Below are 55,273 nucleotides of genomic sequence, written 5' to 3'. Positions count from 1 at the left end.
GACCTCGGAGGACTGGCTTCGGCACCAGATCGGCGTCTTCATCTGGAAGGCGATCTTCTCCGGCGGGTAGCCGTTCTTGTCCGTGCGCTTGCCCTGGTCGAGTGCGGCGTGGGTCTTGACCAGCTCGCCCTCATGGAAGACCTGGACCATAGTGGCGGTGGAGCGGACGTCGACCTTGCGGCCGATCAGCTTCCATGGCACCGAGTAGAGGGTGCGGCCGACCTTGATGTGGATGTCAGGGCCCACTGCGGCTGTGGACCAGCGGGCCAGCACGAACGGCTTGTCCGGCAACGGCAGCAGGGCCTTGGACTCCACCGCTTCGAACACCGACAGCGGACTCGCGCCGCCCAGCGGTCGGCACTGCCTGCGGCCGGCGGTGCCAGTCGACCACGTCAGGGCCTCGGCCTGCATCTGAAATCGCTGACCGTTCACACGCCTGGATGAGCGTACGGGCGATCCAGCGCTCGACCGGCCCCAAGGGACTGCACTGGATCGACGGCGCCGCACACGTCGACCTCTACGACAAGGAGCGGTACGTCGCCCCCGCCATCGCGAAACTGGCCGACTTCTTCGGCACCCACCTGGCCGCGGCCGGGTAGCCACACCCCGGGAGCCGACCGGCGGGCCGACCGGTCGGTCGTGTGCATCCGCAGGCAGGCCTCCGTGCGCTCACGGCACCGCCGCACGCCTCCGGCGGCGCCAGCGTGCGGGATCACAACGCATGCCCGTCCTCCGCGCCGCAGTCGCTCGCGCACCCCGCGTGGCGGGAGTGGTGTTGGCCGGACTCGGCCTGGCGGTTGGACTCTCGGCCTCACCCGCCGTAGCCGCGACCGAAGGCGGCTGGATCAACGAGGGCGGCCCCGCGCGGTCCCCGTCGGCCATGACGGCTATCTGGCACGACAACGGGACCTACGAGGCCACCCGCGGCGAGGACGACCGGATCTGGTGGCGGCACGGCGCCCGGCGGCAGATGCCGGGCAACGCCCGCACCCGCCTCCCGCCCACGCTGGCGGTCGGCGACGTGGACGCCCGCGCCCAGCGCCTGGTCATGTTCCGCGTCGGCGACGACGGCCACGCCTACTACAACCTCCTCTTGGACCGGAACTCCAACCGGTGGTCCGGCTGGAGCAGGGTCCCCGGCCCCCTATACCTCACTTCCGGCCCGACTGGGAGGCCGAACAGGAGTTCTACGTCTCACGGAGCCTGATGAACACGCTTCGCGTCGCCCGCATCCGCCCGGACGACGGCCGGAACACCCGCTACACCGAACTGCCCGGCGACGGCCTCGGCGTCGGGCGGTCAGCGGTGGTTGACGATGACGGAGATGCCCCAGCCGATCGCCGCAAGCACCACCGCGAAGACCAGTCCGGCCAGGGCGTAGCCGACCGGCCCGGCGGTGGGCCGGTCGGCCGAACCCTCAGCACCGGTCGGATTGAGCAGGCGCAGGCCGAGGGCGAACAGCGCGGGCAGGCCGGCGCCGGTGAGCAGCCCCACCACGACGATCCGCCACAGCGCGTCCAGGTTGACCCAGGAGTTCACGGGCCCACCTCGTCCTTGGCCTTGACCGGCTCCGGGGCCACCGAACCGGTCCATGCGGCATTGACGTTCTCCGGCGTCACCGGCGGGTAGCGGGAGGCGGCGAAGAAGGCGGTCGACGCCAGTACCAGCACGACGAGGATCACCACCACCCCGGCCGTTCCGCCGATCCCGTTCGCGACCCAGTAGGCCACCGCGCCGGCCGCTGCGGCGGCCGGGAGGGTGAGCAGCCAGGCCGTGGCCATCCGGTGGGCCAGCTGCCAACGAACCGCCGCGCCCCTCCGGCCGATCCCCGAGCCCAGGATCGACCCGGTGGCCACGTGCGTGGTGGACAGCGAGTAGCCGAAGTCGGTGGAGCAGAGGATCACGGCGGCCGAGGCCGACTCGGCGGCCATCCCCTGCGGCGGTTCGATCTCCACCAGCCCCTTGCCCAGCGCGCGGATCACCCGCCAACCGCCGACGTAGGTGCCCAGGGCGATCGCCACCGCGCAGGAGACGACCACCCAGTCCGGTGCCCGCGCTCCGGTCGGCAGGGTGCCGTTGGCGATCAGGGCCAGGGTGATGGCGCCCATGGTCTTCTGCGCGTCGTTGGTGCCGTGGGCGAGCGAGACCATCGAGGCCGAGCCGATCTGGCCCAGCCGGAACCCGCGCCCGCGCGGGCCCTCGGGCACGCCGCGGGTGAGGCGGTAGACCAGAAGGGTGCCGGCCACGGCCACCCCGCCGGCGATGAACGGCGACAGCGCGGCGGGCACGACCACCTTGGAGACCAGCCCCTGCCATTTGACCGCCGAGACCCCGGCCGCCGCCACCGTCGCCCCGACCACCCCGCCGATCAGCGCGTGCGAGGAACTGGAGGGGATCCCGAGGAACCAGGTGGCCAGGTTCCACAGGATGCTGCCGGTCAGACCGGCGCACACCACGGTCAGGGTCACCTGCCCGCTGGCGACCAGGCCGTTGGCGATGGTCGCCGCCACAGCGGTCGACAGGAACGCGCCGACCAGGTTCAGCACCGCCGACACCGCGACCGCGACGCGCGGCGGGAGCGCGCCGGTGACGATCGAGGTCGCCATCGCGTTGCCGGTGTCGTGGAAGCCGTTGGTGAAGTCGAAGCCCAGCGCCGTGACCACCATCAGCGCCAGGACCGCGTCGTTGCCGGTCACGGGCCCGAACCTAACCCGCGCACCGGGACCCGGCCGGTCCGCCGACGACCCGGCACGCCGAACGGCGAACAGCCGCCATCCGGTCGGGCCAACATCGCACGGCCATACCGCCTCACCTGCCGTACGGGCCCTGCTCCCGGATCGGAGCCGGTGAGCCCTCCCCCGTTGCCGTCTCGCCCCGGGAGGCCACCGACCGGCTCGCCGTCCGGTGGCCGTCCCGGTCTGCCACGGGGGTGTTCCACCCCAATACCCAGCCACGCCCCTCAGGTCATCAGCGCATGTGTGTCCCGCCGTTGATGTCGAAGGTGGCGCCGGTGACGTACCCGGCGTCTACGTTGACGGTGACCCCGTACGGGGCCAGCTCCCGGGCGAAGACCTTGGTGAGCGCCAGGACGCCGGCCTTGGCCGCGGAGTAGTGCGCGCCGGCGAGCGTCCCGCCCTGCTGGCCCGCCAGGGAGGACAGGTTGATGACGCGACCCCAGCCGCGTTCCCGCATCGGCGCCGCGCAGAGCCGGGTCAGCACGAGGACGCTGCGGAGGTTGGTCGTCATGACGGCGTCCCACTCGTCCAGTGCGATGTCCCAGACCGATCCCGGCACAGTGCGGGCGGCGTTGTTGACCAGGATGTCGGGCGCGTGCCACCTTCCCGCGACCTCCCCCAGCGCCGCTTCCACCGCCGCGGTGTCGTCCACGTCGACGGTCAGCGCCAGCGCGCTGCCCAGCCCGGGGTCGAGCCCTCGGGCGACTTCGGCCACGGCGTCTCCGTCGCGGTCGAGCAAGGCGACCCGCAGCCCGATCGCGTGCAGTCGGGTGGCGATCGCCGCGCCGAGGCCGCGCCCCGCGCCGGTGACCAGGGCCACCCGCGGTGCTCCCGAACCGGGCCTGTCGTCGGCGGCGCCCACGCCGCCGGTTGCTGTCTCGGACACGCGAGGGTGTAGAGGCTGGGCAGGTCGTCCTGGCGGACCGCGGCGAGCCATTCCAGGAGCCGTTCGCCCTGGCGTTCCGTCAGCATGACGGCGAAGGTGCGGGCGTGCCGGGTCAGGGCGTCCAGCTCGGGGCAGCCGGCCAGGACCGTCTTGAGCTGGAGCTGCTCGGACTCGGAGAGCGCCGTGGGCTGCCGGAGGATCCAGCCGGCGACGGTACGGGGCGACGGCGGCTGGGCGGCACCGGCCGTGGCGAGGTCCGCTTCTACCGCAGACAGGCACTGACGCGCTGGTAGCTGCCCTTGCAGCCGAGCGGGACGATCTCCTCCCAGAGCTTCCAGGAATTGGTGCAGCCGTCGTTCCAGCGGTCGTCGAGGTAGGGCTTGTAGTCGTCGAGGACGGATGGGCGGTTCTGCCACTGACCCTGGAAGAACTCCTCCGGGTTCGCGGCGTCGGCCAGGGCCTTGACCATGCGGTAGGTCATGCCGAGCTGCCGTTGGACGGCGCGTCTGCCGTGGCCCGCGGCAAGCAGGGTGTGCACCTCGGCGTGACGGGCCCGGGTCCGGTCGGCGAACCGGAAGCCCGTTGGCCAGGGCTGGTCCACGTTCTCCTCTTGGGCCAGGAACTGCATCTTGCGCATCGACGGCTCTGAGCCACGGTTCCGCTACTGACCTGGCGAACGGCGACGCAACAGGAGCGCAGTTCAACTCGCCCCGAAACCATCAGTAAGCCCCGATCCGATCGGCTCTCCGCCAATGGAACAACGAACACTAACTCGCTGCACCCGCCTGCCAGGCGGGTACAGCCTCAGCTGGCAGGAACGTCCGTCGTGGCCGCGTCGTCCGCGCTGCCGGACAACGGTCCCGGGATGGCGGTCTTGATACCTGCACCGCTTTTCCGAGGCCTCCCCTTCGGGCGGCGCACGGGCGCCTCCGCGCCCAGCCGCGAAAGCTCCTCCGCACTCCAGCCCGCAGCCTCCGCGGCCGCGAACGCCTGGCCGTACGGCACCTCGGTCTCGGCCAGCTGGTCGCGCAAGCGCTTGCGCTGCGCCATGAGGCCGGCGAGCGGCACGATCGCCTTCTCGCGCCCCTCCTGGATCTCACGCATCCGCCGAAGGAATTCGTCATCTCTCGTCATGCCGGGGATCGTAGAACCGCCGTCCCCGACGGTCTCGAACCCGCTCGCAGGTGTCACCCGTATCGGTGATTCGCGACCATCACCCCGGCGTATCTACGAGCAGGTAATTCGACAACGAACCAGAGTGGCGAAGCGGGAGTCCGGCGAGGGACGGGGTCGCTCCGGATCCGTGAGAAAAACGTCCTCACAGAGCCGAGGAGCAGCGAGGGTGAGTGCCACGCAGGGTGGACGGCGCCGGGAGCGGCAGACCCGGTCACCCCGGTCGAACCGGGTGAATCTCGCCTACGACGATGTCGAGCTGACCATCGTGCGGGAGGCCGCGAACCGCGACGGCATGGCCGTGTCCGCGTGGGCGGCCCGCAAGGCGCTGGCAGTCGCCAAGGATCAGCTCGTGCCGGTGTCGGCGGACGCCCGGGATGTGCTGGCCGAGCTGATCCGGTCGCGTGGTGAGTTGGTGCGGCTCTGCGCGTCGATCGGGCCGAGCGGAGACGGCGGTGTCCAGCCGATCGTGCACCTCGTCGAGGAGGCCGTTCGTCGGGTAGATCGCGCGACGCTCCAGGTGATGCGGGAGCGAGCGTCGCGCTGGTGATTCCGAAAAGGGCGAAGGGTGGGAACGACACCGCGGGGCTTCTGTTCTACCTCTACGGTCCCGGAAAGCGGGACGAGCACGAGGACCCTCGGATGGTCGCCGCGTGGGCACCGTGGGTGCCCGACCCCGCGCGGTCGGCGAACACGACGGTGGGGGACCTGGGACTTCTGCTGGACGCCCCGGTGCACGCCCTCCCGGGCAACGTCCCCGCCGAGCACGTCTACCACGTCGCCGTGCGCACGGCTCCCGAGGATCCGCTCCTGACGGACGGGCAGTGGGCCGAGGCCGCGGCGACGATGATGAACGCCGCCGGCATCGCCCCGCACGGTGACCCGTGGGGTTGCCGCTGGGTCGCGGTCCGCCACGCGGACGACCACATCCACATCGTCGCGACGAAGGCCCGGCAGGACGGGATCCAACCGAATCTGCGGCAGGACATCGTCCGGATGCAGCGGCTCGCCCGACAGCTCGAGACCCGATGGAACCTACGTCCGCTGACGTCGGGGGACCGAACCGCGAAACGCTGGCCCACGACGGGCGAGACGCGAAAAGCCTCCCGCCGCCACCTGCCGGAGAGCGCACGCGACCAACTCGAACGAACCGTCCGTACGGCAGCGGCCTCCGCCGCGGGCGAGGACGACTTCTTCGCACGCCTCCGCTCTTCCGGAGTGCGGGTGACCCAGCGCGTCGGCGCGCAGGACAACGCGTTCACCGGCTACGCGGTCGCGCTCCCGGGCGACCGGGACCGGGGCGATCGCGCGGTGTGGTTCGCGGGCTCGAGCCTGGCCTACGACCTGTCGCTCCCCCGTGTCCGGGAACGCTGGCAGGTCCCGATCCCGGCGCCCGAAATCCCGCCCGACATGCTCTGGCAGACGCTCGAGCTCAACCTCGACGTGGTCTCCGGGCGACTCGGCGCCGACGGGCCACGGCAGGGTGCCGGTGACGTCGCCGCTCTCGGCGACCTCCTCGTCGTGGTGGCCGAGAACGCGCCGTCCCCCACCGGGCCGGCTCTGCGCGCTTCCGCAGCCGAGTTCGAACGGGCTGCACGGGCACCGGGCCACCGCGACCTCGACGGGGAGGCGCGGCTGCTGCTGCGTTCCTCGGTCCGGATCCTCGTGTCCGCTGCAGGGTCGTCAGGCCGTAACGACACCGTCGCCTTCCTGGGCTTCCTCCTCGCCCTGGCCACAGCCGTCAAGGCGGCGCAGCTGTGGCACGAGGAGCAGGGCTACCGCCTCCAGGCCGAAGCCGCGGCCCGAACGGGCCGGCCGCTACGGGAGGCGGTGGAACTCGTCACCGGGGCATCGTCGGTCGGTGCGGGAACCCGGCCGCGTACGAGTGGGACGGGACCGTCGCCACTGGCCGAGGTCGTGGCTCGGGCCGTTCCCGCTCATGCGTCGGCCGTACTCCTGGACCCAGCCTGGCCCGCCCTGCGCGAGCGGCTGTCCGCGTTGGGGCGGCACGGCGTCAGCCCCGTCTCGGTCCTCGCCGCGGTGGCCGCCCGACGTGAGCTCAGGTCAGCCGAGTCCGTCGCCCAGGTCCTCGTCTGGAGGCTGGACGGCTGGGCCGCCGCTCACAGCGTTCCGTTGGACGCAGGACCAGCAGCTGCTGCTCCGCAGGCCGGCGCCGCACCAGCGCACCCTCCGCGGGCGATCCCAGGTTCGACCGTCGGAGCAGGACACTCCCCCGGCCGTGGAGCCGACGGCCCCACCCGGAGCCGCTGACAGACAGGAGACCCCGATGACCATGCCCTACCCGGGCGAGCCCTTCGCCGAGGCCGTCGGCGAAGCGGTGCAGGCATCCACGATGGCGGTACGGCTGGTGCTCGCCGTCGCGGACGCGGTCCGCCGTGCGGCGCAGCGAAGGACGGGCGGGGAACGCCAGCTGCCGCCGGTGGACCAGGCCCTCCCCGAGGCGGCCGGGGACGTGAAGGCCAGGCTCGTCCCGGACGTCGCGTGGGCCCTGATGTCCGGTCCGGACTGGCCCGCCATGGCACAGCAGTTGGTCGCGTTGCGGCAGGCCGGTGTCGACCTCGATCACTTCCTCCCGCAGGTCGGGGACATCGCCGTCGCGGTCCGGGACGCGGTCGCCGCCGACTCGGCGCGGGTCGCAGCGGGGCGGACGCAGGAGTGGGCGCGGGTGCTGCGTGCGACCGTTCCGGCGGGCCCGGTGCGCGAGGCCGTCCTCTCCTCCCCCATCTGGCCGGAGATCGCCGCGACCATGCAGGAACTCCACGACCACGGCATCGACGTCCGACGGGTCCTGGCCGCGGCCTACGCCGAGGGGCTGGGAGTCGACCGTGCGGTCGGCCGGACGCTCAACGCCCCTCAGCGATCGGGCGCTGCTCCGAGCCGGGACGCCGTGCTCTCCTACGGTCCGCTGACGGTGGGCCTGGACCTGCCGAAGGACCTCGACCTCGGAAATCGCCGTAGGGCGCTGGCGCAGCTGGGGGTGAGCCAGGCGGAGAACGGCCGCTTCGTCCGCTGGGTCCACGAGGCGATGCCCGGCCGTGAACGCGAGGCGGGGCTGCTGGTGGGCTCCCGTCAGTGGCCCCTGCTGGCCGCCCGGATGGCACGTATGCAGGACGACGGCCGGTCCGTCCCGGACCACCTCGTCCGGCTGATGCGCGACCGCGGCTGGGAGGCTGGCCCCGTCTCCCAGCTCACTGCCCGCCTGATCCACGCCACCGTCGCGGCCTTGCACCGCCCGACGCACGACGACCTCGCGTCGGGCCCAGTCGTGACCAGCGCGGCAAGGGCCTCGTCAGCGGCCGCCGGACCTCCTCCCTCACGAACGCGTGGCACAGCACTCACCGGCCCCGGCACCGCTCCGCACGGCGCTCCCGTCCCTCGCCCTGGTACCGGACGGTCCAGGTGAGCCCAGGCCCTGCATGCCCAGCTGGAAGCCGTTCCGGTCGACGCGCTTCTCTGCCCGACGGTCAGGAGGCCTGGACCACCGGCGGGCGGCTGGTGCGGGGCGTAGGCGGTCAGGTGAAGAACGGGTCGTCCACGATGTGGACCCAGCCGCCGTCCGGCTGGCGCCGGAGGATCTCCGTGGTCGTGGAGATCACCGGTTCGGGGCCGGCGCCCGTGAGCGTGGCGGTGTTCGACACCAGGGCGATGCCGTCCACCTGCCGGATCTCGCGCAGTTCGAGCTCGAGTCGGGCGCCGCTGTCGATCAGTTGTCGCAGGGCCTTCCGGATGGCCTCGGTGCCCACCAGGTGGGTTCCGGGGGTGGGGACGAAGTGGGCGTGCGGCTCGTACAGCGAGAGCAGGCCCTCGATGTCACCCGCCGCCAGGTACTCCGTGAACATGGCCCCGACTTGCTCGGGCGTCCGGGCACGGCGCCGGGCGACGGCGCCGACGGGACGGTCGCCCCAACCCGCCATGGCGATCAGGTCGTACCAGGTGGGCTGAGCGCCGTACGGCAGATGGTGGCGCAGCACTGCTCCCGGGAAGGTCAGCGGAGTCGCCTTCTGCGGCTTGGCGGTGGCCTGGGCGACGATCGCGTCGCTCAGCGCGTAGGCCAGGTCCATGCGCGGGAGCACGGCGTGCACCTCGTCGGCGAGGCCGGCCGGAAGGCTCTCGCGTCGGACTCCGAGGATGTCGGTGCCGATGCCCTCCTGCGCCAGCCGCACCTCTGGGCCCTTGCGCCCGGCGATGCCCTCCGAGGTGTGCAGGGCGATGGCGTCCCAGGCGATGGCGATGCGCCGTTCCTCGACGCCGCGTTCGCGGAGGAACGCCGCCGCGGTGTCGGCACCGTCGACCTCGAAGCGCTGGTCGCCGTTGCCCTCCTCGCTCAGCCCGATGTCGTGCAAGACGCAGCTGAGGAACAGCAGTTCGTCGTCGTAGTCGGTTCCTGCGCGCAGGCCCTGCTGCCGGGCGTGGGCGCGGGCGAAGACGTAGCTGCGGACGCTGTGGAAGAGGACGAAGTCGGGTGTGGCCCGCTGCGCACAGGCGTAGGCGTCCCGGGACAGGTCCGTGTCCGGGAGGCCGAGCCGTTCGAAGACGGGCAGGGGTGCGTCGGTGGTCACGGCAGCTCTCTTTCCGATCAGGGTGGCGTCGCCGTCGTACAGGGGCAGGCCGCCCGCGTAGGGGATCAGCCCGCCGTTGGTGTGCTCGGTCGCGGGCGCCGGGCCGCCGGGCCCGCAGAACTCCCACAGCTTCTCGCTCGGGGCGTCGAACAGCACCGACGTCTTCGCCTTGGCCAGCGCGATCTCGATCGAACCGAGGATCGCCCCGTCCATTCGGGCGAACGCGACCAGGTGTCCGCCGCCGTCGACGACGGCGATGTTCATCGGGACGCCGATCGCCACGGCGTGGGCGCGGGCTCTTTCGATCGCGGCCTGGGCCCCATCCAGCTTGATCCTCATGGTGCTCACCCCTGTCGGCTCACCGCGGAGGCGTCCCCGTCGAGGCCGTGCACAACCACCGCACCCGGTGGTGACGGCAGGAGAGCGTTTCCCGTGGTCATGAACCGACCGTAGGCGCAGACGGAGCGAGGCAGTCAGTGGCACGAGTGCCATCCAGGGATAGGATCGTGCCATGGGAGCCCACACCTCCGACGGCAAGCACCACGTGGTCGTGGTGGCGCTCGAGAACGTCCTCGCCCTCGACATCGGCATCCCGTTGCAGGTCTTCGGAAGCTGGCCGGACGGGCCGTACTCGATGACGGTGTGCACGGAACGGCCGGGCCTGGTGCCGATGCACGGCGGCCCGGCGCTGTCCGTCATCGACGGGCTGGACGCCCTTGAGACCGCGGACACCGTGATCGTCCCGGGGTACCTGGAGCCCGACCCGCCCTCCGCCGCGGTCACCGCCGCCCTCGCACAGGCGGCGGCCCGCGGCAGCCGGATGGTGTCCATCTGCTCGGGGGCGTTCGCCCTGGCCGCCGCCGGCCTGCTCGACGGCCGCCGGGCCACCACGCACTGGCGCTACGCCGCGGCACTCGCCGGCCAGTACCCGCAGGTGACGGTGCAGCCGCACGCGCTGTACATCGACGAAGGCCAGGTGCTGACCTCGGGCGGCGTCGCCGCGGGCCTCGACCTGTCCCTGCACCTCATCCGCCGCGACCACGGCGCCCGTCTGGCGAACCAGCGGGCCCGCCTCCTGGTAACCGCCCCGCACCGCACCGGCGGTCAGGCCCAGTTCGCCGACCTGCCGGTGACCGCGGACCCCTCCGGCACCACAATGCCGGTGTACGAGTGGGCCCTGTGCCACCTCCACCAACCGCTCACCGTCGACCAGTTGGCGCGCCAGGCCGGCATGTCCCGCCGCACACTCATCCGCCGCTTCCACACCGACACCGGCCGACCGCCCATGAGTTGGCTGCTCGACGCAAGACTCGGCCTCGCCCGGGACCTCCTGGAATCCACCGACCTGACGGTCGAAGCCATCGCCCGACGCTGTGGCCTGGGCACCCCGGCCAACTTCCGCACCCTGTTCAAGGCACACGTCGGGGTGCCGCCACGCACCTACCGCGAGACCTTCAACTCCACCGCTGCAAAGAGCCATTGACCGCTTTCCAAGCTGTACGGAGCAGTCTCTTCCCTGCGCTCATCCTCGGGCAGCGGGAATCCGTCGGCTCTCGACCAAAGCCTCCCACCCCCAGGGAGCTGCGTACGTCGGCCAGCGGGAAATCGTCGTACACCCTCTACGGCCTGGTGGCACCCGCGAAGTCGGAGGCGGGCATGTCGGTGACGGGAGCCCTCTTGACGACGTCCCCGGTCTTCGGCGCGGAGATCATCACCCCGTCGCCGAGGTAGAGGGCCACGTGGTAGACGTGACCGTTGCCGTGGCGCCAGAAGAGCAGGTCGCCGGTTCGGAGTTCGGCCTGGGCGACGGGGTGGTCGGCCGTGGCGGCGTACTGCTCGGCGGCGGTGCGGGGGAGCTGGCGGGCAGGCCAGTAGGCGTACTGGACCAGCGCTGAGCAGTCCCAGCCGAGCGTGGAGTCGGCCAGGCACTGGCCGCCGCGGAAGCCGTCCTCGCCGTCGCAGTGGCCGTGGCTCGGGCCGACGGGGCTGCCGCCACCGTAGCTGTAGGGAACACCGAGCTGGGAGGCGGCCTTCCTCGCGGCGGCCGGGCCGACACCACTGCCGGAGATCTCCGACAGCAGGCCGGCTCCGCCGAAGCGGCCCAAGTTCCCCATGATTTCGGCTACATAGCGTTGCGTCTCGCCGTAGGGCGGAACACCACGGCTGCCCTGGACCGCAGCCCAGCCCGCGTTGTAGCCGGCGAGCGCCAGGCGCCGGGGGTCGTCGGCGATGCCCGATGCCCGCGCTTGCACGAGCAAGCTGCACATCAGGCGGCCCTGTGCCATCACCGCGTCCCCGATGTCGTACGGCGACGCGGAACCGCTCTGGTCGTCGTCGCGCCCCCAGGTCGCCCAGGTACCCGGCATGAACTGCGCCGGACCCTCGGCGCCGGCCGGACTGCGGGCGTCGACCCGGAAGCCGCTCTCCTCGAACAACTGGGCCGCGAGCAGGGCCGGGGTCAGCCCCGGATCGTGGCACTGGCGGGCGGCCCGGAACACCCAGGGGCGATACGCCTCGGGCACGCCGTCCACCGCCACACGATCCGCTTCGACAGCCCCCGCCGTCGCCACCAGGGCAAGCGCCGCACCGATCACGCCGAGGAAGAGGACGAGCAGCCCACCGAATCCGAGCAGCACCTTCTTCACCGGAATCCCCTTGAGTCGTGCACGGATGGGTCCGAACGGGCGGCTGCGCGTGCCTTCCGAACGGCCGATTCCGTTACGCCATGCAGTCGAATGACTACGCTACCCTCTGTGGCCGAAGGAGTTCGATCTGCCAACGCAAGCAGCCAGGGAAGGTTGCGACATGACAGCCGATCCGGTGGTACCCGTTCAGCGCACGCGCGTCGTCCCGCTGTACGGAGTACTGCCGGTCCACGGATACGACATCGCCTCCGCCGTCGTGCTCCGGATGCTCGACGACGAGGGCGGCCGGGGCACACGAGCCTGTGGCCTCGGGCCGGGGGAAGCGGTGCCGTACGGCGTCCAGCCCGTCCTCGTCGCCCCGAGCACCGTCTACGGCATCGCCTCGGTCGAGGTGATCGTCCAGGGCTGGCCGACGGGCGCGGTGCCGAGGCCCTGGCTGGTCGTGGTCGCCGACGCTCCTGCCCGTCCCGCGCCGGCCGCCCGCTACCGTCTCCGCGCGCTCGGCGGACGCCTCGCCGGAACCACCTACCTGCCGTACCTGCCGGTACTCCGCTCGGTCGAGCGAGCGGAGGACGCCCTGGCCGATGCCGTCGTGGCGCGCGCGGCTGCCCGGCTGCGCGCCCAGCTCGAAGGGAAGTGACAGATGTTCGTTGCGGAAGACCTGATCCCTGCCGCCAAGCCGACCAAGATCCCCGGCATGGACGGCATGGTCTCGACCCTGTTCGGCTACGGCTTGTGGCTCCTCGTCCTCGCCGGCGTCTTCGCCACCGGGTTCGGTGTGTTCAAGCTCGCCACGGCCGAGAAGAGCCGCCACGGCGGCGGCAGCGAACCGTTCAAGTGGATGGGGGCCGGAGTCGCAGCGATCCTGTTGTCCGGCTCGCTGATCAGCATCCTCAACGGCATCGTGGGCTGACCAGTGCGGACCCGAAGGAGGGACGGAGTCCTCTCACGTTCTGCCCTGTGGAGCGCGGGGGCGCTGCTCGCCATCGTCGTCGGCCTGACCGGTTACACGGCCCTGTCCGGTGGCGATGCTCAGCCGTCGAAGGCTCAGCCCAGCGAACCCCCGGCCACCACGGTCGCAGCGCCCCCGCTACCGGTGTCGACGTACAGCCTGCCGACCACGTGGACCGAACCGCAGCGATGGCTCGCCGCGCCCCGGGGCACCCGTACCGTCGGCAGTCGGGAGGTCGGCTTCCCCCACAGCACCGACGGCGCGATCGGCATGCTGGTCGCCTCCTCCGGCTTCGACGTCGAGGGCTCCACGACCCTGGTGGACGAGCAGCTCACCTTCTACAGGACCTACACGGCCGCCTCCGATCGGACCCCGACCAGGGAGCAGCGGATCCGTCAGGGCGCAGCGAAGGCGGACGCACGCGCCCGCTCCACGATGGGCCTGCCGGAATCGGGCCCGTTGCCGGCCGGCGCCTGGGTTCGAACCCACCTGGTCGGCTTCAAGCTCGTCCAGGCCCAACCCGACTCCGTCACCGCCCACTTGCTGCTGCGCACCGCCCAGAAGGCCGGTGAGACCAGGCCCGAGGCCGTGTCGTACGCGGTGGGCACCATCGGGGTGGTGTGGCGGGACGGAGACTGGAAGCTCGACCCCACCGGCGGTACGTCCCCGGCTCCGGACTCGGTGCCGGAGATCGCGGCCCCCGGCGACCCCGCCTTCAACGCGCAGGGTTGGACCGCGATCAGGCAGGCCTCGTGAGGAACCGTCTGGTCGCCGTGCTGCTGGCTGTCGTCACCCTGTGCGGCCTCGTCGCGCTCGCCCCGCCCGCGATCGCTGACGACAAGCCCGGAATCATCGGTTCGCTCGCCCAGGCAGGTTGTGACTACGGGGTGGTCGGCGCCTACGACTACCTCACCAACGGCCACCACTGCGAGCACATCGGTGAGACCGTCGATCGGACGATCGACGCCGAGTGGAACGACGTCTGGAGCTCCACCATCGGGGAACTGCTCAAAGCCGGGATCGCCTTCGTCAAGGCCCTGGTGAAGTTCACACTGACGGTCGCCCTCCAGGGGCCGTCGCTGCGGCTGGAGGACACCGGGCTGTTCGGTGAGCATGCGACCTTGGCCGGCATGCTGGTGTGGCTCGGGCTGATCATCTCAGCGGTCGGCCTGATGTGGCAGATCGGGCGGATGGCCGTCACCGGGCAGATGCGTCACCTCGGGCAGGCCCTGAGCGGGTGGCTGCAGAACTGCCTGTTGTGCGTGGGCGGTGTCGCGGGCGTCGCACTGCTGCTCAGGGCTGGGGACACGCTGACCGACGGGCTGGTCGACAGCACCTTCGGCGACACGGGGACCGCCACCGGCCACATCGTCGACGTCCTGGTTCCCCATGTGGTCAACCCCTTCATCGTGATCTGCGGCCTGCTGGTCCTGGTGCCGGTCGGCTTCGTCCAGCTCGTGCTGATCTTCCTTCGGAACTCGGCGATTCCGATCCAGTGCCTGCTCCTGCCGATCGCCGGAGCCGGCCGGGTGGGAGGCGAGACCACCCGCAAGTGGGCTCCGCTGCTGATCAGGTCGATCCTCATCGGCATCGTGTACAAGCCGATGGTCGCGGTCATCATCTGCACCGGCTTCGCCGAGTTCGGCCATGCCGACTCGGTGGTCGAATGGCTGCGCGGGCTGACCACGCTGCTGCTCGGGGCACTCGCTCCGGCCGCGTTGGTGCGGATCTTCGGACCGGTCGCCGACGAAGTCGGCACTGCCATGGGCTCGGGCGGAGCGGTCGCCGCCATGTCGGCTGCGGCGGGTTATGCCGCCCGTAGGGGGCGCAGCGAGGGCGCCGACTCCGCAGGCCCGGCCGCCGAAGGCGGGGACGGGGCGACCAGTGCGGTCGAACATGCCCGCCGTGTCGAGCGGTCGATGTCCACGAGCGCGGGGGCCGAGGAGCAGTCGTCGACCGGCGGCGACGCGCTCGCCCAGGCGGCCCGCAACGGGGCTGCCCGGATTCCCGCACCAGCCGGGAGCCCTGACGGCATGCCCGGTGCCGAAGGCGTGCCGGGTTCGTGCGGCTCAGGCGTTGCGACAGGCGCAGCCGCAGCGGGTGGCGCAGCGCTCGCCATCCAGGTCCTGGACGGACTGAACAGCGCTGTACAGCGCGGCGCGGGTGAGATCGGGAACGGATCGGAGGGACAGCTGTGAGTGCCCACGAGGTACCCGACGGGTTGATGGTGAGCGGCCTGCGCACCCGTCGCTCCTTCGGGATGGGGAACCTGTCGAAGGAAGCGACGATCGGTGCGGCAGCGGTCCTGACCGCGGACGGCCTCATCGGCGTCCGCCACCCGGCCAGCCTGCTCGTCACCCTCCCGCTGACCGGGGCGGTCGTCGGTCTGGCCGCCGTCCGCCGGCACGGGATGTCCGCGCTGTCCTACTACCGGGCCAAGTTGGCGTGGCAGCGCGGATACCGCACGGGGACCACCTCCTACCGGCGGGTCCTCCTCCCCCAGCCCTACGTGCTCGACCTGCCCGGGGTAGGGGCGAGCTCGTCACTGATCGCCGCCCACGACCCGACCAGCGGCCGCAAGGTCGGCGTCGTCCACGACCGCACCACGGGTCGGATGACGGTCTCCACCCTGCTCGCACCCAGGGGAAGCCTCATGGCCCCCACCAGTGCCGTCCGCTCCGGGCTGCGAACGTGGGGCGAAGTCCTCAACACCATGTCGACGGCCGAGCAGATCAAGGGCGCCTCGGTCACCATCCAGATCACCCCCGGAGCCGGCGAGGCCCTGGCCGACGACGTCCAGCACCGGCGGCGACCCGACGCCCCTCGCCTGGCGCTGGACGTCATCGACGAGCTGGTGCGCACCACTCCGCGTGCCACCGCCCAGGTCGCCTCCTGGCTCAGCGTCACCGTCGATCCGCGTGCCACCGCCAACCCCCCGACCGACCTCGCCGAACAGGTCGGCGAGACGCTTCGGGTGGTCGACACCCTGGACCTGAGCGGGACCGGCACCGACATCGTCCGCCGGACCACCCCGACCGACCTGCGCCGGATCGTCCGCTCCGCGTACGACCCCGGCGTGGCCCTCGCCCGGGACGAGCAGTTCGACGAACTGCAGTGGGGCGATTGCGGTCCGATCGCAGCCGACGACTGGGTGGAGTCCTATGCACACGACGGCGCGGTGTCCGCCAGCTGGGTGCTCCAGGAGATGCCCCGCCGCCCGATTCCCTACAGCACTCTGCTGCCGCTGCTGGCCCCGGGCCGCTTCCGCCGACGGATCACCCTGGGCTACCGGGTCCTGGATCCGCACGAGGGCGAGGCACTGTTGGAGCGGGAGATCTCCGCCGCCGAGCACCGGGCACAGGCCACCGCCGAAGTGAAGGGCCGCGCCAGGTGGAGTCAGAAGGCGGACTACCAGCGTGCCGAGCAGGCCGCCCGTCAGGTCGCCGGCGGGGCCCAGGTCGTCGACTGGACCCTGTGGGTCACCGTCACCGCCGACAAGCCCTCCGATCTTCCCGCCGCCCAACAGGAACTCAAGCTCGCGGTCGCCGGCACCCGGGGGATCCGCATGCGACCGGCGTTCGGTGCTCAGGCCGCCGTCTTCGCAGCCGGACTGCCCATCGGTTACAACCCCCTGGTGAAGTAGAGGAGTTCTCGATGCCGGACAAGGCGCAGCTCCGCACTCCTCGGTGGGCCCACGAAGAGACTCCCACGGGCCGGGTGCGGTTCCTGGGACACGCACGCCGGATCCACGCGCCGCGGCTTGGCTGGGGCGGCCCGTTCGCAGGCCGCGTCGCGGTGGAGGACACCGGTGCCGTCTACACCGGCCCCACCAGTCAGATCGCGCTGATCGACCCGTTCCTGCTGGGCGCGGGCCTGCCGGCACGGGGAGTCCCGGTCGGCCGCGACGTCCTCACCGGCGAGCTGGTGTGCATCGACCCGTCCGGCTGGACCGGCAGGCTCACCACCAACCCGGGTGTCTGGGTGATGGCGCAGCCCGGTGTCGGCAAGTCCGCCCTGATCAAACGGATCTGCCTGGTGTACGTCGCGTACGGCCACATGATGTGCGTTCCGGCCGACGTCAAGGGCGAGTACGCCGTACTGGTCCGCGAACTCGGCGGCAGTGTCCTGCGGATCGGCACCGGTACCGAACGGATCAACCCCTTGGACTCCGGGCCGCTCAAGCACCGCTTGCCCGGTCTGCCCGCTGCCGAACGCGAAGCCCTGCTCGACGTCCTCACCGGCCGCCGTCTGGAAACCCTTGGGGCCCTGCTGGCAACCCGGGTGGGGCTCGGCCGCCAGGCGAACGAGATCGAGCGTTCGGCGCTGACCACCGCCGTCCAACTCGCCGCGGACGCCGTCCCGGGCGCCGATCCAGTGGTTCCGGACGTCACCGCCGTCCTCCGGCAGGCCCCGGAGGTGCTACGGGCCAAGCTCGCCGCCGAGGGCGACACGTACCTCGATCTGACCCGCTCGATCGTGGCCGGCCTGGACAACCTGGTCGGTGGTCCGCTCAAGGGGATGTTCGACGGACCCACCACGTCGCCGATCGATCTGAACGCACCGGCCGTCTCCGTCGACATCAGTGCCCTCAGGGCCCGGGGCAACGACGTCGTCTCCGCCGGGATGATCGCCAGCTGGGCCTACGCCTACTCCTCCATCGACAGCGCGCGAAGTCTCGGTCTGCTGCGCCGCAAACTCGTCCTCCCCATGGACGAGATGTGGCGGGCGCTGCGCGCGGGCCCCGGCCTGGTCGACGCGATGGACGCCATCAGCCGCCTGAACCGGACCACGGAGGACGTCAGCATCTACGCGACGCACTCGACCCTCGACTCCGAGTCCCTCCCGACCGAGGAGGACCGGGCGAAGGCACGAGGGCTGATGGACAGGTGCGACACTTGGGTGATCGGCGGCTCCACCGGCGAGGAACTCGGCCGGGTCTCGGGGCGACGGGCCCTCACCGAACAGGAACGCATGATGATCGAGTCCTGGGCCTCGGCCACCAGCAGCGGTCTCGACACCTCCGACCAGATCCACCCGGGCCGCGGAAAGTACCTGATCAAGTTGGGCACGCGGCCCGGCATCGCCGCCGCCATGGAGCTCACCGCGACCGAGCGCCGGCTGTACCACACCGATTCGGTGGAGAACGAGCCTGGGAGTGCCCGCCCATGATGACGGAGAACGACCGGATGTGGCTCGCAGGCGGAGTCCTCGTCGGCGGCTCGATGGTGTTGTCCGCGTCCACCTGGGCGGGAGCCGCGGTCGGGGCTGTTCTCGCAGAGGCCGACGCCCCTCCGCTCAGCCCGTACACGGTCTTCGAGATGACGCGCGACTGGCACTCCGTCTGGCCGCACTCCGCGACGGCCAGCGGGATCGGCGCCGCGTTCTTCGACCTGGCCGTCGTCGCCGGGGTCGTCTGGGGTCTGTGGGCCGCCCTGCGCTGGTTCCACAACGCCTCCCACCTCGCCACCCTGCACCAGGTGCGCGATCTCGCCCCCAGGCGGGCCGCCCGTACCGCCACCCGGCTGCGCGCCTCCCTCCGGGACGTCAGAGCACGCGACGTCGCCCCGCGCGATCGCGGCGTGCTCCTCGGGGACCACCTCCCCACCGGCGTCGAACTGCGGGGCTCCGACGAGGACACCTACCTCGCCCTGATGGCCCCTCGCGCGGGCAAGTCGAGCACGCTGGCGATCCCCGTCGCCGAAGGGGCGCCGGCCTCCTTGTTGGTGACCAGCAACAAACCCGACGTCTATGCCGCCACGCTCGCCGCCCGCCGACGGGCGGGCAACGCCTGGACCTTCGACACCCAGGGCATCGCCCAGGTCGAACGCGCCTGGTGGTGGGACATCATCGCCGAGGCCGAGACCCTCGACCGCGCCGAGCGCCTCGCCTCGCACTTCATCGCCCAGGTCAAGAGCGACACCGCCGACCCGTTCTGGGCCCAGGGAGCCAGCGACCTGCTGGTCGGCATGTTCCGCGCCGCCTGGTGGGACGGCGCCACCGTGCGGGACGTGCTCCGTTGGCTGGCCGACCCCAAGGAGCGGGCACCCCTGCGGATCCTCTACCGGTACGAGGAGGTCCTGGCCGAGCAGGTCGACAGTTCCATCAACATCGCCGAGGAGACGCAGTCCGGCATCTACCAGAACGCCCGTACCGCGGTCTCGGCGCTGCGCGACGAGAAGGTGCTCGCCTGGATGCTCCCGGACCGGCACCGTCCGCGGTTCCGACCCGAGGAGTTCGCGCTCAGCCGGGACTCCCTGTACCTGCTCAGCAAGAAGTCCGGGGCCGCCGCCGCCATCGTCGCCGCCCTGACCGACGCCGTGTTCACCACGGCGTCCGAGGCCGGCGAGCGCCACGGCGGACGTCTGCCCGAGCCGATGCGCGCGGTCCTCGACGAGGTCGCCAACATCTGTCCCATCGCCGACCTTCCGGACCTCTACAGCCACCTCGGCTCGCGCGGCATCACCGCGCTCAGCATCTTCCAGAGCTACGCCCAGGGCGTGCGGGCCTGGGGTGAGGCCGGCATGAACGCCCTCTGGGGAGCCAGCACGAAGAAGATCATCGGGGTGGGCCTCGACGACCCCCGGTTCGTCAACGACATCGCCACCCTGGTCGGCAACCACGAAGTGACGCGCGGCTCCTACACCAGGAGCCGCGACGGCGGTTCCACCTCGATCAGCGAACAGCGCGAGCAGATCCTCGAACCCGCCCAGATCCGCGCCATGAAGCGCGGCACCGCCCTGCTGCTGGCCACCGGCATGCCCGTCGCCCAGATCGCCCTGCGGCCCTGGTACGAGGAGCAGGCCATGGCACACCTCGGCCCCGCCATGAAGACCGAGGAGGCTGCCATCGCCAAGAGAGCCAATCTCGCCTGGGAGGAGCGGAAGGCACAACGCCGTGGCTGAACACCCGAGTTCGGGCACGCACACCCCCACCATGGTCTCGATGTCCGAGGACGTCGAGGACCTCAAGGCGGAACTGGCCGCGATGCGCGTCAAGGTGGAAGCCGTCGCGCGCAGCGCGGCGGAGGCAACGGGCCGACTCGCCACCGGCAGCGCGGAACCGGAAACAGCACCGGAAGAGCACAACGACCCGCGCTACCCGCCGTTCATCTTCCTCCTCGAAGGCGAGGAACTCTACGCGGAGCTGCGCCTGCTCGCCGAGTGGGTGGAGGGAGTCCTGGTCCCCGGCTGCCTCGGCGAGCCCTCGGCCGAGGCCCGCTGGTGCCATCTCTGGACCGAACACTGGGACGCGGTGGGCGCCCTGCACGCGCTGTGGCTGGCCTGGCAGGAACTCACCGACCCCGCCGTCTGCGGTTACACCGGTCCGAGCACCTGGTACCGCGACCACTACCGCCCCTGCATGGCGGCGCTGCGCGGACCAGGTGGCCCGTTCTCGGGCTGTACCAAGGGCGAGCACCGGATCGAGCACCGGCTACCCGGAACCGTACCGAGCGCCTGGTGCACAACTCAGGACGACAACCGACCCGACGGCTAACGGGTCCTCCGGTGCGCTTGCACGCTGGCCACCTCCCGCGCCAGCTCGGCCGCCCGGTTCGCGGGCATCCGAGCCGGCTCCAGCGGTCGCGCCGGCACCCTCGTGCTCCGGGCGCGCGCCGCGGCGGCCTGCACACGCCGGGTGTCGTAGGAGGGGTCGCCGGTGAAGCCGAGCGTGTTCCGGCGATCGGCGTCGAGAACGGCCCGTCCGAGCGGGTGGCCGACCGCCTCGGCCGCACGGGCGGTCGCGGTCTGCGCGGCCGCGGACGCCTGGCGGGCGCGGTTGTACGCCTCGGTGACCTCGCGGATCTGCTCGGGCGACGCCGGGTACCACCTGGTCCAGCCGTCCTTGATCTGGTCCGAGGGCGCGCTGCCTCTCGGGTTGTGGGCGGGGTCGGAGCTGAGCAGGGCTCCGCGCCGGACCAGCGCCTCCGCGATGCGGGGGACGTGCTCGGCGAGGACCTGGCCCGCAGCGGGAACAGCGTGGACGACGGCCAGCAGGTGCGACGTGTCGGCCGGGGCCCGGATGATCTCGTCCGCGGCCCTGGGGGTGCGCCGACCGCCGTCACGCGGGGTCCAGCCGGAGGAGAAGAGAGTGCGGCCGATCCGGACCACGGCGAACTCGGCCTCCCGTACGAAGCGAGGGTTCACCGTCGCCGGTGCGCTCCCGAGGCCGGACTTCCAGCCGGCCGCGGCCTGTTGCCAGGCCTGAGCCGCTGTGCGCAGGGCGCCTCCGGCCGTGTCGAGGAGACCGCGGGCCACGGGATCGGCGCTCAGCAGATCTCGGGTGTGAGCGATCAGACGGGCGGTGAGCAGGTGCGCGACCGCGGAGTGGTCGGAGGCGATCGACAGCTCGGCGGCGGTGGCGTCCGGTAGGTTCCGTGACGCCTGCTGCGCCGCGTGGGCGGCGAGCCACTCCAGACCCGCACCGGCGGCCCGGAGCGCTTCCCCCTGCGGTTCTCCCGGCCGGACCGGGGACGGCGGGACGGTCGCGGCAGCCGGAAGGTGGAGAAGGCCGGGAGCCGGCACGGACGGGCGGGGCGAGCTGAGCTGGCGGTGGATGCCGATGGTCGCCTGCTCGATCAGCACCGCGCGTTCCCTGAGCCGGTAGGCCACGGTGTGGCTGCGGACCACCCGACGATCGGGCGGGCACAGCTGGCCGATCCGTACCGCCACCCGCCCAGCAACACTGGCGAGTTCGGCGGTCTCCGCGATGACGTGCCGCGCAACCCCACCGCTGTCCAGGTAGGCGGCGTACGGGCTGCGGGCTTCGCCGTCCGGACCGTGATGGCTGGCGAGCAGGTCACCCGCGAGTCGGAGGAAACGTACGGCGTCGGTCAGGTGCGAGGCCGCGGGGTCGGGCTCGGACCAGGCGTAGAAGGACTCGTCCCGCAGCAAGCGCCCGAGGATGTCCATGTTGCTGTGCAGTCGGGAGACGTCGCCCTCCGCGATACCGAGCGGGTCGGGGGCGTGCGGGCCGAAGCGATCGGTGTTGCGGTGGAGCAGTTGGAAGACGTCCGCCAGCGCGCCGCTGCGGGCGGCGTGCTGGCCCGGGGTGCTGCGGCTCTCGGCGTCGGCGAGGGTGAGCGCCGCCAGGGCGTACTCGAGCCTGGATGCCGCGAGCGTGATGAAGTCGCCCCAGGTGACGTCCATCAGCCGACGGGCCCCTGGTCGACCGGCAGGGCGTTGCGCAGCGCTGTGGCCGCGTCGCGGGTGTGGAGGGCGGCCGTGTGGCGGTCCCGCAGCTGCTGGACGTCGTCCGAGGTTCGGGCGAGCGAGTCCAGGGCGTCGGCAAGGGCGGTGAGCCGGCCGACCAGGTCGTGGTCCGCCGCTCGGCCGAGGTCGCCGGGGACGCTGTCGGGCAACGGTAGGTAGATCGTTGCTTCGGTGGCGTAGGAGGCCGCGGCCAGGGCGGCCAGTTGGTCGTAGCGGTCGTCACGCACGGCCAGGTCGGCGAGCGCGTGCGCGGCAACGGCGGTGTTCCTCAGAACGGCAGCGGCTGCCAGCTCGACGCGTTCCGCCGTAGCGGAGTTCGGGTTCATAGTTCGGTCCTCCTCGGGTCGCTGTACGACGTCAGGCAACCACGGGCGGCGGCTCGATGGACGCGGTCACCCTGCCCTGTGGATCGACGCGGGCTGTCGGGTGGTGAAACTCACCGGATCGGGTGAACACAGTGGGCGCACCTCTGACGTGACTCACCTCTGCTTCGGACGACGCCCCTGCTGGACGGCCACTCCATCGGGTCGCAGGTGTGCGGGCTGCTCCCCGACGCCGGCAGCCGACCGCCGTTGTGCCTGACGGCCCGACCTGGCCTTCGCCGCGTCCGCCGAGACGCGCCGACCCTGCACAGTCATCGGGCTCGGGCGCTCCAACGCTTCACCCATCCTGCGAAGGTCGGGAACGTCGATGGTGCCGGAGGACGACCTGCTCCGGGGAGCGGACTGCAGAGCGGTGCCCGAGGAGAGCAGTGCCACGGCCGTGGGAAGGCTGGTCCGACTCCGCGCAGAGGTGCTGTAGGCACTCGCCGTCTCGCCGAGGACGAGCAGGGTCGCGGCGGTGGGTAGTGCCCCCTGCCTCCGGCGCAGCAGGTCAGCTCCCTGATGGGCCAGTTGGGCGATTCGCTCGCAGGCGTGGATCGATGCGTTGCGCAGGAACTCGGAAACACGGTGGTCGGCGAGGAGCCGGTGGGCCCACTCGCCTGCCTTCGTCGCGATGTTCCGCCACAGTCGAGCGACCGCTTCCCGCACGATTCGGATCTCTCGCCATTCCCGCAGACCTTGAAGGGCCGGGTGGCTTCGATCGGCAGCGCGGAGTGCCGCGTTGACGGCCTCGGCGCTACGCCCAGCGGTGGAGGAGCCTGTTACGCCCGTCGCCACCGCCGCTTCGGGTGCGGCCGGAGTCGTGGTGATGTGCCGCCATCGGACTTGAAGTGCCTCGACATCGGCTTCCAGGGCCGCCCTCAGATCGTCGACCGAACGGCTGCCCTCGGGCACGATCTCCGTCCAGGCTTCGACCACCTCTCGGAGCTGCGCCTTGAGGTCAGGCAGTCCGGCCTGGTCCGTCGTCTTGACCGGTTCCGAGGAACTGATGCTGTACTGGTCCCACAGCGGCAACTCGTCCGGCTGTGGGGCAAAGTTGGCCATCGAGGCTTCTTGTTGCACTGCGGCCTCGCCATCAGCCCTGGCGCCCGCCAGCCAGTTGCCTGCGAGACCGGCCGCTGCGGCATCCTCCTCAGCGAGCCGGTCCCAGGTCCTCTGACCACTCGTCGGAGGAACGCCGAGGATGATGTCCTCCTGTTCCGCCGGCCGTGGTGAGCGCATTCGCCGTCTCCCTCACGCTCCAGGCACGCGCCGATGCACTCGCAGCAGCGACTACCACCCCTGGTCTAGCACGGCGTGATCCGGTGCCCCGCGATCGACGCGTCCCGCCGATCGCAGTCGTCGACCAGTGCGCCCCCTGTCCGGCACCACGTCACATCGGGGTCCTCCGGGGGAGGCCGGGATGCACCAGGCCTCCCCCGCCTCTACGCGGCAGGCCAGTTGTGGTGCGCCAGGCCGCCGGGGTCGGTGAGGGCTCCGTGGATACCGGCGGCCGGGTAGGGGATCAGTTCCTCGGGCAGGGCGTCCTCGGCGAAGAAGCGCAGATCGAGGCACTTCTCGGGTTCGCGGTTGACGGGCTCGCCCTCCCACTCGGTGGCGACGAAGAACAGGCCGAGGCGCAGCGTGGTGGGGTCCTGGTGGTGCAGGACGGTGTAGGCGAGGCGGAGGTGGTCCGGGTCGACCAGGAGGCCGGTCTCCTCGTCGAGTTCGCGGGCGGCGCCGTGGGCCGGCTTCTCGCCGGGGTCGAGCTTGCCACTGGGGGCGTGCCACTGGCCGTAGCCGTAGGGGCCGCCTCGTTGGGACAGCAGGATCTTGCCGTCGGGGGTGCGGGCGATCACGTGGACGTCGACCACCGGCGGCGGGGTGGTTGTGCTGCTACTCATGCTCTCTCTAACTTCCCTGCGGAGTTTTGGTGTTGATCGCTCGGTCCGGGACTGCTCCCAGGATGGCCTGTGCGGTCTGCTCGGCGGTGAGGTGGGTGGTGTCGATGGTGTGGAGCCGGTAGCCGAGGCGGTTCAGGATCGGGACGGCCTCGGTGTAGAGCCGGAGTTCGCGGGCGGTGGCGGCGGAGTCGAGCTCGAAGCGGTGCCGGGTGCCTCTGACGGCCAGGCGGCGCTGCACGGTGTCCGGGTCGGCGGTGAGGATGACCGCGAGGTCGGGGACGTCGGCGCCCTGGTTGATGGTGAGGAGGAAGTCGACGTCGACGCCGTCGGCACGCTGGAGGACGAGGGTGGAGGCCATCCAGCGGTCCATCAGTACGGTGGTGCCGGCGGCGCGGTGGGGGCGGATGTCGGTGTCGAGTTGGTGGAGGCGGTCGGCGGCGACGGCCAGGGCGAGGGCGCGGCCGCGCATCGTCGCGGCGGCCTGGCGTACTGCGGTGCCGTAGGGGGTGGTCGAGGGGCCGGTGGCGGTGTGGACGGTGTGTCCGGACGCGGCGAGAGCGCGGGCGGTGGCGGCGACGGCGGTGGACTTGCCCAGTCCGCTGGGCCCGTCGACGCTGATCAGCAGGCCGCTCATGTCCTGACCTCCTGACGGGTGCTGGTGGTGCGGTGGTGCTGTTCGCGGGAGATGTCGGCGAGCCAGCCGTGGAGCTGGGCGAGGGGGACGTCGCCGAACTGCTGGCCGGTGCCGAAGTTGAACTCGTCACGGCCGCGCATCGCCTCGTCGGCGCCATGGTCGGTGAGGTCGATGTCCTGGTAGGTCTGCAGGGCCTCGGGGTCGTGGCCCTGCTGGACGAGGCGCTGGAAGACGGGGCTGCCGGGGTAGGGACGGAAGGTGAAGGCGGAGGCCCGGAAGGTGCCCTCCGAGCGGTCCGAGAGGGCCCAGAGTTCGCGGATGTGGGCGAGGGTGGCGAGCGCGTCGTCCCGGGTCTCGCCGGGGTAGCCGAGGATGAAGTAGCCCTTGACGCCGACGCCGCGTTCCAGGAGTCGACGGGTGATGTCGAGGGTCATCTCGGGCGTGATCCGCTTGTCCATCGCCCGCAGGATCCGCGGGGAGCCGGACTCGATGCCGAGCGCGACCTCGCGCAGTCCGTTGGCGCGCAGCTGTTCCAGGACGGTGTCGTCCTCGCGGTCGAGGACGTTGATCCGCCCGGTGGCGTCCCAGACGTACTTCTCACCGATGCGTTCGGCGGCGAAGGCCTCCAGGGCGGGGTGGATGATGCGGCGCGCGCCGAGGAACAGGTCGTCGACGGCCCTGAACGCGGTGCAGCCGTACAGGTCGTGGAGCTGGTGCATCTCGGCGATGATGTTCTCGGGGGTACGGGTACGGATGCTGACCTCGGGGTTCATGGAAGCGGCCGCGCCGCAGAAGCCGCACTCGTAGGGGCAGCCGCGCGAGCAGACGAGGTTGGCCTCCCAGCGACCGTCGTCGGCCTGGAACGGGTCCTGGGTGAGGTAGCGGCGGTCGAGGAGGAGCGAGTTGATGTCGGGGGCGAGCCAGCGGGCGGTGTCACCGTTCCGTGGGATGCCGGTGGCGGTGGTGCCGAGGAGGCGGTCGCGCCACATCACCTTCGGCAGCTCCCGGCGGCGGTGGACGTCGCCGAGGAGCGCGGTGACCCGGGTCTCGCCCTCGCCGACCAGCAGGGCATCCAGCCGCGCGAACCGCGGATCGGCGAGCACACGTTGCGGGTCGGCCTTGGCGTGGTGGCCGCCGGCCATCAGGGAGATCACCGGGTCGAGCCCGGCCGCGATCCTCGCCGTGAGGTCGTAGGTCGGGGCGAGGAGGTTGAAGCCCACCCAGCGCGGCCTCAGTTCGTTGATGAGGTCGGTGGTGTCCTGGACGCCGAGTCCGTGGGCCTCGGCGTCCAGGATGCCGACGTTGAAGCCGTGCTGGGCGGCGTGGGTGGCGAGGTAGCCCATGCCGAGGACGGGCAGGGTGTAGTCGTTGACGCGCGGGCGCAGGTCGTAGTCGCGCAGCGGGGCGTTGACGAACAGGCAGTCGAGGATCCGGTGCGGGTCGGCACCGGCGACCGGGTCACGGGTGGTGCCGGTCCGATCCTTCGAGCTGGTCGGTGCGGGCATGGGCCCCCCAGGTGAGTGTCGACAGGGTCAGGGTGTGGAGGTGGCGCGGGTCGTGGCCGGCCAGGTGGTGCCAGTGCGCGCCGAACAGGGCCTCGGTCTTCTTCGGCTTGTCGGCGGCGGGCCAGGGGTGGTCGGGGGCGATGCGGGCGGCCCAGGTGCGGACCGCGAGATCGGCGTGCGGGTAGACCGAGAAGTCGCCGGTGAAGTCCGCGGCGGCCGCGGCTGCCGTCCAGGGGCCGATCCTCGGCACGTTCACGAGTGCGGCGACCAGGGCTGCGGCGTCCAACTGCTCCCAGCGGGAGCGGTGTTCGAGGTAGGCGGTGGCGGCCGCGCGCAGCGCGGTGCGGTGGAAGGTCGTGCCGACGGCGGCGAACTGCTCGTCGGTGAGGGTGAGCACCGCGTCGGGCCCGGGTGCCGTGTGGTGGGTGTAGCCGTGGGCGGGCAGCTCGGTGCCGTGGACGGCGCACCAGGTGCGGTAGAGCTTGCGGGCCTGGTCGGCGCGGACGACCTGGCGCAGGATCGCGGTGGTGATCGCGTCCCACAGCCAGGGGTTGGCCACGCGCACGCTCGGCCCGAGGGCGTGCACGCCGGTGCGCAGGGCGGTCGGCACGGCGTCGGGCAGGTCGCCCGGGTCGGTGGTCACGACGGCGGGCTCGTGGTCCTCCGCACCGCCCGCGCGGGCCAGGCCGAGGCCTGCCGGGGTGAGCGTGGCCAGCCACCGGCCGCCGGCGGTGCGCAGGGGCCGGTACCAGTGGCCGGTGGTGGCGTTGCGCTGCCAGGCGGGGTGATCGGTCGTCAGGACGGCATGCACGGGTGGCTCCTTGCCTCGGGTGGCGTTGGTGGTGCCCCAGCTTGCCAAGCCGGGAAGGGCGCCGTCGGGCACGGCTGCTGCTCACCGGTTGCCGCGCGGCAGGGGCTCGATGACTCCGTCCGCCGCGAGGGCCTGGTACAGGGCGTGGTGTTCGGCGTCGGTCATGGGGCGCGAGTGCACGGGCGGGGCGCCGTCGGCAGGCCGGGGCCACGAATCGACGGGTGGGACGAGGTCGGTGGCGGCGTGGGCGGTGGCCGTGTAGGGGCCGCGGAGCATCAGGGTGGTGGTGTCGGGGCGCATGAGGGCCTGGTGCGCGAGGGTGGTGCCCAGCGTGTAGGAGCTTCCGGGCAGTTCGGTGGTGGTGACGGCCGGGCGCAGCTGGTCGGCGGTGAAGGGGCCGGTGTCGCGGCCGTCGGTGCGGGTGGAGACGGTGTGGAGGTAGCCGCCGGTGAGGACGCGGGCGCCGAAGGCGTAGCCGTGGGTGTGCGGAAGGCGCTGGTTGGCGGGTCGGGGGTTGGTGTTGAGGCGGATCTCGAAGCCGCGCCAGGTGTCCAGGGCCAGGACGATGCGGTCCAGGAGCAGGGTGGTGCGGCTGGCCTCGAAGCGCTCGTAGTCGAGGACGGCGGTGGTGGTCAGGTAGGACAGGGTGCTCTTGTGGACGGCGAGGTGGTGGAGGGCGTCCTGCTGGGCGTGGAGCTGCGCCAGGGTGGCGTGGTGCAGGTAGGGGATGTCCTGGAGGCTGGTGCCGGGCCTGCGGCAGTCGTGGGGCTCGGGCCGGGAGAGGCGGGTACGGGCCTCCTTCACGGCGACCTGGTACTCGGCGGGGGTGAGCGGTCGGGAGTCGGGGGCGGCGAGGGGGTGGTGGGTGAGGACGAGCTGGACGCTGTGGGCGGGGGCGGTCAGTTCGGTGGTGGCACCGCTGTGGATGGCGCAGAGCTGGCCGGGGTTGAGGCTGCGCAGGTACTGGGGCCGGCGCTGGTCGGCGTCGTCCTGGTGGCGGGACAGGGCCAGGTCCAGGATTCCCGCGAGGGGGAACAGGAGGACGGTGTGGTCGGCGGCCCGGGGCGGGGTGGGGGTGCCGTCGGGCAGGCACAGGTGGAGGGCGGGCTGGTCCTGGTGGGCGTGGGCGAGGAGCAGCTGGGTGTGGCCGGGGACGGTGTGGGAGGCGGTGGCGAGGGCGTGGGGGTCGGCGTGGTCGAGGAGGTGGAGGAGCTGGGCGGTCACGGGGGTGAGCCAGCCGTCGGTGATCAGCCGTTCCGGGACGGGGATGGTGCCCGGGTCCTGAGTGAGCAGGTCGGCGGCCGGTGGCAGGAGGAGTTCGGCCCGGGTGCCGTCCGACAGGGTGAAGATCATGGTTGCTTCTCTCGTTCAGTGACGGTCCGCCGACGGAGCCGCGCGGGCCGAAGGGCTGAGCGGGCGGAGCCGGGCTGGAAGGTCATCGCCTCCCCCAGGTCCAGGGAGGCCGGTGGGCGCCGCGCAGGCAGGCCACCTGGTGGGCGGCCTGCCTGCGCAGATGCGTGTCGAGGTGGGCGCGCCGCACGGTGTCCGTCACGGCGGTGAGCACGACGACGTCCCGCACGGTCTGGTAGTCCGGCCAGGCCCCGATCTGGCCGTAGGGCGGGGCAAGGGCTGCGCGACTGTAGGCGGTGTAGGCCGCGGTGTACGCGTGGAGGTCGTCGCGGTGGCCGCGCAGCAACTCGGTGTGCCAGCGGGCGGCGACGAGGTCCCACTCCCGGTGTCCGTACCGCAACGGGTACTGCGGGAACAGCCGGGGGTGGGAACCGTCGCCGTAGCAGGGGGCGATGGCGCGTGCGCCGAGGATGACCGTGGACGGCGTCGGCCATTCGGCGCGCTCCCACTCCTCGCGCAGCTCGGCGGCGCGTTCGCGCAGGAACCACTGGCTCGCGTCGTCCAGCGCGACGTCGTCCAGGCCGTCCAGCAGCCCCTCAAACGGGTCGTGGTCCTCCAGCCACAGGGCCGCGCCGGGCCGGATCCGGTGCACGGCCGCGGTGAGCCGCGCGCTCGCGGCGACGTCGCGCAGCGGGTGCCCGGGGCTGCGCCAGAAGGTGACCGCGCGTCCGTGGGCGATCCGGACCTGGTCGTAGTCCGGGGCCACGGCGGCCACCCGGTGCTCGTGGAGCAGCCGGGCACCGCGCAGCAGGGCCCCTGCCTCGTCCGCGTCGGCATGCACGAGGGCGAGCGCCCTGGAGGCGGGCAACCACCAGGCGTGGTGCGGGTGTTCGCCGACCAGCTCGGCCTGGGAGGGGTTGTCGCCGGTGTCGGTGCAGACCTGGGTCAGGGCCGCGTAGGCGGCCGCGACCTCGTGCCTGCGGCCCTCACTGGTGATCCTGGTCAGCGTTCTGGTGCGCGGTCCGACGCTCACGGCGCAGTCCTCCGGTACGAAGTCGATGGGCGGGTGGGGTGGTTACGCCGCCGGTATCCGGTCGAGCTCAGGCTGCTGACCGGGCCGCACACCGACGGCGGACCGGGGCCGCCCAACCCGCACGGCGGCGCCGGTGCACAGCACCACGACCTGCGACTCGACCTGCCTACCCGCGACCGATGCGGGGACGGGCCGCGCCGCCTCGGGCAGGTCGAGTTCGGCCCACACCACCTTGCCGTCCGGCCCCTCATCGACGCCGAACCGGTCGACCACCCCGGCCACCAGCAGCAGACCCCTGCCGCTGGTGGCGCCCTCCCCCGCCTTCCGGGACTCGGGCCTACCGGGCCCGGGGTCGGCGACGGACATCCGCAGCACCCCGGTCGGGGAGAGGCGCAGAGCGGCAGTCAGCTCCACGTCCGACCGGCCCCCGTCGCAGCCGTGCACCACGGCGTTGGCCGCGATCTCGGACATCACCAACTGGACGTCGTCCACCAACGGATCGTCCAGGCGCAGGCCGAGCTCCGGCAGCTGCGCCCCCACCCAGCGGCGAACGACGCCGATCCGAGCCAGTTCGGCGGGGAACGTCACCGTGGTGGTTCGTGATGTCGGCTTCATTGGGGCGCCTCACTTCCAGAGGACCAGGGCAATAGTGGAGGCAGCCCGTACGGCTGCCTCTGCCAAGGCACCTCGACTCGACCGGAATCGGATTCGCAGCAGCGCGACCATCCAAGGCTCCTGCCAGTTCCGCAGGTTGACGGTACGTTCGGCTGCGTCGAGGCGCACAATCAGTTCAACACCGAAGCAGTGGCTCTCGGTACACTCGTCACCACGGAAAGTGGTTTACAGGGTTAACAGCCAAGACCGGGATGTGACTCATGACGACATCCAGCACTGCTCTTCAGCACTTCATCAGCAGCTACGGATTGAAGCTGGAGGTCGTGGCCCGCGCCCACCGCGAGCAAGCCGCGCTCAACGGTGACCTTGATACCCGCACGAGCAAGGCGACCGTGTCGCTGTGGTGTGGTGGCCAACGGCGCCCGAGGGGGCGCAACCCCGAATACCTGGCACAGGCACTGAGCAAGATCGTCGGGCGTTTGGTCACACTGGACGAGATCGGGTACGGCGATGCTCAACCGCAGGAGCTGCCGACACTGGCCACCGACCCGGTCGCCGCTACCGCTGACTTGGGAAGGGCCATGATGGACATCAGCCGCCGCGACTTTCTTCAACGGGCCGTCTACGTCTCCTCAGCCGTCGCTCTGCCGCTGAGCTACGACCACGAAGCCGTCGCCCGTACGCTGCGTGCCCGCCAGCCCGGCGCCCGGGTGGGAAAGGCCGAAGTGGCAGCCGTCCGGAACACCGTCCAGGCATTCAGGGCCGCCGACGAACAGCTGGGAGGTGGCCACGGGCTGTCTTCCGCCACCTTCTACCTCACCGACGCCGCCGCGCCCATGCTCAGCGGCCGCTACAGTGACCCGGCCGTACGCCTCGACGCCTTCAACGCCGTCGCCGAACTGGCTTACCTGCTCGCATGGAAGCACCATGACCTCAACCAGGAGGGCGCCGCTCAGCGCTACTACCTCCTCGGCTACCAGCTCGCGTGCGTGGCCGACTTCCACGGTCACGGCGCGTGGATGATGCGAGCCCTCGCCCACCAGGCACTCAACCTGAAACAGCCTCAGCACTGCGTCGACCTCGCCGAGGAGGCCCTCCGCCGGTCGGCCGGCCGCATCGACCCTCAGACCCGGGCACTGCTGCTCATCACCAGCGCCCGCGCCTACGGGGCCACCCGCCAGGGCGAAAAGGCCGCAGCCGCCCTGCTCTCCGCCGAAGACGCCCTGGCCCGTACCGACGACCCGGTTGCCGACTACGCTCTGGCGGCCGGGCCGGCAGGCGCCACCATCAGCTCCCACACCGGCAAAACGCTCGCAGAGCTCGGCGACCACAAGAACGCGGAGAAGCACCGCCGCAATGCGCTCGCAGGCCGCGACCCCGACCAGTTTCGGCGCATCCACGCACTCACCACGGATGAGCTGGCGGGCACCCTCGACAAACAAGGCCGAATGGACGAGGCCGTATCCGCCTGGGGCGCCGCGCTCGACCTGATGGACGGCATCACCTCCGCCCGCAACACCGACTCCATCAAGGCCATGCGCACCACCTTGCGGCGCTACCAGGCCCGCGGGGTACCCGGCGCTGCCGCTCTGTCCGAACGGGCCCGACAGGCCCTTGTAGCCTGATCCACTGACCTGGCGCGGTCCGTTCACAGGAGGGGAAACACAGTGACCGAAGTCTTCACCGTGGAGGCACTCGGGTACGTGGTAGGGGGCCGCACCGAGCCCACCGACGACTACTGGGGAGGTACCCGCGCCGTCATCCGGCTCGACGGCGACCGCTTCCCACCGGAGGCCACGAAGGGGCTGGAGGCGTTCTCCCACCTCGACGTCATCTTCCGCTTCCACCTCACCGACCCGACCGACCTGAACTTCGGCGCCCGCCGCCCACGCGACAACCCGCAGTGGCCCGAGGTCGGCGTCTTCGGCCACCGGAACATGCGGCGCGTCAACTGGCTCGGCTCCTCCCGCTGCCGCCTCCTCAAGGTCGACGGCCTGGACCTGCACGTGGAGGACCTGGACGCCGTCGACGGCACGCCGATCCTCGAGGTCAAGCCCTGGTTCGACGAGTTCGGCCCCCGCGGCGACACCCACCAGCCCTCCTGGACCACCGAGATGCTCCACGAGTACTTCGCCCCTGGCCCCACCACGCCCTGATCGAAACCTCCGGAGACTGTTTCCTCGCGTCGACGGGTAGTGGCGCGAGGAAACGACCCAGGGAATCCCCATGACGACAGTGCTTCGCCGCTATGGGGCCGACCGACTTCCGCCGACCACGCCCAACTGCTCATCGACGTCCACGCCGATGCCTATCGCGACCAGGCCGGCGGTGGGCATCGCCGGGCAGGCCCACGAGGCACTGCCGTCCCAACGCGCCGAAGCGCTGGCTGTGCTCTACGTCGACGTCGCCCACCCCCGGGTCCAGGACATGTACGAGCGGTGGTCGTACGAGAAGGTCGGCGAGCACCGACCGTTCGAGGGCGCTCCGCTCTACGCTGTCATGATTCGCACCCTCCGCTGAGCCCCCGGGTCCGCCCCCAGGCTCGCCCTGCGCGCCAACGGCTGCCTTTCCGGGCGGCTCGACGGCTCTGGGTCCACTCGGTGTTCGGGCGCCCGAGCACTGACCTCAGCGTCCGCGAGGATCGAATGCACCGCCGTCCCGGAACCGCACCTGTCGCTCCCTCGTGACCGGGTGGTCGCTGACGAATGGAGACAGCGAGTTAGTGGTTGTTGTGACATCAGCTGTCGAGCGGCATGCGGGAACCGGCATCTCTGCGCGCCGTCACGGTGGCGGCGGGGGCCAGGGCCGTGCGCCGAAGGAGCGCGGGCTCTCGACCTCGTGACGCCCTGTCGGCCGGTAATGCTCAAGGCCTGCGGATCGGTTCCGGGAGGGACGCGAGGTGCGCCGATCCGTGGAAAGCGGGTGGGTCACAGCCGTCCCTGCGCCGGATGTGCAGATGGCCGTCGAGGGGGGAAGGCGGGCGGTGCCGCGAGCAGGATGCGGTCGAATGCGTACCGGCTCTTCTGTGCGACCCGGCACGAGACGGAGTTGTCCACCTGATGCAGGAGTTCCAGCTGCGCCAGCCCGCCGTTCCCGAAGGTGGCGAAGGCCCCGCCGGTGAGGGCCTCAAGGGCGCGGGGCGCCACGCTCCGCCCGCACGCATGCACCGCGGTCCAATAGCCCACCTCGGCCGAGGGCTTGCCGGAGGCGACGCCTTTGAGGGCCGTCGGCGTCACGATTTCGCGATCGGAGTGGAATCGAATGGCCTTGACCGTGAGACTGGCCCGCCGAACCGGCTCGCCGATCGAGTGAGGCGTGTCGCCGTCCATTCCCCTTGCCTGGCGTCTCCCCCGACGGGAGATTCAAGCCCCCCTTCGCCTGCGCCTTCGAGGGGCCCGGGATCAGCCGAAGTGCCGGACGGTGGTCGGGTCGGCGGGGGCGTACGGGGGCCAGTGCTCGGCGGGGGGACGCCCGGTGGCGGCGAAGGTGGCCACGGCGTGGGAGAAGGCGTGGCCGAGGGTGCGGGCGGCGGGGGTGGCGTCGCCGAGCATGGAGCTGTCGGGGTAGGCGTCGAAGGTGGTGAAGAGGTAGGGGAGTTCGGCGCAGTGGGTGGCGCCCAGGCGGGCCGGGTCCGGGGTCGGGGTGCGGTCGAAGCGGTAGACGTAGGTGGGGTGGCCGGCCGCGGCGTGGTGGTCGGCGATGGCGAGGGTCCGGTCACGGAACTGGAGTCCGGTGGCGACCTCGGTGAGGATGTCGCCCGGCGTCCGTGGAACGGTGGCGGCCGTGCGGTCGTAACGTTCGGCGCCGTCCTCCGCCAGGGTCGCCGCGATCGCGCGGGCCCGCTCGGCGGTGGCGGTGCGGACGGCCGGGTCGAAGGCGTAGAACGCCGTCATCTCGTCCCGGGTGGTGCCGGTCAGCAGCTGCTTGCCGTCCAGGCGGCCGTCGGCCAGGGCCTGCTGCCAGGTCACCGGCAGGCCGTAGCCGCCGAGGACGGGGTACATCGGCGGAGCAACCTTGCCCGGGCGGGCGACGTCCCGGGCGAGTTGCCCGTAGGCGGTGAGCAGCTGCCCGGGCGGGACGGCGCGCAGCGCGGCCAGCGGGTCGGGGCGGCGGTCCAGGCCGAGGATCCCGAGGAAGCGGCGGGCGTGGTCGGCGGCTTCGCCGGGGTCCTGCGGGGGGAGGCCGAACGGGCCGCTCTGGGTGACGACCCGTGCGATCCACGGGCCGGTCTGCGGTGCGAGGGCGAGGTGGAGGGCGGAGTAGGCGCCGGCGGACTGGCCGCCGACGGTGAGCAGTTCCGGGTCCCCGCCGAAGCCGGCGATGTTGTGCCGCACCCAGGCGAGGGCGGCGGCCTGGTCGCGCACCCCGAGGTTGTCGCTGCCGAGCTCCGGGAGGTGGAGGTAACCGAGCGGTCCGAGGCGGTAGTTGGCGGTGACGACGACGAGGCCTCCGGCGGCGGCGAGGTGCCGGCCGTCGTACCAGTCCCAGCCGCCGGATCCGCTGCTGAACCCGCCGCCGTGGAACCAGACCAGGACCGGGCGGCCGCCCGGGGCGGACCCCTCGGCGGGAGGGCCGGACGGACCCGGCGGCTCCGGCGACCACACGTTGAGGGTGAGGCAGCCGTCCTCGTCCCAGTCGGGGGCGCGCCACCCCATCACCGCTTCGAGCCGGGACGGCCCCTGGGGCACGGCCGGCCCCGGACGGGCGGCGTCCCGGACGCCCGGCCAGCCCGGGTGCGGTCCGGGCGCGGCGAAGCGCCGCTCCCCCACCGGGGAGGCCGCGTACGGAATGCCCCGGAACGCGGCCACGCCACCCTCCACGACGCCCCGCACGCTGCCCGACCCGGTCACGACGACGGGGCGTTCCTGCACGGCCATCGCTGCCACCTCTCCTTCACCATCGCCCTGCGGTTCCGTGGCGGCCGCACGTCCGATCGGCGTCTCGCCCGTCCCCCCAGTCAATCGCGCGGCAGGCGCCGCCACCGGGAATCGGGAAAGTCGGGACGTGAGGGAGGTCGGGGACCCGGCGCGTGGGTGTCGTCGCGGCAACTGCCGCTCCGTGCGCCAGGATCGTGGTCCCGGCTCCTTGAACTCCGTCGGGCCCGACACGGAAGGCTCTTGAGGATGGCGATCGACGACGAGGTCAGGGCGGTCGCGTGGAAGTCGGGTGCGGTGGCGCTCGTGGTCGCGGCCGTCCAGTACGTGGTCGCCGAGGCCATGGCGGCCTCCGCCTGGCGGGACCCGGTCTACGACTACGCGCACAACTTCATCAGCGATCTGGGTGTGCCCTCCTGCGGCGGGGTGTTGCAGGGCCGGACGATCTGCTCGCCGCTGAACGCGGTGATGAACGCCGGGTTCATCGCGCAGGGTCTGCTGTTCGTCGCCGCGGCCCTGGTCCTGCAGCACCTGCTGCCGGGGTGGTTGCGCTGGGCGTACCTGGTCCTGGCCGTGGTCCACGGGGTGGGGATCGTCCTGGTCGGCCTGGTGCACGGTTCGCCGGAGGCGGACCGGGACGGGTCGATGGCCTGGCACGGCCTGGGTGCGGGCATGGCGATCATCGGCGGCAACCTGCTGGCGGTGGTGGTGGGCGGGCACCTGGTGCGCAGCGGCCGGGCCCGGTGGCCGGGTTGGGCGGTCCTCGGGTGCGGCGCGGTCGGGCTGGTGTGCGCCGTCGTCCTGCTCACGATGATGCCGACGGATCCGGTCCCGTACCACGCGGCCGTGTTCGAGCGCGGCTCGGTCTACTCGATCACGGCCGCCGAGCTGATCGCCGGGGCCACGGTCCTGCGCGCGCTGCGCGGCCTGCGCGGCCTGCGCGGACTGCACGGCCTGCACGGGCCGGGCTCCGGAGCGCCCCAGCCCGTCGGGACCGCCGACTGACGGACCGGCCGCCGAAGTTCCCGTGAGCGGGAGGCAACCGATCAGCGGGGCCGGCCGGTTGGTAGGGGGTGTCGCCTCCCACCACCTCGGCCCGGCGGTCCCCGGCCCCGGTCGGGTGGGGCGAGGGACGAGGGACGAGGGGCGATCCGGCTAAGGTGCAGCCGGGGGCCGGGGACGGACTGGGAACACGGGTGCGGCATGCGGATTCTCCTGCTGGGACCGTTGGAACTGCGGAGCGACCGGGGCGTGCCCGTGCACGTCGGGGGGTCCCGGCGGCGGGCCGTGCTGGCCGCGCTGGCGCTGGAGGCCAACCGGGTCGTCCCGGTCGAGCGGCTGGTCGACCTCACCTGGGAGCACGCCCCGCCGTCCACCGCCCGGGCCGCGCTCCAGGGCCACATCGCCCGGCTGCGCACCCTGCTGGACGGCGGGCTCCGGCTGGAGACCCGCGCACCCGGCTACGTCCTGCACGCCAACCCGGAGCTGATCGACACCCACCGACTGGAGCACCTGCTCGACCGCGTCGGCACCGCGGACGGGGAGGAGGCCGCGGTCCCGCTGCTGCGCGAGGCGCTCGCGCTCTGGCGCGGGCCGACCCTGGCGGACTGCGGCTCGGCCGCGCTGCGCGAAGCCGCCGCCGGACGGCTGGAGACCCTGCGGGTCGAGGCGCTGGAGCAACTCGCCGGGCACGAGCTGCGCACCGGCCGGGGCCGGTCGGTGACGTCACAGCTCACCGCCGTACTCCCCGAGCACCCGCTGCGCGAATCACTCGTCCGCCTCACCGTGCTCTGCCTCCACCAGGAGGGCCGGAGCGCCGAGGCCCTCGCTGTGTACGAGGAGGCGCGCGGCAGGCTCGCCGAGGAGGCCGGAATCGACCCGGGGCCGGCACTGCGCGAGGCCGCGGCTCAGGTCCGGTCCGCTGCTGCTGCTGCTGCGGAAGAACGACCCGCGCCCGCCCCCGCCCGACTGCCGCACGCTCCCCGCCGCTTCGTCGGCCGGGCGGGCGAACTGGCCTGGCTGGACGAGCAGTGCGCGAGCTCCCGGCGAACGCACCGGCCCGGGTACGGCGGCAACGGCCCGGTCCTGCTGGTCACCGGCCCGGCCGGGGTCGGCAAGACCGCCCTGGTGCTGAGCTGGTCGCACCGGCTCGGACCGGCCTTCCCGGACGGGCGGGTCGCCGTCAACCTGCGGGGCTTCGACGAGACCGAACCGCTGCGCCCCGAGGAGGCCCTGGCCGAGCTGCTGCGGGCGCTCGGCGCCGACGAGAGCGCCGTGCCGTCCACCCCGGAGGAGGCCGCGGCGGCCTGCCGGAGACTGCTGGCCGGGCGCCGGGTGCTGATCGTGCTGGAGAACGCCCGCGACGCCGGGCAGGTCCGCCCGCTGCTGCCGGTCGAGCCCGGCTGCGCGGTCGTGGTGACCAGTCGGCACCGGCTGACCGAGCTGGTCGTCGAGGCGGACGCCCGCGCGCTGCCGCTGGCCTCGCTCCCGGCCGGGGACGCCTTCGACGTGCTCGCCGAGGTCACCGGACGGCCCCGGCTGGCGGCCGAGCCGGAGGCGGCGCGGCGGGTCGTGGAGCTGTGCGAGGGGCTGCCGCTGGCGCTGCGGATCGCCGGTTCGCGGCTGGCCACCCGCCCGCACTGGCGGGTGGCGACCCTGGCCGGGGAACTGGCCGACGAGCGCTCCCGACTGGCCGCGCTGGCCACCCAGGGCGCGCTGAGCGTGGCGGCGGCCCTGGAACTGACGGTCCGCAGCCTGCCCGGCCCGGCCGCCGGTCTGTTCCGGCTGCTCGGCATCCACCCCGGCCAGCAGGTCGACACCCGGGCCGCCGCCGCGCTCGCGGGCACCGGCCTGCGGGCGGCGGCCGCCGCCCTGGAACTGCTGCACCGGGCGCACCTGGTGGCGGAGACCGTTCCCGGCCGGTTCGAGCGCCACGACCTGGTCCGGCTGTACGCCCGGCAGGCCGCCGAGGAGCTGCCGGCCGCCACCCGGGACGCGGCGCTGGCCCGGCTGTTCGACCACTACCTCGCCGCGACGGCGGCCGGCCTCGTGCTGGCCCGGCCGGACGCCCGGCACCACCGCCCGTCCGCACACCCCCCGGGCGGCGCGCCGGAGTTCGCGAGCTCGGCGGAGGCGCTCGACTGGTTCCGGGGCGAGGAGCCCGCCGTCCGCGGCCTGATCGCCCTGGCCGGCCGGTGGGGGCGGCCCGAGTACGCCTGCCGGATGGTCGAGAACGCCGGGTACCTCTACCTGGACGCCGGCCTGTTCCGCGCCTGGGAGGACTCCGCCCGGACGGCGCTGCGCGCCGCCGAGGCCGCGGGGACCGCCGCCGACTGGCCGCACCTGTACTCCAACCACAGCCTGTCACTGGGCTGGCTGGGCCGACGGGCCGAGGCGCTGGAGCAGTCCGCGCGCGCCGTCGCCGTCGCCGACCCGGAGAGCCGGCCCGTCCTGCGGCACCGCTACCTGAGCATGCGCAACAGCTTCCTGGACGACTACGGCGACCCGGTGAAGGCCCTCCCCGGAATCGTCGAGACGGTCACCGAGGCCCGGGCCGGCGGCGACGACCGGACGCTCTCCCAGGCGCTCAACAACCTCGCCGACGCCCTGCTGCGGGCCGACCGGGCCGCGGAGGGCCTCGCACCGATCACCGAATCGCTCGCCCTGCTGGCCGGCCGCGAGTCCGACCCGTACCTGGTGATCTCGACCAAGACCCACGCCCAGGTGCTGAGCGCGCTCGGCCGCTCCGAGGAGGCGGTCGAGCAGATCCACCGCGCCCTGGAACTCGGCCGCGCCCAGGGCAACCAGGCCCATGCCGAGTTCGACTTCGCGGACGTCATGGGGCAGGTGCTGTACGACCGGGGCCGGACCGCCGAGGCCCGCGCCCACTGGGAGCACGCCCTCGAACTCGCCGCCGAGCAGGGGCGGATGACCCGGCAGGTGGAGCGGGTGAAGGAACGGCTGGCGCAGTGCGGGCCGCCGTGACGGGCACGCGCTCAGACGCCCCGGGACGGCCGGTACGGCGCGGGCTGACGGCCGGGCAGGCCGGGTACGGCGGGTACGCCGGCGGAGGCGGTCGCCGCGGTGGAGGCCGTCGAGGTGGAGGCCGTCGAGGTGGAGGCCGTCGAGGTGGTGGGGCGGGCCGAGCCGCCTGCGGTCGTCCGTACGCCCGAGGCCGTGGGAGCCGCCGCGCCGGAGGCCGTGGTGCGGCGTGCCGCCGACGGCGCCGGCCCGGCCGCAGGTGCGGGCGTGCCGCCGTCCGGCTCGACCCGCTCGATCCGCAGCACCAGGTTGCGGTCCCGGCGGTCGCCCGCCCGGTCGCGGTTACGGCTGTGCACGGACTGCGTCAGCACGCCCCGGATCTCCTGCCAACGCCCCTGCACGGCACGGATGTTGGGGCACCACTCGGAGCCGTAGCGGTGTTCCAGCGCCAGCTGCCAGTTGTCGGCCGCCACCAGGTGGACCGCGCCGACCGTCGCCGGGATCTCCACCGGGGCGGCGCCCCGGACGGTCACCACCGCCCGCTGCGGCCACTCGCCCTCCACCGCCGTCACCGTGATCCGGCTCGGCCCCTGGTACCAGGCCATCGCTGCGGTCCTCCCTCGTCCGTCCGCGCCGGTTCGTCGCCCGGCCCCACCCGGTACCACGGACGGCGGGCCCGGGAGGTTCGAACCAGCGTGAACCGGTCGACCCCCGTGAACCGGTCGGCGCCGTGAACCGGTCGGTGCCCGCCGGCCGTGCAACCCGGCGAGCACCGTCACCCGGGGAGAGCACACGTGACCAGGACCGAATCACCGAGGCGGATCTCCGTGATCTGCTGCGCGGCCGCCGCCGGCCTCGTCACGGCCGGACTCCTCGCGGTGCACGTCCCGCCCCCACCCGCTCCCGCCCGGCCGCACCCGGCCGGCGCGGCGGCGCCCGCAGCGGCCGGAACCCCGGCCCGGCCACCGTCCGGCCCGACCCGCACCGGGGTCCGGGCACCGCTGCCGGACGGGGCGGACACCGCCGGGGCCCCGGCCGAGGCCCTCACCGTCCCCGCCGACCTCACCGACCTCACCGCCCCCGCCGGAGGCCCCCGTTGAACGAGGACCCGCACGGCACGACTCCGGGCCCCGGCCTCCAACTGCCCTGGATCGCCGAGGAAGAGGAAGGCGAACCGGACCCGCCGCACCCCACCGCCGCCACGCTCGCCGCCCGGCTGTCCGCCGGCCTCGGCCGGCTGGGCGACCGGTCCCGCTGGGACGCCCGGCGGATCGCGATGGCCGCCTCGATGGCCACCGGCGCGGTCCTGCTGCTCGTCGCCCCGTTCATCGAGCCGGACGGCGGCAGCGGCGACCCGGCCACGGCCGCCGCGCCGACCGGCCGCTCGCCCCTGGGCACCCACGGCCGGGCCCACCCCCCGACGCCCGCACCCACCGGGCCGACCGAGCCGACCGCGACGCCCGGCAGCTCCGCCGACCCCACCGGCACGCCCACCGGGAACCCGTCCGCCGCGCCGTCCCCGACCGACGACCCGCACCAGGCCCCGCCCACGGCCCAGGCCTCCCGGCCCGCCGCCCCGGCGGCCACCACCCCCGCACCAGCCGCACCAGCCGCGACACCCGCCTTGGCCGCCCCGCAGGCCCCGCCCGCCCCACAGCCCGCCCCCGGCTACCGGGCCGTCGCCGGACTCGGCTGCTCCGGCCCCGGCGCCCGGTTCCAGGAGGTCGGGGCGTTCCGCCAGGGGGCCGACGGCTGGGTCACCGTCAGCAGCGGCGGCTACGGCGGCGATTCCTGCGACGGTCGGTACGACGCGGTCCCGATGTCCGGCGACCGCGCCAAGGACGACAACAGCACCTACGCCCTGTGGACCTTCGACACCGGCCCCGGCCCGGCCACCTGCGCCGTCGCCGTCTACGTCCCGGACTCCTCCTCGGTCCAACAGGTCGGCGGCGCCCCCGCCTACTACACGGTGGCCGCCGTCTCCGGCGCCGACCTCGGGTCCTTCACCGTCGACCAGGTCTCCCACCGCGGCAGCTGGGTGGACGCCGGCACCTTCCGCGCCCAGGCCGGACCACTGACCGTCCGCCTCCACAACCGCGGCCAGGACTGGACCGGCTCCGGCCGGGCCACCCACGCCCACCTCGCGGCCGCCGCGGTCCGGGTCACCTGCCAGGGGTGACGCGACGCGCGGGTGACGGCAACCGTCACCCGCGCGAGCGCCCGTAGGGCCATCCGTCAGACCGTCAGGCGGTCACGCGGTACCAGTACCCGCCGGTGCGCAGACCGGCGTAGTGCACGTTGGTACCCGTCTCCTTGGCCTCGTACATCATGTCCGCGCCGGTGGCGGAGTCGGTGCCGGCGTAGAGCACCACGTGGTGGGTGTTGTGGGCGTCGGTGCCGAAGTACTCGACGTCGCCCGGCTGCCGCTGGTCCTCGGTGATCGGGGTGAGGTGCTTGTCCAGGGTCTGGTCGGTGGTGTCGCCGCCGTTGGCGAGGTCGATGCCGGCGCCGAACCAGAAGGCGGCCCGGACCAGGCCCGAACAGTCCATCCCGGCCGTGGTGTTGGCCGGGCAGGGCTGGATCGAGCCGGTGTAGCCGTCGCAGGTGCCCAGCGACGGGCCGGGGCCCTCGCCGCGCAGCGAGTGGCCGCCGCCCCACACGTACGGGACGCCCAGGTAGGACTTGGCCGCGTTCAGGACCTTGGTGGAGTCGATCGGGCCGCTGGGCAGCGGGACGGGCTTGCTGCCGTAGAGGGCGTTCTTGACGGCCGTGCCGACGATGCCGTCGATGGCCAGGGCGTGCGCGGCCTGGAAGTTGCGCACCGCCGTGTCGGTGGCGGGGCCGAACTGCCCGTCCACGGTGAGGCGGCCCGCGTTGAAGGTGTTCAGCATGGACTGCAGGGTCTTGGCGCACGCGCCGGTGGCGCCCTTCTGCAGGTCCCCGCACTGGGTGCGCAGGTCGACCGTGCCGGAGGCGGCCGCCGCGGCCGCGTCTATGGCCGCCTTGGTGGCCCGGCCGACGATGCCGTCCACGTCCAGGGAGTGCGCGGTCTGGAAGTCGCGCACCGCCGTGTCCGTACCCGAGCCGAACTGCCCGTCCACGGTGAGGTGGGCGCCGGTCTGGTTGAGCTCCAGCTGGAGCTGGGTGACGCAGCCGTCGACCTCGCCCTTCTGGAGGTTGGCCGGGCAGGACGGAGAGGTGATCGGTATCGGGGCCGGCACGGTCGCGGCGGAGGCCGCCGAGGCGGTGAAGGCGCCGACGCCCGTCAGCACGGACGCCAGGGCCAGGCCCAGCGACAAGCGGCGCCGGGTGGGGAGGACGGTGTTCACAGGGGTCTCCAAATCCATGATGATTCGTCAGAACTCTGCCTCACCCGGCCACCCGTACGGGAGGGGTACGCCGTCCCATCCGCCGGACGGCCGCGTCTCACGGCACCCGCCCGGCCGATGGGACGAGCCGCCGCCCCGGCGCGGCACCCAACGGGCGCAGCCGTTGAGCTGGGCCGACGGACGGAAGGACGGCGTCCGCCGCAGCCCTCGGCCACCGGGGAATCCGCGGCGTCCCGGCCCGCATCCCGGGAAACCGTCCCGCGCGTCCTCCACCGCGCGGGCCGCCACGCGCCCGGTCACCTCACGGACCCTCACCCCGCCCCGGGCCGGGCGGTCGGCCGCTCAGCCCGGGGCGGTGCCCGCTACCGGGCGCGCTCGCCTTCGCGGCGGCGGCGGGTGCCGACCATGCCGAAGGCGCCGCCGAGCAGCAGCAGGGCGCCGGCGCCCTCCATCAGGATGCCGGTGGCGTCGCCGCCGCCGGTGTGGGCCAGGGCCTGGCCGGTGCCGGAGCCCGTGCCGGAGGCCGCTTCGGTGGTGGGCGCCGGGGCGGGGGCGGCGGGACTGGGGGACGTCGTGGGGGCGGAGGACTGGGTCGGGGTCGGGGCCGGGAGCGCCGTGGTGGGCTCGTCGGTCGGCGCCGGGTCGGTGTCGGAGGCGGGGGCGGTCGCGGTCGCGGTGGGCGCCGGCGTCCGGCTCGGCTGAGCCGTTCCATTGCCCGTGCCGGTACCGGTACCGGTCGGGGTGGTCGGGCCGGGCGCGGGGGCCGAGACCGTGGTGCAGTCCGCCGTCGGCGTCGCGGGGGCCGTACGGGTGCTCGTGGCGCGGGACTCGGTGGGGGACGCGGCGGAGGCGGTGGCCCTGGGCGTCCCGTGCTTGGTCCGGCTCGCGCTCGGGCTCGCCGTGGGCCCGTCGGAGCCGTCGTCCGTCGGACCGGCCGGTTCCCCGGCCGTGGCGGTGGCGGCGCTCGCCGCGCGCCGCTCCTGCTGCCGGGTGGCCGTCGGCGACGGTGAGGCGCCCGATTCCGGCGGCTGGTGGTCGTCCGCCGGCATCCCGGTGGCGGCGGTGGCCTCGGTCGCCGCGCGCCGGGTCTGCTTGCGGGTGGCCGTCGGAGCGGGTGGCCCGCCGTCGGCCGCGGGCTTCGCGGTGGTGGTCACACCGGTGGCGGGCTCGGGATTGGCGGGCTCGGGGTCCGGGCAGTGGGAGCTGGTGCCGACAGGTCCCCCAGGGGTGGAGTCGACGTGGTAGCCGGCCACGATCCTGGTGAAGGCGTACGGGTCCTGCTGGATCCCGCCGCAGACCGAGGCGCTCTCCGCGGTGAACTCCCCGCTGCACGGGCGGTCCCGGTTGACGGCCCAGTAGGTGAAGCGGGCCAGGTGGTGGGCGGCCGCGAAGTCCCGCATGGCGCGGAAGTCCGCCGGGCCGACCACCTCGTCCTTGCTGTCGGAGTGCCCGTTGATGGAGGACAGGCCGGTGTGCCGCCAGGCGGTGTCCGCGTCGTAGCCGTAGGCGTGGACGAGGGCCTGCTGGAGGCCGGTCAGGGCGGAGACGGTGGCGTCGACCATGGTGCCGGGGTGGCTGTCGAAGTCGAACGGCATCACCACCCAACCGTCCACCTCCACGTGGGCCTTGGCGGCCCGGGCGATCAGGTCCGCGCCGTCGGCGTCCGGGCCGTTCAGTTCGGTGCTGAAGGTGACGTAGACCCGCAGGCCGGGGTTCTTCGCCTTGACCGCACCGAGCGCCTCGACCACCCGCTGCCGGGCGTCGGCGCTGGTCAGCTCGGTGGACTCGATGTCGATGTCGATCGCCTTCAACTGGTAGGCGTCGATCACCTTCTGGTAGGCGGCGGCGAGTTGGGTGGAGTCCGCGCACTTCTCGCCGAGCTTGGCGCCGTCCCAGCCGCCGAAGGAGGCCACCACCTCGCCGCCGGCCGCGCGGATCGCCTTGATCTTCGCCTCGTCGTCCCCGCCGGTCAGCGGACGGCTGCCGTCCCAGCGCGGGTCGCAGCCCTGGCCGGCGAGCAGGAAGGCGAGGGTGAACTGCTTGAGCCCGGTCGCCTTCATCACCGCGACCGGGTCCTGGGCATCGCCCCAACCCAGGTACTCGTAGGCGGCATTGAGGCCGACCGGGTCGGTGGCGGCGGCCGGGGCGTCGTTCTGCGCGACGATCAGGACGCCGCCGGCCGCGATCGCGGTGGCAGCGGCGGCGATCCGCCGACGGCGGCTGAGCCGGTGTTTGGGCATGGCGGTCGCTCTCCTGAGTCAGGGCCGGCCGACACCCGGCCCGTCCCGGGTCCGCCGCCGCCCACGGGGATTTCTCGCCGGGGGATACGGCCCGCCGCCCCGCTCCGGTTCACCGCTCCCCCGGTCGACCGTCACACCTCGGCGGAGCACGGCCCAGCTCGGCCCGCCTCAGCTCAGCATCAGGTGCACCGCCGTGGTCAGCAGGTAGCCCAGCGCGAAGACAACCGCCGTACGGCGCAGCCCCGTTGCCCGGAGCAGGACGGCCGCGCTGCCGAACCAGACCAGGTCCAGCACCGCCCGGGCCGCCCCGTGCAGCGGCACCTGCGCGCCCGGTGCGCCGAACAGGGCCCAGACCGCGACGTACCCGGCGGGCAGGGCGAGGGCGAGTGCCCAGCGGGCCGGCCGGGTGGTGCGCCGGGTGAGTGCGAACCGTACGGCGGCGGCGTAGACGGCGAGTTCGAGCAGGAAGGCGAGCGCGTCGTCGGCCGTGCGCAGCACCGCGGTCATCGTGCGCCCCCGGTGGCCCGCCGCGCCGTCGCCAGGTGCGGCAGCGCCAGGGCGCCGGCCCCGAGCGGCGGTGAGTCCGTCATCGTCCCCCGCATATCAAGCACACCTCCAATGATTCGAGCCCTGAATGATTCTGTGGAGATATTATCGCCGCCATGGACGCCGTCAACCCCCCTTCGCTGACCTCCTCGCTCGCCTTCCGCCTCGGCACCCTGGGCACCGTCGCCACCGCGCGCTTCACCGCCGCCGTCGAGAGCCGCGGCCTCAAGCCGAAGCACGTCGCGCTGCTCGCCACCCTCGACGCGGGTGCCGCCGCCTCCCAACTGGAGCTGGCCCAGGTGATGGGAGTGGCGCCGAGCCTGGTGGTCAGCCTGGCCGACCAGTTGCAGGCGCTGGGCGCGGTGGCCCGCGAGCGCGACCCCGCCGACCGCCGCCGCCAGACGCTGACCCTCACCGCGGACGGCCGCGCCCTGCTGCACGAGTGCACCGCCCTGGCGCACGCCGTCGACGACGAGTTGGCCGCCGCCCTCTCCCCCGCCGAACGCGAGTCCCTCCGCCGGGCCCTGGGTGTGCTCGCCCGCGAGGCCGGGCTGCCGGTCGAGGAATGACCCCGGGTTCCGGCCCCCGGGCCCCCGGAACGCGAAGGCGGCGCCGGTGCCCTCGCACCGACGCCGCCCGCCGCCCCACCGACCGGCCCGTGCGGTCAGTCGGAGCGCGCCGCCTTCCACACCCATGAGGTTCGGCGGGGAAGGCCGTCCAGTTCCTGGCGGCCGGTGCACCAGAGCAGCACCTGGACGGGGTCTCCGGGAGGAGCGTCGGGGAACAGCCGACCGAGCACGGCCGCACACAGCGGTGCGGGCGGCTGCCAGTCCACGGCCAGCCCCTGGCTGATGTCGTGCGTGTGCAGCAGGATTTCAGCGACGCCCATGGCCGCGAAGCCCTCGGGATCGCAGGGACCCCAGTGCCAGGCACGCGAGGTCGGAGCGGCCGCGGCCAGTGCGGAGCTGAGGAGGCGGCCGCAGGCGGCGACCGTCCGGAGCACCTCGGCCGGGGAGGCGGTGGGGCGGACGGTCAGGTCGAACGGGAGGTAGGAGTCGGCGGGACGTGCTGCCACCTGCCCCGCGTAGGCCAGCAGGTCGTGCGCGATGTGAGCCGCCGTCTCCCAGCAGCTCCACTCCAGCGGACCGGCCGACACCGTCCAGTCCTCGTCGGCATGCGGTCCCAGGACCTTCAGCGACTCCGCCAGGGCCGTGTCGACGTCCCGATGGTCCATGTGCAGCTCCTCGTGCGGTTCGTGCGGTGCGAAGGGGATGTGGCCGCGGCGTCTTCACGCCCGCCGGCGCAGGTGGGCGCGTCGCCTCAGACCTCGCCGAGGAATCCCGGGTCGGTCAGCCCCGCCTGCCCGGCGAAGTCGGCCGCCACTCCGAGCACCTCGTGCATCGGCACCGCCCGGCGGCTGGTGGCCGCCAGGTCCGCCTGGGCCTGCTCGGACCACAGGAACGGGAACACCGTGATCCCCTGGGACGGGGTCAGGGCCGCGGCCTCCGCCCGCCAACCGGGCCAGCGCACACCGTCGTAGAAGCTCTCCGAACCTCCCGAGAGCAGCCAGGAGACCCAGGCCGAGTGGCCGATCTCCAGGGCCTCCCATTCCAGGGTGTCGGGAGCGAAGTAGGTGATCTGCCCCGGCGCGCCCGGACGGCCCGCCGCCGCGGGGTCGTGGCCGTTCAGCGCGAAGACCCCGCCCACGGCGTCGTGGCCGACGACGAGACCGTCCGCGGGATGCCAGGCGGACTCGAAGGCCGCCGGGAACCCGTTGACCCGGCCCAGGCTCGGCAGGCCCCCGTCCCCGGCCGCACCGCCGCCGAACACCCGCACCCACCCGTCGTCCAGCAGCAGCCCGCCCGTGTTCAGGACCAGGGCGCCGAGCACCGACCGCGCCGTCACCTGCAACTGCAGGAGGCAGCGGCGCCCCTCCTCCTGGTCGACCGGCAGCACCTCCACCGGCACGGCCACCGCCGCGATCGTCGCCGCCAGCTCGGGCCACGCCGGATCGTCCACCTCGGTCAACTCGTCGATCTCTCGCATCCGAGGATGATCGCACCGAACCCACCCGGCCCCGGCATCCGCCTGCCCGCCCGCCCGCCTGCCCGCCTGCCGGTCGGGGCCGGCAACTGCCGTTGCCCGCTCGGCACCTGCCCGCCGGGAGGCCGCTCCGCTAGCGGGTGGTGCGGCCGAGGGGCGGGGTGCGGGGGCGGAGGACCTCGCCCTGGGGGCCGAACATGACCAGGTACTCGACCGGGGCGTCGGTCCCGGCGTTCGCGACGCCGTGGGGGGTGCGGGTGTCGAACTCGGCGACGTCACCGGCGACCAGGATCAGGTCCTGGTCGCCGAGGGCCAGCCGGAGCCGCCCGTACAGGACGCAGAGCCACTCGTACCCGTCGTGGGAGGACTGCCGGGGCCGGGCCGGTGGCGCGTCGGCGGTGGCGGCGGCGGGCAGGACGTGCTTGTGGGCGTGCAGGCCACCCACGTAGCGGGTCAGCGGCAGCACGGACTTGTCGGTGGCGCCGGTGCGCCGCCGCCGTGTCGTCGTGCCGGCGGGGGGAGCGGGAGCGGTGCCGGCCAGCTCGTCGAGCGAGACGCCGTACTCCTGCGCGAGCCGCAGCAACACCTCCAAGGTCGGTCGGCGCCGGCCGGTCTCGATCCGCGACAGCGTGCTCAGCGCGATCCCGGTCGCGCCGCTGACGCCGGTGAGGGTGGCCCCGCGCTGCTCGCGCGCGGACCGCAGCCGGGGGCCGATGCTCGCCAGCACGTCGGCCGTACGGTCGTCCGTCACCGCTGCCCGCCCCCTCCGGTCGTACCCTCGCCGACGCCCTGTCCTGCCAGTTTGCCAGGATGTCAAGGATCTTCGCGCCGACCGGGCGCGGCGCCGCATGATCGGTGGGCAGCCGCACCCGCCCGTTCACCGAGGAGTTGCGATGAACCGCCCCTTGCCGTCCGCCGAACCGCACCACCGCACCGTCGAGGGGCCCGCCGGGCGCCTGCACCTGGTCGAGCAGGGCAGCGGACCGCTGGTGCTGCTCCTGCACGGCTTCCCCGAGTCCTGGTACTCCTGGCGCCACCAGCTCCCGGCCCTCGCCGCGGCGGGGTACCGGGCCGTGGCACTCGACGTGCGCGGCTACGGCCGGTCCTGCACGCCGGCCGGGCCGGACGCCTACCGGATGGTGGACCTGGCGGCGGACAACGTCGCCGTGGTCCGCGCCCTCGGCGAGGAGCGGGCGGTGGTCGTCGGGCACGACTGGGGTGCCGGGATCGCGGCCACCTCCGCCCTGCTGCACCCCGAGGCCTTCCGCGCCGTCGCCCTGCTGAGCGTCCCCTACGCGCCGCCCGGCGGCCCCCGCCCCGGCGAGGTCCTCGCCCAAGTGGGCGGCGAGGAGGAGGAGTTCTACGTCTCGTACTTCCAGGAGCCCGGCCGGGCCGAGGCGGAGATGGAGTCCGACCTCCGGGGCTGGCTCGCGGGCTTCTACGCGGCCCTGTCCGCCGACACCATGCCGGGCCGGGACGAGCCGGACCCGCACTTCCTGGCCCGCGCCGGCGGCCGCCTGCGCGACCGCTTCCCCCGGGGCGCGCTCCCCGGCTGGCTGACCGAGGAGGACCTCGACGTGTACGCGGGCGAGTTCGAGCGCACCGGCATGACCGGGGCGCTCAACCGCTACCGCGCCATGGACCGCGACTGGGCGGACCTCGCCCCGTACCGCGGCGCGCCGATCGAGCAGCCGTCCCTGTTCATCGGCGGGGCGCTGGACGCCTCCACGACCTGGCTGGCCGACGCGATCGCCGCCTTCCCCACCACCCTGCCCGGCCTGGCCGCCGCCCACCTCCTCGACGGCTGCGGGCACTGGATCCAGCAGGAGCGGCCCGCGGAGGTCAACCGCCTGCTGACCGAATGGCTCGACGCCCTCCCGGCCTGACGGTGCGACCGGGCCAGGGCGCAGGCTCCGGGGCCGTCACTCGTCCTCGCAGGAGGAGTGGGGTTCGTACGGCTCGAAGTCGCGGTGGTCGAGGAGTTCCGCGATGGAGAAGGGGTGCCGGTGGTCGGTGAGGAGGCGGTGGACGAACTCGGCGGTGGAGCCGTCGAAGCGGGCCTCGTGGTCGCCGTCCTCGTTGCGGGCGATGACCGGCCACCTGTCCGGGTCCGGGCCCTCCGTCAGCCAGTAGAACTGGTCGGCCTGGACGGAGCCGGCCCACTGCAGGAGCCCGCCGGGGGCGGGGTGGAGCCGGTAGGGGTGGTAGACCGCGGCGATGTCGGGGTGGGCGGCGGCGAGTTCGGCGAGGGTTCGGGCGTTCCTCACCAGACAGGAGGGATCGTCGGAGCCGGGCTGGGGACCGGGCAGGAAGATGTCGAGGAAACCCGCGAACGTGCCGTGGCCGAAGTGCTCCACCAAGTGCCGGTAGTCGGCGGGCAGGGCGGTGCCGAGCCGGGCCTCGGCCGACGGCCAGTCGACGGACCACTGCCGCGACCGGGGCCGGCCGGTCACCGCGGCGAGCCGTCGCACCCAGCGGGCACCCGACCCGTCGGCCCGGTCGTCCTCCTCGAAGTAGTCGGCGGGAAGGGCGAGTTCCGCCGGGTCCGCCCGGGGAGCCGTCAGCACGAGGAGCTGAGGTTCGCCGCTCCCGCCGTCCGGCCGGACGATCCCGCAGCCGACCCAGCGCCCGCCCACCGCCCACCCGCACAGGTCGACCACGCCCCCGGGGAACGCTGACACCAACGGCAGCCCGCGGCCCTCGTCGAGGGTGGGGTCGACGAAGCCGCCGGTGGCCAGGGTGCGCGAGGACCCCCAGCGGGGGCGCAGCGCCTCGACCAGGCGGCGCAGGGCGGCGTCCAGGCCACCCCCGGTCGCCACGGGCAGGCGGGCGAGGCCCGGGGCCGGACGGGCCAGCAGGGCGTCGACGCGCTGGAGGTGGTCGGCGAGTTCGTCCATCGCACCAGTCAACCGCAGACCACTGACACCTCCTCCCCCTCCCCCGCCCGCCGGATGAGAGGATCTCGCCGAAAGTTCTGTGCGAGGAGACACCGTGGACGACCGCTCGAAGCATGACCACTCCGACTGGGAGGAGGTCGTGCTCGCGGCCCGCGAACGTGCCCGCGCCCGGCAGGCCCTCATGGTCGACCGCTTCGGGCTGTCGGGTGACGTGCAGTACCACTGGTCGTTGGACGATGCGCGGATCACCTGGTCGCGCGCCGGGAAGGTGTTCCTGGCCGGCCGTCTCACGATGATCGGCAGCGTCAGCCTCGCCCAGCAGTCCTGGCTGTGGTCCTGGGCGAACGACTCGCTGCCGCGCGCGGTCCTCGGCGACATCGAGCGGGTCCGGCGGTACGGCGAGGAGAACGACTTCCCCGTCCTGCCGTGGCCGGGCTTCGACCACCGTCCCGAGCTGGTCGCCGAGGCCCGGATGGTCGCGGCGTCCGTGCTGGACGCCGACGGGCTGTGGGCGGAGTCCACGGACGACGGGCAACTCCACTTCCTGGTCCACGACCTGGCGCCCGCCACCGGTTGACGGCCACGGGCGTGCGGGCGCCGGGCCAGGCCGCTGATCGCGGCGGGCCCGCGCGAGCCGCCCGCCGGAAAACGGGCGATTCGCGCCGGGAAGACCTCCCCCGAGCCGCGAGCATGGAGCCGTGAACCACGCCCGTACCAGGCCCCCGGAGGCGACATGAGCAGGACCGTCGGTGACGACACCCCCCTGGTGGGGGCGAACAGCCCGTTCTTCCGGATCGTCAAGGAGGGTCTGGACGGCCTGGTCGACGGCGAGGACTTCTACGACCTGCTGGCCGAGGACGTGGTCTTCGAGTTCGTGATCACCGTCCCGGGGTACCCGCGGCGGGTCGAGGGGCGCCAGGGGATCGTCGACCTGTACCGCGACTACGGCGACTACGTGGAGCTGCACGGCGCGGACGACCTCCGGGTGCACCGGGACCGCGAGACCTCGGTGGTGGTGCTGGAGTACGCGGTCCACGGCAGGTCGGTTCCGACGGGGCGGCCCTACGACAACCACTTCGTCTCCGTGCTGACCGTCGAGGACCGCAAGGTGAAGCACTGGCGCGACTACCTCGACCCGGTCGCCGTCTTCGACGCCCAGGGGTGGCCTCGGGGCGGACGGCCGTAGCGAGCCGTCGTACCCGAGGTTCAGCCCGGCCTCGGCCCCGGCCTCGGCCCCGGTGCCCGCGCGTCCGCCGGGACGGCCGGGGCCGGGGCCGGGCCCGCACCGGGGGGCTCGGTGCGTCGGACCACCGGGGTGGTGCGGAGGAGGTCGGCGAGGAGGCGGTCCATCAGGGCGCACTCCCCGGGGTCGGCGCCCTCGGCGCCCTCGGGGGCGGTGTGGGTGTGGCCGTGGGGCGGCTCCGTCGGGGCGGGCCCGGTGGCCGGTCCGCGGCAGGCTTCGGCGAGGGTGCGGCTCAGCCGGTCGAGGATGCGCTCCGGCCCGCCGTCCGCCACCCGGTCCGGGCCCGGACGTTCGGTCAGCTGCCGGGCCAGGCCGGTGACCAGGCCGCGGGCCAATTCCAGGGCCTGGTCGGCGGTTTCGAAGGCGCGCGCGGAGAGGCACTGGGTGGGGACGGCGGTGGTGAGGCGTTCGAGGGCCGCGGCGGCCGCGTCGACGGCGTGGTCGAGGAGGCGGCGGGTCGCCTCGGCCCGGTCGTGGGCGGGGAGTTCGGCGGCGAGTTCGGCGGCGTAGAGGCCCGCCAGACGGTCGCCGCGGAAGCGGCCGGGCGAGGCCTCCTGGACGAGGTGGGCCGCGTCCAGTTCGGCGAGGAGTTCGCGCGCGCGGGCCCGGGGGACACCGGCGAGGGCGGCTGCGGCGGCGCTGTCGAGGGTCCCGCCGGGGTGGAGTCCGGACAGGGTGAACAGCCGACGGGCCTCGGCGGGAAGGGCGCGGACGGTCCGGCCGAGGGCGGCCGCGATGCCGAGGGTGCCGCCGGTGGCGAGGGCGGCGAGTCCGGTGGTCCGGTCGGACATCTCGTGGACGAGGTCGTCGAGGGACCAGGCGGGCCGGGAGGCGAGCCGGGCGCCGGCCACCCGCAGGGCGAGCGGCAGCCCGTCGCAGAGCGCGGCGAGCCGGCGGGCGGCGGCGACCCGCTCGGGGCCGGCGATCCGGCTGAGCAGGTCGACGGCCTCGTCCTCGGGCAGGCCGCCGACGGGCAGCGGGATGGCGGCTTCGCGGACGACGAGGTCGGTGAGCCGGGAGCGGCTGGTGACCACGACGACGGGTTCGGGGGCGCCGGGCAGCAGCGGTTCGACCTGTTCGGCGGAGCGGGCGCCGTCGAGGACGATCAGCAGCAGCCGACCCTCGGTCAGCCGCCGGAGCAGGGCGCCCGCCCGGGCCCGGTCCTCGGGTACCTCGGCGGGCGGGACGCCGAGGCGGGTGAGCAGGAGGGCGAGGGCGGCGGCCGGGGTGAGGGGTTCCTCCTCGCCGAAGCCGCGCAGGTCGAGGTGGATCCGGCCGTCGGGGAAGCGGTCGGCGCCGGCATGGGCCCAGTGCAGGACGAGGCTGCTCTTCCCGGCGCCGGCGACTCCGGTGACGAGCACGGGCCGGCCGTCGGCGCGGCAGGCGGCGTCGTCCAGGCGGCGCAGGTCGTCGGCGCGCCCGACCAGGGCGGTGCCGGGCCTGGGCAGGGCGTCGCCGGGGCCGGCGGCGGGGCCGGAGGCGGGGACGGAGGCAGGCACGGGGGCGGGAATGGAGACGGGATCTGCGAGACGGCCGTCCCCGGCGTGCCGGAGGCAGCGGGCCAGCAGGGCGGCGGCGGGCTCGCGCCGGGGGTCGGCGGTGACGACGGCCCGGAGGTCGTCGAGGGCCTCGGCGCCCCGGCCGAGGCTCAGCAGCCGTTCGGCGAGCCGCTCGACCGCGTGGGTACGGGCGGTGTCGAGCCGTCGGCCGGTGGTGGCGGTCAGGGTGAGCGAGCCGGAGTCGGTGAGGGCGGGACCGTCCCAGAGGTCGAGGGCCTCACGCAGGAGGGCGGCGGCCCGTACGGCGTCGGCGGTCTCCTCGGCGGCGGCCGTCAGCCGTTGGAAGTGCTCGGCGTCGACCAGTTCGGGGTCCCCGACGAGGACGTAGCCCTGGGCGCGGGTGAGCAGGGTGAGGCCCTCGCCGAGGCTGCGCCGGACGGCGGAGACGTGCCCGTGCAGGGCGGCGCGGGCGGTGGGCGGCGGCGCGCCCTCCCACACCGTGTCGAGCAGCCGCTCGACGGTGACGTGGTCGTTGAGTTCGCTCGCGAGCAGGGCGAGCACCGCCCTGCGGCGCGCACCCGCCAGGGCGACGGGGCGCCCCTGCTCGGAACGGAGTTCGACTCGGCCCAACAGCCGGACGCGCACACCCACTCCCTGAGTGCCGAGGACATGACGGAACGGGCTGAGGATACGAACCGGGGCGATCTTCGTCCAAGCCCCCGAACCGATTGGTAAAGCAACACAACTACCAAGGGGGCTTTGGAAATCGAGCACATCTGACAGTGAGGATGTTCATGAGCGGTTCCCGGGCAGGTCTGACTCAACCTCTGACTGACCTCGGGTCCTCAACCGGATCTGTCGGCCTCGTCCGGGAGCCGCTCGTGAGCATCCGCCGGCCCGGCTTGCGTGACTTCATAAGAGCCTGGCCAGAGGCCCCTTCACTGTCCTGTCCGCCCGCCGGACCGGCGGCTGCCGCCCCACCCGGATCAATGGAGAGGACGGCGATGTCCACCATCGCACACCAGGACCGCGAGATCACCGGCGGCGTCGACACCCACAAGGACACCCACACCGCCGCCGCCATCGACTCGGCCGGACGCCCGCTGGGATCCGAGCAGTTCGAAGCCAACGCCGAGGGATACGCCCTACTCCTGGCGTGGCTGCGCTCGTTCGGCACCCTGGTCCTGGTCGGTGTGGAGGGCACCGACGCCTACGGGGCGGGCCTGGCCCGCCACCTGCGCGAGCAGGACGTGACCGTGGTGGAGATCGACCGCCCGGACCGCAAGGCCCGCCGATGGCAGGGCAAGTCCGACCCCGTCGATGCCGAAGCCGCCGCCAGGGCCGCCCTGTCCGCCCGCCGCACCGGCACACCCAAGCGGCGCGACGGCCGCGTCGAGGCCCTGCGAAGCCTGCGGGTGGCCCGCCGCAGCGCGGTGCGTCAACGCGCCGACGTGACACGCCAGATGAAGACCCTGATCGTCACCGCACCCGAGGAGCTCCGATCGGCGCTGCGGGACCTGGGCGACCGACAGCTCATAGCCACCTGCGCCTTTGCCGGCCCGGCCCCTGAGCGGGCCGGCGACCCGACCGTTGCCACCGAGCTCGCCCTGCGGACCCTGGCCCGCCGCCACCAGAGGCTCAGCGAGGAGATCGACGACCTGGACGCCCTCATCGCCCCGCTGGTCGCCGAGATCGCCCCGGACCTGCTCGCACTGAACGGGGTCGGCGCGGACGTCGCCGGACAACTGCTGGTCACCGCCGGGGACAACCCCGAACGCCTGCGCTCCGAGGCGGCGTTCGCCATGCTCTGCGGCGCCGCCCCGCTGCCGGCGTCCTCCGGCCGCACCCACCGCCACCGCCTTAACCGGGGCGGTGACCGGGCGGCCAACGCAGCCCTCTACCGCATCGTCCTGTGCCGACTGCGCTGGGACGAACGCACCAAGAACTACATGCGGCGCAGGACCACCGAAGGCCTCTCGAAGAAGGAGATCATCCGCTGCCTCAAGCGGTTCATCGCCCGAGAGATCTACCGAGTCCTGACCACGCCCAGCACACCGAGCACCACCACCGAGCAGCTCACCATCGCTGCTTGACATCCATAAGAGCATCCGCGCCACCACGCGCGAAGGGGGGGGGGGGGCGCCCGGCCCCCCCCCCCCCCCCCCCCCCCGGGGGGCCCCCACCGCCCCGGCCCCCCGGGGCGATGGGTGGCCCGCGGCGGCCCGGG

At 73.2% G+C, this 55,273-nt stretch carries 54 protein-coding genes and 1 pseudogene (1 of these 55 running past the window's edge); 26 read left to right on the top strand and 29 right to left on the bottom strand.

All coding sequences use genetic code 11. From position 1 onward, the window contains the following. Window positions 1–411, bottom strand: partial view of a hypothetical protein gene (locus tag ACFWXO_RS03130; protein ID WP_380521766.1) — the 5' portion only. It extends 180 nt beyond the left edge of the window; only the first 411 of its 591 coding nucleotides appear in the window; it begins with the start codon at window positions 409–411; its stop codon lies off the left edge, out of view. A 29-nt stretch (window positions 412–440) separates the two neighbouring features. Here ACFWXO_RS03130 and ACFWXO_RS03125 point away from each other — a divergent pair, with 29 nt between their 5' ends. Together ACFWXO_RS03125 and ACFWXO_RS03120 are read left to right on the top strand one after the other, a co-directional pair. Continuing rightward, the gene (locus tag ACFWXO_RS03125; RefSeq protein ID WP_380521764.1) at window positions 441–599 is read left to right on the top strand and encodes a hypothetical protein; all 159 of its coding nucleotides are present in this window, start codon (window positions 441–443) and stop codon (window positions 597–599) included. A 281-nt stretch (window positions 600–880) separates the two neighbouring features. After that, complete coding sequence (locus ACFWXO_RS03120) at window positions 881–1,207, top strand: hypothetical protein (RefSeq protein ID WP_380521762.1); 327 nt, start codon at window positions 881–883, stop codon at window positions 1,205–1,207. Window positions 1,208–1,299: 92 nt separating this feature from the next. Here ACFWXO_RS03120 and ACFWXO_RS03115 read toward each other — a convergent pair whose 3' ends face one another. The 5 genes from ACFWXO_RS03115 to ACFWXO_RS03095 form a co-directional block, all read right to left on the bottom strand. After that, window positions 1,300–1,539 carry a hypothetical protein gene (locus ACFWXO_RS03115; protein ID WP_380521760.1) on the bottom strand — a complete coding sequence of 80 codons (240 nt, stop codon included), beginning with the start codon at window positions 1,537–1,539 and terminating at the stop codon, window positions 1,300–1,302. Continuing rightward, complete coding sequence (locus ACFWXO_RS03110) at window positions 1,536–2,696, bottom strand: anion permease (RefSeq protein ID WP_380521758.1); 1,161 nt, start codon at window positions 2,694–2,696, stop codon at window positions 1,536–1,538. The genes ACFWXO_RS03115 and ACFWXO_RS03110 overlap by 4 nt, the downstream gene beginning before the upstream one ends. A 271-nt stretch (window positions 2,697–2,967) precedes the next feature. Beyond that, the gene (locus ACFWXO_RS03105) at window positions 2,968–3,621 is read right to left on the bottom strand and encodes an SDR family oxidoreductase (RefSeq protein WP_380521756.1); all 654 of its coding nucleotides are present in this window, start codon (window positions 3,619–3,621) and stop codon (window positions 2,968–2,970) included. Between the two features lie 262 nt (window positions 3,622–3,883). After that, the gene (locus tag ACFWXO_RS03100; protein WP_380521754.1) at window positions 3,884–4,258 is read right to left on the bottom strand and encodes a hypothetical protein; all 375 of its coding nucleotides are present in this window, start codon (window positions 4,256–4,258) and stop codon (window positions 3,884–3,886) included. Between the two features lie 167 nt (window positions 4,259–4,425). Further along, on the bottom strand, window positions 4,426–4,755 hold the full coding sequence (locus ACFWXO_RS03095) for a hypothetical protein (RefSeq protein ID WP_380521752.1): 330 nt from the start codon (window positions 4,753–4,755) through the stop codon (window positions 4,426–4,428). A gap of 208 nt (window positions 4,756–4,963) precedes the next feature. Between ACFWXO_RS03095 and ACFWXO_RS03090 the strand changes: the two genes are divergently transcribed. The 3 genes from ACFWXO_RS03090 to ACFWXO_RS03080 all read left to right on the top strand — a co-directional run bounded on the left by ACFWXO_RS03090 (window position 4,964) and on the right by ACFWXO_RS03080 (window position 8,218). Further along, complete coding sequence (locus ACFWXO_RS03090) at window positions 4,964–5,344, top strand: hypothetical protein (RefSeq protein ID WP_380521750.1); 381 nt, start codon at window positions 4,964–4,966, stop codon at window positions 5,342–5,344. Between the two features lie 92 nt (window positions 5,345–5,436). Continuing rightward, window positions 5,437–7,065, top strand: coding sequence for a relaxase/mobilization nuclease domain-containing protein (locus tag ACFWXO_RS03085; protein WP_380521749.1), 1,629 nt, complete (start codon window positions 5,437–5,439; stop codon window positions 7,063–7,065). 16 nt (window positions 7,066–7,081) lie between these two features. Beyond that, window positions 7,082–8,218, top strand: a complete 1,137-nt coding sequence (locus tag ACFWXO_RS03080) for a hypothetical protein (RefSeq protein WP_380521748.1) — start codon at window positions 7,082–7,084, stop codon at window positions 8,216–8,218. A gap of 109 nt (window positions 8,219–8,327) precedes the next feature. Here the strand turns inward: ACFWXO_RS03080 and ACFWXO_RS03075 are convergent, their stop codons facing one another. Beyond that, the gene (locus tag ACFWXO_RS03075; RefSeq protein ID WP_380521746.1) at window positions 8,328–9,713 is read right to left on the bottom strand and encodes a heme-binding protein; all 1,386 of its coding nucleotides are present in this window, start codon (window positions 9,711–9,713) and stop codon (window positions 8,328–8,330) included. A gap of 172 nt (window positions 9,714–9,885) precedes the next feature. Between ACFWXO_RS03075 and ACFWXO_RS03070 the strand changes: the two genes are divergently transcribed. Next, a complete protein-coding gene (locus tag ACFWXO_RS03070; RefSeq protein WP_380521745.1) occupies window positions 9,886–10,857 on the top strand; it encodes a GlxA family transcriptional regulator in 972 nt (323 codons plus the stop codon). A gap of 136 nt (window positions 10,858–10,993) precedes the next feature. On the opposite strand, the gene ACFWXO_RS03065 is transcribed toward ACFWXO_RS03070, so the two are convergent. Beyond that, complete coding sequence (locus ACFWXO_RS03065; protein WP_380521742.1) at window positions 10,994–12,019, bottom strand: NlpC/P60 family protein; 1,026 nt, start codon at window positions 12,017–12,019, stop codon at window positions 10,994–10,996. 160 nt (window positions 12,020–12,179) lie between these two features. Here ACFWXO_RS03065 and ACFWXO_RS03060 point away from each other — a divergent pair, with 160 nt between their 5' ends. The 8 genes from ACFWXO_RS03060 to ACFWXO_RS03025 all read left to right on the top strand — a co-directional run bounded on the left by ACFWXO_RS03060 (window position 12,180) and on the right by ACFWXO_RS03025 (window position 20,465). Continuing rightward, on the top strand, window positions 12,180–12,659 hold the full coding sequence (locus ACFWXO_RS03060) for a hypothetical protein (protein WP_380521740.1): 480 nt from the start codon (window positions 12,180–12,182) through the stop codon (window positions 12,657–12,659). 3 nt (window positions 12,660–12,662) lie between these two features. After that, window positions 12,663–12,932 (top strand): hypothetical protein, encoded by a 270-nt coding sequence (locus ACFWXO_RS03055; RefSeq protein WP_380521738.1) that lies wholly within the window; start codon window positions 12,663–12,665, stop codon window positions 12,930–12,932. Between the two features lie 183 nt (window positions 12,933–13,115). Further along, window positions 13,116–13,727 carry a hypothetical protein gene (locus ACFWXO_RS03050; RefSeq protein ID WP_380521736.1) on the top strand — a complete coding sequence of 204 codons (612 nt, stop codon included), beginning with the start codon at window positions 13,116–13,118 and terminating at the stop codon, window positions 13,725–13,727. Then, window positions 13,724–15,169 (top strand): hypothetical protein, encoded by a 1,446-nt coding sequence (locus ACFWXO_RS03045; RefSeq protein ID WP_380521734.1) that lies wholly within the window; start codon window positions 13,724–13,726, stop codon window positions 15,167–15,169. The genes ACFWXO_RS03050 and ACFWXO_RS03045 overlap by 4 nt, the downstream gene beginning before the upstream one ends. Continuing rightward, entirely contained in the window at window positions 15,166–16,614 is a 1,449-nt protein-coding gene (locus tag ACFWXO_RS03040; protein ID WP_380521731.1) for an SCO6880 family protein, read from the top strand. The genes ACFWXO_RS03045 and ACFWXO_RS03040 overlap by 4 nt, the downstream gene beginning before the upstream one ends. 152 nt (window positions 16,615–16,766) lie before the next feature. Then, complete coding sequence (locus tag ACFWXO_RS03035) at window positions 16,767–18,140, top strand: ATP-binding protein (RefSeq protein ID WP_380407674.1); 1,374 nt, start codon at window positions 16,767–16,769, stop codon at window positions 18,138–18,140. Continuing rightward, window positions 18,137–19,873 carry a type IV secretory system conjugative DNA transfer family protein gene (locus tag ACFWXO_RS03030; protein ID WP_380521728.1) on the top strand — a complete coding sequence of 579 codons (1,737 nt, stop codon included), beginning with the start codon at window positions 18,137–18,139 and terminating at the stop codon, window positions 19,871–19,873. Before ACFWXO_RS03035 ends, ACFWXO_RS03030 begins: the two co-directional genes overlap by 4 nt. After that, window positions 19,866–20,465 (top strand): DUF4913 domain-containing protein, encoded by a 600-nt coding sequence (locus ACFWXO_RS03025; RefSeq protein WP_380521726.1) that lies wholly within the window; start codon window positions 19,866–19,868, stop codon window positions 20,463–20,465. The genes ACFWXO_RS03030 and ACFWXO_RS03025 overlap by 8 nt, the downstream gene beginning before the upstream one ends. Here ACFWXO_RS03025 and ACFWXO_RS03020 read toward each other — a convergent pair. From ACFWXO_RS03020 to ACFWXO_RS02975, 10 genes are all read right to left on the bottom strand, one after another. Beyond that, the gene (locus ACFWXO_RS03020; RefSeq protein WP_380521724.1) at window positions 20,462–22,117 is read right to left on the bottom strand and encodes a hypothetical protein; all 1,656 of its coding nucleotides are present in this window, start codon (window positions 22,115–22,117) and stop codon (window positions 20,462–20,464) included. The two genes, ACFWXO_RS03025 and ACFWXO_RS03020, sit on opposite strands and share 4 nt — an antisense overlap. Continuing rightward, window positions 22,117–22,506: a hypothetical protein gene (locus tag ACFWXO_RS03015; RefSeq protein ID WP_380521722.1), complete on the bottom strand. Its 390-nt coding sequence runs from the start codon at window positions 22,504–22,506 to the stop codon at window positions 22,117–22,119. Before ACFWXO_RS03015 ends, ACFWXO_RS03020 begins: the two co-directional genes overlap by 1 nt. Before the next feature lie 153 nt (window positions 22,507–22,659). Then, window positions 22,660–23,784: a hypothetical protein gene (locus tag ACFWXO_RS03010; protein ID WP_380521720.1), complete on the bottom strand. Its 1,125-nt coding sequence runs from the start codon at window positions 23,782–23,784 to the stop codon at window positions 22,660–22,662. Between the two features lie 203 nt (window positions 23,785–23,987). Next, window positions 23,988–24,446: an NUDIX domain-containing protein gene (locus tag ACFWXO_RS03005; protein ID WP_380521718.1), complete on the bottom strand. Its 459-nt coding sequence runs from the start codon at window positions 24,444–24,446 to the stop codon at window positions 23,988–23,990. A gap of 7 nt (window positions 24,447–24,453) precedes the next feature. Beyond that, window positions 24,454–25,080 (bottom strand): dTMP kinase, encoded by a 627-nt coding sequence (locus tag ACFWXO_RS03000; protein WP_380521714.1) that lies wholly within the window; start codon window positions 25,078–25,080, stop codon window positions 24,454–24,456. Further along, window positions 25,077–26,585 carry a B12-binding domain-containing radical SAM protein gene (locus tag ACFWXO_RS02995; RefSeq protein WP_380521712.1) on the bottom strand — a complete coding sequence of 503 codons (1,509 nt, stop codon included), beginning with the start codon at window positions 26,583–26,585 and terminating at the stop codon, window positions 25,077–25,079. The genes ACFWXO_RS03000 and ACFWXO_RS02995 overlap by 4 nt, the downstream gene beginning before the upstream one ends. Further along, window positions 26,539–27,396: a hypothetical protein gene (locus tag ACFWXO_RS02990; RefSeq protein WP_380521709.1), complete on the bottom strand. Its 858-nt coding sequence runs from the start codon at window positions 27,394–27,396 to the stop codon at window positions 26,539–26,541. The genes ACFWXO_RS02995 and ACFWXO_RS02990 overlap by 47 nt, the downstream gene beginning before the upstream one ends. A gap of 81 nt (window positions 27,397–27,477) precedes the next feature. Beyond that, a complete protein-coding gene (locus ACFWXO_RS02985; protein ID WP_380521707.1) occupies window positions 27,478–28,749 on the bottom strand; it encodes a hypothetical protein in 1,272 nt (423 codons plus the stop codon). Window positions 28,750–28,831: 82 nt separating this feature from the next. Then, window positions 28,832–29,779, bottom strand: a complete 948-nt coding sequence (locus ACFWXO_RS02980) for a hypothetical protein (protein WP_380521705.1) — start codon at window positions 29,777–29,779, stop codon at window positions 28,832–28,834. Window positions 29,780–29,821: 42 nt separating this feature from the next. Further along, window positions 29,822–30,394, bottom strand: a complete 573-nt coding sequence (locus ACFWXO_RS02975) for an ATP-binding protein (RefSeq protein WP_380521703.1) — start codon at window positions 30,392–30,394, stop codon at window positions 29,822–29,824. A 260-nt stretch (window positions 30,395–30,654) separates the two neighbouring features. On the opposite strand from ACFWXO_RS02975, the gene ACFWXO_RS02970 reads away from it, so the two are divergent. The 3 genes from ACFWXO_RS02970 (at window position 30,655) to ACFWXO_RS02960 (ending at window position 32,914) form a co-directional block, all read left to right on the top strand. Further along, a complete protein-coding gene (locus ACFWXO_RS02970) occupies window positions 30,655–32,019 on the top strand; it encodes a tetratricopeptide repeat protein (protein ID WP_380521701.1) in 1,365 nt (454 codons plus the stop codon). A gap of 42 nt (window positions 32,020–32,061) precedes the next feature. Beyond that, window positions 32,062–32,550 carry a TrmO family methyltransferase gene (locus ACFWXO_RS02965; protein WP_380521699.1) on the top strand — a complete coding sequence of 163 codons (489 nt, stop codon included), beginning with the start codon at window positions 32,062–32,064 and terminating at the stop codon, window positions 32,548–32,550. A 148-nt stretch (window positions 32,551–32,698) separates the two neighbouring features. Beyond that, window positions 32,699–32,914, top strand: a complete 216-nt coding sequence (locus ACFWXO_RS02960; protein ID WP_380521696.1) for an acetyltransferase — start codon at window positions 32,699–32,701, stop codon at window positions 32,912–32,914. A 343-nt stretch (window positions 32,915–33,257) separates the two neighbouring features. Here the strand turns inward: ACFWXO_RS02960 and ACFWXO_RS02955 are convergent. Together ACFWXO_RS02955 and ACFWXO_RS02950 are read right to left on the bottom strand one after the other, a co-directional pair. Continuing rightward, window positions 33,258–33,615, bottom strand: a pseudogene (locus ACFWXO_RS02955) (GNAT family N-acetyltransferase); the annotation flags it as partial. Window positions 33,616–33,795: 180 nt separating this feature from the next. Next, window positions 33,796–35,271: a carboxylesterase/lipase family protein gene (locus ACFWXO_RS02950; protein WP_380521693.1), complete on the bottom strand. Its 1,476-nt coding sequence runs from the start codon at window positions 35,269–35,271 to the stop codon at window positions 33,796–33,798. A gap of 246 nt (window positions 35,272–35,517) precedes the next feature. On the opposite strand from ACFWXO_RS02950, the gene ACFWXO_RS02945 reads away from it, so the two are divergent. After that, window positions 35,518–36,273: a DUF998 domain-containing protein gene (locus ACFWXO_RS02945; RefSeq protein WP_380521691.1), complete on the top strand. Its 756-nt coding sequence runs from the start codon at window positions 35,518–35,520 to the stop codon at window positions 36,271–36,273. Window positions 36,274–36,471: 198 nt separating this feature from the next. After that, the gene (locus ACFWXO_RS02940) at window positions 36,472–39,252 is read left to right on the top strand and encodes a BTAD domain-containing putative transcriptional regulator (RefSeq protein WP_380521689.1); all 2,781 of its coding nucleotides are present in this window, start codon (window positions 36,472–36,474) and stop codon (window positions 39,250–39,252) included. A gap of 11 nt (window positions 39,253–39,263) precedes the next feature. Here the strand turns inward: ACFWXO_RS02940 and ACFWXO_RS02935 are convergent, their stop codons facing one another. Beyond that, entirely contained in the window at window positions 39,264–39,854 is a 591-nt protein-coding gene (locus ACFWXO_RS02935) for a hypothetical protein (RefSeq protein ID WP_380521687.1), read from the bottom strand. Between the two features lie 189 nt (window positions 39,855–40,043). Here ACFWXO_RS02935 and ACFWXO_RS02930 point away from each other — a divergent pair, with 189 nt between their 5' ends. Beyond that, window positions 40,044–40,349, top strand: a complete 306-nt coding sequence (locus ACFWXO_RS02930) for a hypothetical protein (RefSeq protein WP_380521685.1) — start codon at window positions 40,044–40,046, stop codon at window positions 40,347–40,349. Then, complete coding sequence (locus ACFWXO_RS02925; RefSeq protein WP_380521683.1) at window positions 40,346–41,428, top strand: hypothetical protein; 1,083 nt, start codon at window positions 40,346–40,348, stop codon at window positions 41,426–41,428. Before ACFWXO_RS02930 ends, ACFWXO_RS02925 begins: the two co-directional genes overlap by 4 nt. A 64-nt stretch (window positions 41,429–41,492) precedes the next feature. Here ACFWXO_RS02925 and ACFWXO_RS02920 read toward each other — a convergent pair whose 3' ends face one another. The 3 genes from ACFWXO_RS02920 to ACFWXO_RS02910 form a co-directional block, all read right to left on the bottom strand. After that, window positions 41,493–42,590: a peptidoglycan-binding protein gene (locus tag ACFWXO_RS02920; protein ID WP_380521681.1), complete on the bottom strand. Its 1,098-nt coding sequence runs from the start codon at window positions 42,588–42,590 to the stop codon at window positions 41,493–41,495. A gap of 350 nt (window positions 42,591–42,940) precedes the next feature. Beyond that, window positions 42,941–44,818 (bottom strand): hypothetical protein, encoded by a 1,878-nt coding sequence (locus tag ACFWXO_RS02915; protein WP_380521679.1) that lies wholly within the window; start codon window positions 44,816–44,818, stop codon window positions 42,941–42,943. Window positions 44,819–44,986: 168 nt separating this feature from the next. Further along, window positions 44,987–45,316 carry a YrdB family protein gene (locus ACFWXO_RS02910; protein WP_380521677.1) on the bottom strand — a complete coding sequence of 110 codons (330 nt, stop codon included), beginning with the start codon at window positions 45,314–45,316 and terminating at the stop codon, window positions 44,987–44,989. 164 nt (window positions 45,317–45,480) lie between these two features. Between ACFWXO_RS02910 and ACFWXO_RS02905 the strand changes: the two genes are divergently transcribed. Next, window positions 45,481–45,933 carry a MarR family winged helix-turn-helix transcriptional regulator gene (locus ACFWXO_RS02905; protein ID WP_375884116.1) on the top strand — a complete coding sequence of 151 codons (453 nt, stop codon included), beginning with the start codon at window positions 45,481–45,483 and terminating at the stop codon, window positions 45,931–45,933. A gap of 95 nt (window positions 45,934–46,028) precedes the next feature. Here the strand turns inward: ACFWXO_RS02905 and ACFWXO_RS02900 are convergent, their stop codons facing one another. From ACFWXO_RS02900 to ACFWXO_RS02890, 3 genes are all read right to left on the bottom strand, one after another. Further along, complete coding sequence (locus ACFWXO_RS02900) at window positions 46,029–46,598, bottom strand: DinB family protein (RefSeq protein ID WP_380521675.1); 570 nt, start codon at window positions 46,596–46,598, stop codon at window positions 46,029–46,031. 86 nt (window positions 46,599–46,684) lie between these two features. After that, a complete protein-coding gene (locus tag ACFWXO_RS02895) occupies window positions 46,685–47,410 on the bottom strand; it encodes a DUF2625 family protein (protein ID WP_380521674.1) in 726 nt (241 codons plus the stop codon). Window positions 47,411–47,540: 130 nt separating this feature from the next. Beyond that, entirely contained in the window at window positions 47,541–48,158 is a 618-nt protein-coding gene (locus ACFWXO_RS02890) for a helix-turn-helix domain-containing protein (RefSeq protein ID WP_380521672.1), read from the bottom strand. Window positions 48,159–48,300: 142 nt separating this feature from the next. On the opposite strand from ACFWXO_RS02890, the gene ACFWXO_RS02885 reads away from it, so the two are divergent. Continuing rightward, window positions 48,301–49,293 (top strand): alpha/beta fold hydrolase, encoded by a 993-nt coding sequence (locus ACFWXO_RS02885; RefSeq protein WP_380521670.1) that lies wholly within the window; start codon window positions 48,301–48,303, stop codon window positions 49,291–49,293. Window positions 49,294–49,329: 36 nt separating this feature from the next. On the opposite strand, the gene ACFWXO_RS02880 is transcribed toward ACFWXO_RS02885, so the two are convergent. Continuing rightward, window positions 49,330–50,304: a hypothetical protein gene (locus tag ACFWXO_RS02880; protein WP_380521668.1), complete on the bottom strand. Its 975-nt coding sequence runs from the start codon at window positions 50,302–50,304 to the stop codon at window positions 49,330–49,332. A gap of 94 nt (window positions 50,305–50,398) precedes the next feature. Between ACFWXO_RS02880 and ACFWXO_RS02875 the strand changes: the two genes are divergently transcribed. Further along, entirely contained in the window at window positions 50,399–50,881 is a 483-nt protein-coding gene (locus tag ACFWXO_RS02875) for a DUF6882 domain-containing protein (protein WP_380521666.1), read from the top strand. A gap of 156 nt (window positions 50,882–51,037) precedes the next feature. Further along, complete coding sequence (locus ACFWXO_RS02870) at window positions 51,038–51,490, top strand: nuclear transport factor 2 family protein (RefSeq protein ID WP_380521664.1); 453 nt, start codon at window positions 51,038–51,040, stop codon at window positions 51,488–51,490. A 20-nt stretch (window positions 51,491–51,510) separates the two neighbouring features. Here the strand turns inward: ACFWXO_RS02870 and ACFWXO_RS02865 are convergent, their stop codons facing one another. Then, window positions 51,511–53,691, bottom strand: a complete 2,181-nt coding sequence (locus tag ACFWXO_RS02865; RefSeq protein WP_380521662.1) for a BTAD domain-containing putative transcriptional regulator — start codon at window positions 53,689–53,691, stop codon at window positions 51,511–51,513. Window positions 53,692–54,050: 359 nt separating this feature from the next. Here ACFWXO_RS02865 and ACFWXO_RS02860 point away from each other — a divergent pair, with 359 nt between their 5' ends. Continuing rightward, entirely contained in the window at window positions 54,051–55,139 is a 1,089-nt protein-coding gene (locus ACFWXO_RS02860; protein WP_380521660.1) for an IS110 family transposase, read from the top strand. Window positions 55,140–55,273 lie beyond the last annotated feature (134 nt).

Origin of the sequence: Kitasatospora sp. NPDC059088 (genome assembly GCF_042738155.1) — a bacterium.
Lineage (GTDB): Bacteria > Actinomycetota > Actinomycetes > Streptomycetales > Streptomycetaceae > Kitasatospora.
This window is presented reverse-complemented; position numbering and strand designations above follow the sequence as displayed.

Coding starts and splice junctions, on each gene's coding strand:
- ACFWXO_RS03070 (WP_380521745.1), top strand. CDS start 9,886: ATGGGAGCCCACACCTCCGACGGCAAGCACCACGTGGTCGTGGTGGCG.
- ACFWXO_RS03010 (WP_380521720.1), bottom strand. CDS start 23,784: ATGCGCTCACCACGGCCGGCGGAACAGGAGGACATCATCCTCGGCGTT.
- ACFWXO_RS03080 (WP_380521748.1), top strand. CDS start 7,082: ATGACCATGCCCTACCCGGGCGAGCCCTTCGCCGAGGCCGTCGGCGAA.
- ACFWXO_RS02880 (WP_380521668.1), bottom strand. CDS start 50,304: ATGGACGAACTCGCCGACCACCTCCAGCGCGTCGACGCCCTGCTGGCC.
- ACFWXO_RS03075 (WP_380521746.1), bottom strand. CDS start 9,713: ATGAGGATCAAGCTGGATGGGGCCCAGGCCGCGATCGAAAGAGCCCGC.
- ACFWXO_RS02900 (WP_380521675.1), bottom strand. CDS start 46,598: ATGGACCATCGGGACGTCGACACGGCCCTGGCGGAGTCGCTGAAGGTC.
- ACFWXO_RS03030 (WP_380521728.1), top strand. CDS start 18,137: ATGATGACGGAGAACGACCGGATGTGGCTCGCAGGCGGAGTCCTCGTC.
- ACFWXO_RS02860 (WP_380521660.1), top strand. CDS start 54,051: ATGTCCACCATCGCACACCAGGACCGCGAGATCACCGGCGGCGTCGAC.
- ACFWXO_RS02975 (WP_380521703.1), bottom strand. CDS start 30,394: ATGAAGCCGACATCACGAACCACCACGGTGACGTTCCCCGCCGAACTG.
- ACFWXO_RS02950 (WP_380521693.1), bottom strand. CDS start 35,271: ATGGCCGTGCAGGAACGCCCCGTCGTCGTGACCGGGTCGGGCAGCGTG.
- ACFWXO_RS02940 (WP_380521689.1), top strand. CDS start 36,472: ATGCGGATTCTCCTGCTGGGACCGTTGGAACTGCGGAGCGACCGGGGC.
- ACFWXO_RS02985 (WP_380521707.1), bottom strand. CDS start 28,749: ATGATCTTCACCCTGTCGGACGGCACCCGGGCCGAACTCCTCCTGCCA.
- ACFWXO_RS02885 (WP_380521670.1), top strand. CDS start 48,301: ATGAACCGCCCCTTGCCGTCCGCCGAACCGCACCACCGCACCGTCGAG.
- ACFWXO_RS02945 (WP_380521691.1), top strand. CDS start 35,518: ATGGCGATCGACGACGAGGTCAGGGCGGTCGCGTGGAAGTCGGGTGCG.
- ACFWXO_RS03005 (WP_380521718.1), bottom strand. CDS start 24,446: ATGAGTAGCAGCACAACCACCCCGCCGCCGGTGGTCGACGTCCACGTG.
- ACFWXO_RS03085 (WP_380521749.1), top strand. CDS start 5,437: ATGGTCGCCGCGTGGGCACCGTGGGTGCCCGACCCCGCGCGGTCGGCG.
- ACFWXO_RS02970 (WP_380521701.1), top strand. CDS start 30,655: ATGACGACATCCAGCACTGCTCTTCAGCACTTCATCAGCAGCTACGGA.
- ACFWXO_RS03015 (WP_380521722.1), bottom strand. CDS start 22,506: ATGAACCCGAACTCCGCTACGGCGGAACGCGTCGAGCTGGCAGCCGCT.
- ACFWXO_RS03120 (WP_380521762.1), top strand. CDS start 881: ATGACGGCTATCTGGCACGACAACGGGACCTACGAGGCCACCCGCGGC.
- ACFWXO_RS03000 (WP_380521714.1), bottom strand. CDS start 25,080: ATGAGCGGCCTGCTGATCAGCGTCGACGGGCCCAGCGGACTGGGCAAG.
- ACFWXO_RS02905 (WP_375884116.1), top strand. CDS start 45,481: ATGGACGCCGTCAACCCCCCTTCGCTGACCTCCTCGCTCGCCTTCCGC.
- ACFWXO_RS03020 (WP_380521724.1), bottom strand. CDS start 22,117: ATGGACGTCACCTGGGGCGACTTCATCACGCTCGCGGCATCCAGGCTC.
- ACFWXO_RS02895 (WP_380521674.1), bottom strand. CDS start 47,410: ATGCGAGAGATCGACGAGTTGACCGAGGTGGACGATCCGGCGTGGCCC.
- ACFWXO_RS02960 (WP_380521696.1), top strand. CDS start 32,699: ATGCCTATCGCGACCAGGCCGGCGGTGGGCATCGCCGGGCAGGCCCAC.
- ACFWXO_RS02935 (WP_380521687.1), bottom strand. CDS start 39,854: ATGGCCTGGTACCAGGGGCCGAGCCGGATCACGGTGACGGCGGTGGAG.
- ACFWXO_RS03125 (WP_380521764.1), top strand. CDS start 441: ATGAGCGTACGGGCGATCCAGCGCTCGACCGGCCCCAAGGGACTGCAC.
- ACFWXO_RS03055 (WP_380521738.1), top strand. CDS start 12,663: ATGTTCGTTGCGGAAGACCTGATCCCTGCCGCCAAGCCGACCAAGATC.
- ACFWXO_RS03100 (WP_380521754.1), bottom strand. CDS start 4,258: ATGCGCAAGATGCAGTTCCTGGCCCAAGAGGAGAACGTGGACCAGCCC.
- ACFWXO_RS03095 (WP_380521752.1), bottom strand. CDS start 4,755: ATGACGAGAGATGACGAATTCCTTCGGCGGATGCGTGAGATCCAGGAG.
- ACFWXO_RS02870 (WP_380521664.1), top strand. CDS start 51,038: ATGAGCAGGACCGTCGGTGACGACACCCCCCTGGTGGGGGCGAACAGC.
- ACFWXO_RS02915 (WP_380521679.1), bottom strand. CDS start 44,818: ATGCCCAAACACCGGCTCAGCCGCCGTCGGCGGATCGCCGCCGCTGCC.
- ACFWXO_RS02995 (WP_380521712.1), bottom strand. CDS start 26,585: ATGCCCGCACCGACCAGCTCGAAGGATCGGACCGGCACCACCCGTGAC.
- ACFWXO_RS03060 (WP_380521740.1), top strand. CDS start 12,180: ATGACAGCCGATCCGGTGGTACCCGTTCAGCGCACGCGCGTCGTCCCG.